Annotated in this window: 55 protein-coding genes and 1 rRNA gene (1 of these 56 cut by a window edge); 21 read left to right on the forward strand and 35 right to left on the reverse strand. The window is 68.9% G+C overall.

All coding sequences use genetic code 11. From position 1 onward, the window contains the following. Positions 1 to 88: ribosomal RNA gene (gene rrf, locus ACWDRB_RS36240) — 5S ribosomal RNA — on the forward strand; the annotation flags it as partial. Between the two features lie 56 nt (positions 89 to 144). Here rrf and ACWDRB_RS36245 read toward each other — a convergent pair. Next, a complete protein-coding gene (locus ACWDRB_RS36245) occupies positions 145 to 1,146 on the reverse strand; it encodes a hypothetical protein (RefSeq protein WP_449901466.1) in 1,002 nt (333 codons plus the stop codon). 35 nt (positions 1,147 to 1,181) lie between these two features. Continuing rightward, positions 1,182 to 1,634, reverse strand: coding sequence for an Lrp/AsnC family transcriptional regulator (locus ACWDRB_RS36250; protein ID WP_449901468.1), 453 nt, complete (start codon positions 1,632 to 1,634; stop codon positions 1,182 to 1,184). Between the two features lie 127 nt (positions 1,635 to 1,761). On the opposite strand from ACWDRB_RS36250, the gene ACWDRB_RS36255 reads away from it, so the two are divergent. Further along, positions 1,762 to 2,649, forward strand: a complete 888-nt coding sequence (locus tag ACWDRB_RS36255) for a phenylalanine 4-monooxygenase (RefSeq protein WP_449901470.1) — start codon at positions 1,762 to 1,764, stop codon at positions 2,647 to 2,649. A 105-nt stretch (positions 2,650 to 2,754) separates the two neighbouring features. Next, on the forward strand, positions 2,755 to 3,615 hold the full coding sequence (locus tag ACWDRB_RS36260) for a serine hydrolase (protein ID WP_449901472.1): 861 nt from the start codon (positions 2,755 to 2,757) through the stop codon (positions 3,613 to 3,615). On the opposite strand, the gene ACWDRB_RS36265 is transcribed toward ACWDRB_RS36260, so the two are convergent. From ACWDRB_RS36265 to pstS, 5 genes are read right to left on the reverse strand one after another with little or no spacing between them, the layout of a single operon-like run. Then, positions 3,584 to 4,309: a response regulator transcription factor gene (locus tag ACWDRB_RS36265; protein ID WP_397371450.1), complete on the reverse strand. Its 726-nt coding sequence runs from the start codon at positions 4,307 to 4,309 to the stop codon at positions 3,584 to 3,586. The two genes, ACWDRB_RS36260 and ACWDRB_RS36265, sit on opposite strands and share 32 nt — an antisense overlap. Further along, complete coding sequence (gene pstB, locus ACWDRB_RS36270) at positions 4,309 to 5,085, reverse strand: phosphate ABC transporter ATP-binding protein PstB (protein WP_350729245.1); 777 nt, start codon at positions 5,083 to 5,085, stop codon at positions 4,309 to 4,311. Before pstB ends, ACWDRB_RS36265 begins: the two co-directional genes overlap by 1 nt. A 15-nt stretch (positions 5,086 to 5,100) precedes the next feature. Then, positions 5,101 to 5,976 (reverse strand): phosphate ABC transporter permease PstA, encoded by an 876-nt coding sequence (pstA, locus tag ACWDRB_RS36275; RefSeq protein WP_449901475.1) that lies wholly within the window; start codon positions 5,974 to 5,976, stop codon positions 5,101 to 5,103. Further along, complete coding sequence (pstC, locus tag ACWDRB_RS36280) at positions 5,973 to 6,953, reverse strand: phosphate ABC transporter permease subunit PstC (RefSeq protein ID WP_350729249.1); 981 nt, start codon at positions 6,951 to 6,953, stop codon at positions 5,973 to 5,975. Before pstC ends, pstA begins: the two co-directional genes overlap by 4 nt. A 6-nt stretch (positions 6,954 to 6,959) precedes the next feature. Beyond that, positions 6,960 to 8,063, reverse strand: a complete 1,104-nt coding sequence (gene pstS / locus ACWDRB_RS36285) for a phosphate ABC transporter substrate-binding protein PstS (protein WP_350729250.1) — start codon at positions 8,061 to 8,063, stop codon at positions 6,960 to 6,962. A gap of 122 nt (positions 8,064 to 8,185) precedes the next feature. On the opposite strand from pstS, the gene ACWDRB_RS36290 reads away from it, so the two are divergent. Together ACWDRB_RS36290 and ACWDRB_RS36295 are read left to right on the forward strand one after the other, a co-directional pair. Continuing rightward, on the forward strand, positions 8,186 to 8,659 hold the full coding sequence (locus tag ACWDRB_RS36290) for a low molecular weight protein-tyrosine-phosphatase (protein WP_350729252.1): 474 nt from the start codon (positions 8,186 to 8,188) through the stop codon (positions 8,657 to 8,659). Continuing rightward, complete coding sequence (locus ACWDRB_RS36295; RefSeq protein WP_449901478.1) at positions 8,659 to 9,444, forward strand: fructosamine kinase family protein; 786 nt, start codon at positions 8,659 to 8,661, stop codon at positions 9,442 to 9,444. Before ACWDRB_RS36290 ends, ACWDRB_RS36295 begins: the two co-directional genes overlap by 1 nt. Here ACWDRB_RS36295 and ACWDRB_RS36300 read toward each other — a convergent pair. Continuing rightward, positions 9,441 to 10,283, reverse strand: a complete 843-nt coding sequence (locus tag ACWDRB_RS36300) for a TetR/AcrR family transcriptional regulator (RefSeq protein WP_449901480.1) — start codon at positions 10,281 to 10,283, stop codon at positions 9,441 to 9,443. The genes ACWDRB_RS36295 and ACWDRB_RS36300 overlap by 4 nt on opposite strands. 63 nt (positions 10,284 to 10,346) lie before the next feature. Here ACWDRB_RS36300 and ACWDRB_RS36305 point away from each other — a divergent pair, with 63 nt between their 5' ends. Continuing rightward, positions 10,347 to 12,038 (forward strand): right-handed parallel beta-helix repeat-containing protein, encoded by a 1,692-nt coding sequence (locus ACWDRB_RS36305; RefSeq protein WP_449901482.1) that lies wholly within the window; start codon positions 10,347 to 10,349, stop codon positions 12,036 to 12,038. Here the strand turns inward: ACWDRB_RS36305 and hisN are convergent. The 3 genes from hisN to aroA form a co-directional block, all read right to left on the reverse strand. Next, positions 12,028 to 12,861: a histidinol-phosphatase gene (hisN, locus tag ACWDRB_RS36310; RefSeq protein ID WP_449901484.1), complete on the reverse strand. Its 834-nt coding sequence runs from the start codon at positions 12,859 to 12,861 to the stop codon at positions 12,028 to 12,030. The two genes, ACWDRB_RS36305 and hisN, sit on opposite strands and share 11 nt — an antisense overlap. Before the next feature lie 422 nt (positions 12,862 to 13,283). Next, positions 13,284 to 14,327 carry a ribosome small subunit-dependent GTPase A gene (gene rsgA / locus ACWDRB_RS36315; RefSeq protein WP_355205517.1) on the reverse strand — a complete coding sequence of 348 codons (1,044 nt, stop codon included), beginning with the start codon at positions 14,325 to 14,327 and terminating at the stop codon, positions 13,284 to 13,286. A gap of 251 nt (positions 14,328 to 14,578) precedes the next feature. After that, positions 14,579 to 15,889, reverse strand: a complete 1,311-nt coding sequence (gene aroA, locus ACWDRB_RS36320; RefSeq protein WP_449901488.1) for a 3-phosphoshikimate 1-carboxyvinyltransferase — start codon at positions 15,887 to 15,889, stop codon at positions 14,579 to 14,581. Between the two features lie 153 nt (positions 15,890 to 16,042). On the opposite strand from aroA, the gene ACWDRB_RS36325 reads away from it, so the two are divergent. Together ACWDRB_RS36325 and ACWDRB_RS36330 are read left to right on the forward strand one after the other, a co-directional pair. After that, positions 16,043 to 16,789: an SOS response-associated peptidase gene (locus ACWDRB_RS36325; protein WP_350729260.1), complete on the forward strand. Its 747-nt coding sequence runs from the start codon at positions 16,043 to 16,045 to the stop codon at positions 16,787 to 16,789. A 154-nt stretch (positions 16,790 to 16,943) separates the two neighbouring features. Beyond that, positions 16,944 to 17,276: a TraR/DksA family transcriptional regulator gene (locus tag ACWDRB_RS36330; RefSeq protein WP_449901492.1), complete on the forward strand. Its 333-nt coding sequence runs from the start codon at positions 16,944 to 16,946 to the stop codon at positions 17,274 to 17,276. A gap of 61 nt (positions 17,277 to 17,337) precedes the next feature. Here ACWDRB_RS36330 and ACWDRB_RS36335 read toward each other — a convergent pair whose 3' ends face one another. Further along, on the reverse strand, positions 17,338 to 18,078 hold the full coding sequence (locus tag ACWDRB_RS36335) for a class I SAM-dependent methyltransferase (protein ID WP_350729264.1): 741 nt from the start codon (positions 18,076 to 18,078) through the stop codon (positions 17,338 to 17,340). A 234-nt stretch (positions 18,079 to 18,312) separates the two neighbouring features. On the opposite strand from ACWDRB_RS36335, the gene ACWDRB_RS36340 reads away from it, so the two are divergent. The 7 genes from ACWDRB_RS36340 (at position 18,313) to ACWDRB_RS36370 (ending at position 24,702) form a co-directional block, all read left to right on the forward strand. Then, on the forward strand, positions 18,313 to 18,918 hold the full coding sequence (locus ACWDRB_RS36340) for a sigma-70 family RNA polymerase sigma factor (RefSeq protein WP_173526616.1): 606 nt from the start codon (positions 18,313 to 18,315) through the stop codon (positions 18,916 to 18,918). A gap of 35 nt (positions 18,919 to 18,953) precedes the next feature. Then, complete coding sequence (gene rsrA / locus ACWDRB_RS36345) at positions 18,954 to 19,181, forward strand: mycothiol system anti-sigma-R factor (RefSeq protein ID WP_397371458.1); 228 nt, start codon at positions 18,954 to 18,956, stop codon at positions 19,179 to 19,181. A 9-nt stretch (positions 19,182 to 19,190) separates the two neighbouring features. Beyond that, entirely contained in the window at positions 19,191 to 20,132 is a 942-nt protein-coding gene (locus tag ACWDRB_RS36350; protein WP_449901496.1) for an NAD-dependent epimerase/dehydratase family protein, read from the forward strand. Positions 20,133 to 20,366: 234 nt separating this feature from the next. Further along, the gene (locus ACWDRB_RS36355) at positions 20,367 to 21,716 is read left to right on the forward strand and encodes an HD-GYP domain-containing protein (RefSeq protein WP_449901498.1); all 1,350 of its coding nucleotides are present in this window, start codon (positions 20,367 to 20,369) and stop codon (positions 21,714 to 21,716) included. Further along, entirely contained in the window at positions 21,713 to 23,005 is a 1,293-nt protein-coding gene (locus ACWDRB_RS36360; protein ID WP_350729270.1) for an HD-GYP domain-containing protein, read from the forward strand. The genes ACWDRB_RS36355 and ACWDRB_RS36360 overlap by 4 nt, the downstream gene beginning before the upstream one ends. A gap of 96 nt (positions 23,006 to 23,101) precedes the next feature. Continuing rightward, a complete protein-coding gene (locus ACWDRB_RS36365) occupies positions 23,102 to 24,457 on the forward strand; it encodes an acetyl-CoA carboxylase biotin carboxylase subunit (RefSeq protein WP_449901500.1) in 1,356 nt (451 codons plus the stop codon). Between the two features lie 32 nt (positions 24,458 to 24,489). Next, positions 24,490 to 24,702: a biotin/lipoyl-binding carrier protein gene (locus ACWDRB_RS36370; protein WP_449901503.1), complete on the forward strand. Its 213-nt coding sequence runs from the start codon at positions 24,490 to 24,492 to the stop codon at positions 24,700 to 24,702. Here the strand turns inward: ACWDRB_RS36370 and ACWDRB_RS36375 are convergent. Beyond that, a complete protein-coding gene (locus ACWDRB_RS36375) occupies positions 24,692 to 25,084 on the reverse strand; it encodes a thioesterase family protein (RefSeq protein ID WP_449901506.1) in 393 nt (130 codons plus the stop codon). The genes ACWDRB_RS36370 and ACWDRB_RS36375 overlap by 11 nt on opposite strands. 252 nt (positions 25,085 to 25,336) lie before the next feature. On the opposite strand from ACWDRB_RS36375, the gene ACWDRB_RS36380 reads away from it, so the two are divergent. After that, positions 25,337 to 26,920 carry a serine/threonine protein kinase gene (locus ACWDRB_RS36380; protein ID WP_449901508.1) on the forward strand — a complete coding sequence of 528 codons (1,584 nt, stop codon included), beginning with the start codon at positions 25,337 to 25,339 and terminating at the stop codon, positions 26,918 to 26,920. A gap of 3 nt (positions 26,921 to 26,923) precedes the next feature. Here ACWDRB_RS36380 and ACWDRB_RS36385 read toward each other — a convergent pair whose 3' ends face one another. The 6 genes from ACWDRB_RS36385 to ACWDRB_RS36410 all read right to left on the reverse strand — a co-directional run bounded on the left by ACWDRB_RS36385 (position 26,924) and on the right by ACWDRB_RS36410 (position 32,769). After that, a complete protein-coding gene (locus ACWDRB_RS36385) occupies positions 26,924 to 28,564 on the reverse strand; it encodes an acetolactate synthase (protein ID WP_449901511.1) in 1,641 nt (546 codons plus the stop codon). Positions 28,565 to 28,613: 49 nt separating this feature from the next. Continuing rightward, the gene (locus tag ACWDRB_RS36390) at positions 28,614 to 29,393 is read right to left on the reverse strand and encodes a DUF4097 family beta strand repeat-containing protein (protein WP_449901514.1); all 780 of its coding nucleotides are present in this window, start codon (positions 29,391 to 29,393) and stop codon (positions 28,614 to 28,616) included. Beyond that, entirely contained in the window at positions 29,390 to 30,046 is a 657-nt protein-coding gene (locus tag ACWDRB_RS36395; protein WP_350729282.1) for a response regulator transcription factor, read from the reverse strand. The genes ACWDRB_RS36390 and ACWDRB_RS36395 overlap by 4 nt, the downstream gene beginning before the upstream one ends. After that, positions 30,037 to 31,200: a histidine kinase gene (locus ACWDRB_RS36400; protein WP_449901516.1), complete on the reverse strand. Its 1,164-nt coding sequence runs from the start codon at positions 31,198 to 31,200 to the stop codon at positions 30,037 to 30,039. The genes ACWDRB_RS36395 and ACWDRB_RS36400 overlap by 10 nt, the downstream gene beginning before the upstream one ends. Before the next feature lie 77 nt (positions 31,201 to 31,277). Then, positions 31,278 to 31,988 (reverse strand): dethiobiotin synthase, encoded by a 711-nt coding sequence (gene bioD, locus ACWDRB_RS36405; protein ID WP_449901518.1) that lies wholly within the window; start codon positions 31,986 to 31,988, stop codon positions 31,278 to 31,280. 61 nt (positions 31,989 to 32,049) lie between these two features. Further along, positions 32,050 to 32,769 carry a GntR family transcriptional regulator gene (locus ACWDRB_RS36410; RefSeq protein ID WP_350729287.1) on the reverse strand — a complete coding sequence of 240 codons (720 nt, stop codon included), beginning with the start codon at positions 32,767 to 32,769 and terminating at the stop codon, positions 32,050 to 32,052. A 481-nt stretch (positions 32,770 to 33,250) separates the two neighbouring features. Here ACWDRB_RS36410 and ACWDRB_RS36415 point away from each other — a divergent pair, with 481 nt between their 5' ends. Further along, on the forward strand, positions 33,251 to 34,720 hold the full coding sequence (locus ACWDRB_RS36415; protein ID WP_350729291.1) for a histidine kinase N-terminal domain-containing protein: 1,470 nt from the start codon (positions 33,251 to 33,253) through the stop codon (positions 34,718 to 34,720). Between the two features lie 245 nt (positions 34,721 to 34,965). On the opposite strand, the gene ACWDRB_RS36420 is transcribed toward ACWDRB_RS36415, so the two are convergent. Beyond that, complete coding sequence (locus tag ACWDRB_RS36420) at positions 34,966 to 35,220, reverse strand: WhiB family transcriptional regulator (RefSeq protein WP_185068358.1); 255 nt, start codon at positions 35,218 to 35,220, stop codon at positions 34,966 to 34,968. 270 nt (positions 35,221 to 35,490) lie between these two features. Then, complete coding sequence (locus ACWDRB_RS36425) at positions 35,491 to 36,447, reverse strand: diacylglycerol/lipid kinase family protein (protein ID WP_350729293.1); 957 nt, start codon at positions 36,445 to 36,447, stop codon at positions 35,491 to 35,493. Positions 36,448 to 36,535: 88 nt separating this feature from the next. Between ACWDRB_RS36425 and ACWDRB_RS36430 the strand changes: the two genes are divergently transcribed. Beyond that, a complete protein-coding gene (locus tag ACWDRB_RS36430) occupies positions 36,536 to 36,919 on the forward strand; it encodes a hypothetical protein (protein ID WP_350729295.1) in 384 nt (127 codons plus the stop codon). On the opposite strand, the gene ACWDRB_RS36435 is transcribed toward ACWDRB_RS36430, so the two are convergent. From ACWDRB_RS36435 to sodN, 3 genes are all read right to left on the reverse strand, one after another. Next, complete coding sequence (locus tag ACWDRB_RS36435; RefSeq protein ID WP_176573444.1) at positions 36,916 to 37,695, reverse strand: RNA polymerase sigma factor SigF; 780 nt, start codon at positions 37,693 to 37,695, stop codon at positions 36,916 to 36,918. The two genes, ACWDRB_RS36430 and ACWDRB_RS36435, sit on opposite strands and share 4 nt — an antisense overlap. A gap of 17 nt (positions 37,696 to 37,712) precedes the next feature. Beyond that, positions 37,713 to 38,138, reverse strand: a complete 426-nt coding sequence (locus ACWDRB_RS36440) for an ATP-binding protein (RefSeq protein WP_127936220.1) — start codon at positions 38,136 to 38,138, stop codon at positions 37,713 to 37,715. 127 nt (positions 38,139 to 38,265) lie between these two features. Further along, on the reverse strand, positions 38,266 to 38,667 hold the full coding sequence (gene sodN, locus ACWDRB_RS36445) for a superoxide dismutase, Ni (protein ID WP_350729297.1): 402 nt from the start codon (positions 38,665 to 38,667) through the stop codon (positions 38,266 to 38,268). A 17-nt stretch (positions 38,668 to 38,684) separates the two neighbouring features. Here sodN and ACWDRB_RS36450 point away from each other — a divergent pair, with 17 nt between their 5' ends. Next, positions 38,685 to 39,050: a S24 family peptidase gene (locus ACWDRB_RS36450; protein ID WP_363976621.1), complete on the forward strand. Its 366-nt coding sequence runs from the start codon at positions 38,685 to 38,687 to the stop codon at positions 39,048 to 39,050. Here the strand turns inward: ACWDRB_RS36450 and ACWDRB_RS36455 are convergent. The 4 genes from ACWDRB_RS36455 to ACWDRB_RS36470 form a co-directional block, all read right to left on the reverse strand. Beyond that, on the reverse strand, positions 39,047 to 39,472 hold the full coding sequence (locus ACWDRB_RS36455) for a CGNR zinc finger domain-containing protein (RefSeq protein ID WP_449901525.1): 426 nt from the start codon (positions 39,470 to 39,472) through the stop codon (positions 39,047 to 39,049). The genes ACWDRB_RS36450 and ACWDRB_RS36455 overlap by 4 nt on opposite strands. Before the next feature lie 219 nt (positions 39,473 to 39,691). Continuing rightward, on the reverse strand, positions 39,692 to 40,435 hold the full coding sequence (locus ACWDRB_RS36460; RefSeq protein ID WP_449901528.1) for an amino acid ABC transporter ATP-binding protein: 744 nt from the start codon (positions 40,433 to 40,435) through the stop codon (positions 39,692 to 39,694). Continuing rightward, on the reverse strand, positions 40,432 to 41,259 hold the full coding sequence (locus ACWDRB_RS36465) for an amino acid ABC transporter permease (protein WP_449901531.1): 828 nt from the start codon (positions 41,257 to 41,259) through the stop codon (positions 40,432 to 40,434). Before ACWDRB_RS36465 ends, ACWDRB_RS36460 begins: the two co-directional genes overlap by 4 nt. Before the next feature lie 3 nt (positions 41,260 to 41,262). Next, positions 41,263 to 42,120, reverse strand: coding sequence for an ABC transporter substrate-binding protein (locus ACWDRB_RS36470; protein ID WP_363976615.1), 858 nt, complete (start codon positions 42,118 to 42,120; stop codon positions 41,263 to 41,265). A 260-nt stretch (positions 42,121 to 42,380) separates the two neighbouring features. On the opposite strand from ACWDRB_RS36470, the gene ACWDRB_RS36475 reads away from it, so the two are divergent. Next, positions 42,381 to 43,595, forward strand: a complete 1,215-nt coding sequence (locus ACWDRB_RS36475; RefSeq protein ID WP_435054271.1) for a malic enzyme-like NAD(P)-binding protein — start codon at positions 42,381 to 42,383, stop codon at positions 43,593 to 43,595. Between the two features lie 156 nt (positions 43,596 to 43,751). Then, a complete protein-coding gene (locus ACWDRB_RS36480) occupies positions 43,752 to 45,110 on the forward strand; it encodes a hypothetical protein (RefSeq protein WP_350729309.1) in 1,359 nt (452 codons plus the stop codon). A 65-nt stretch (positions 45,111 to 45,175) separates the two neighbouring features. On the opposite strand, the gene ACWDRB_RS36485 is transcribed toward ACWDRB_RS36480, so the two are convergent. The 7 genes from ACWDRB_RS36485 to ACWDRB_RS36515 form a co-directional block, all read right to left on the reverse strand. After that, positions 45,176 to 46,663 carry a trypsin-like serine peptidase gene (locus ACWDRB_RS36485; protein WP_449901534.1) on the reverse strand — a complete coding sequence of 496 codons (1,488 nt, stop codon included), beginning with the start codon at positions 46,661 to 46,663 and terminating at the stop codon, positions 45,176 to 45,178. A 173-nt stretch (positions 46,664 to 46,836) separates the two neighbouring features. After that, positions 46,837 to 48,402: a trypsin-like serine peptidase gene (locus ACWDRB_RS36490; protein WP_449901536.1), complete on the reverse strand. Its 1,566-nt coding sequence runs from the start codon at positions 48,400 to 48,402 to the stop codon at positions 46,837 to 46,839. A 434-nt stretch (positions 48,403 to 48,836) separates the two neighbouring features. Next, complete coding sequence (locus ACWDRB_RS36495) at positions 48,837 to 50,369, reverse strand: trypsin-like serine peptidase (RefSeq protein ID WP_449901539.1); 1,533 nt, start codon at positions 50,367 to 50,369, stop codon at positions 48,837 to 48,839. A gap of 572 nt (positions 50,370 to 50,941) precedes the next feature. Beyond that, positions 50,942 to 51,343, reverse strand: a complete 402-nt coding sequence (locus tag ACWDRB_RS36500) for a transposase (RefSeq protein WP_449901541.1) — start codon at positions 51,341 to 51,343, stop codon at positions 50,942 to 50,944. Positions 51,344 to 51,475: 132 nt separating this feature from the next. Continuing rightward, on the reverse strand, positions 51,476 to 52,642 hold the full coding sequence (locus ACWDRB_RS36505; protein WP_449901544.1) for a trypsin-like serine peptidase: 1,167 nt from the start codon (positions 52,640 to 52,642) through the stop codon (positions 51,476 to 51,478). Positions 52,643 to 52,839: 197 nt separating this feature from the next. Continuing rightward, positions 52,840 to 53,961 (reverse strand): trypsin-like serine peptidase, encoded by a 1,122-nt coding sequence (locus ACWDRB_RS36510; protein ID WP_449901547.1) that lies wholly within the window; start codon positions 53,959 to 53,961, stop codon positions 52,840 to 52,842. A 280-nt stretch (positions 53,962 to 54,241) separates the two neighbouring features. Beyond that, positions 54,242 to 55,117: the 3' portion of a trypsin-like serine peptidase gene (locus tag ACWDRB_RS36515; protein WP_449901549.1), read on the reverse strand. Its footprint extends 246 nt past the window's final position; the window shows 876 of its 1,122 coding nt (coding positions 247–1,122); the start codon falls outside the window, past its right edge; it ends in the stop codon at positions 54,242 to 54,244.

A 55,117-nucleotide genomic window follows, 5' to 3' on the forward strand; every position in this document is an offset into this window, starting at 1 on the left:
CGGTTACATTCCGAACCCGGAAGTTAAGCTTCTCTGCGCCGATGGTACTGCACTCGGGAGGGTGTGGGAGAGTAGGTCGCCGCCGGACAATCTTTATAGAAATGGCCCCACGCCGGTGCGTGGGGCCATTTCTCGTTTTACGGGCTAATCCGCCGCCCGCACCAGCTCGAACAGATGTGACCTGGGCGGCCGCGTCTCTCCCACCTTGGTGTGGCGCCCCGTCCGGGTGTCCACGCGGAAGATGATTTCGTGGAACAGCTCGGCCGTCCCGCATCTCAGCAGAACCTCCCGAGAACTCGACCACCGACTGACGTCGCAAATACTCGACCCGTCCTTCAACGGAAGCGAGAGGCGTACGTCATGGAGCGCCTTTCCGGTCCCGGTGTCGATGGTGACCAGCCGGGCCGGGCGGATGTCGGCGCCGCCCGCCGGGAAGTTCCTGGAGACGACCTGCGCGGCCTGGCCCGTCCCGTCCGGGGTCAAGGCGCCGGTTGCTTCGACGGCGCGGAGGCGGGCCGGCAGCGGCTTCGTGGTGGTCCCCGAGGCGTCCATGACCGAGAACGACTTGTCGTCCTCCACCATGAGCTTCGATCCGTCGTCGTCGAGCCGGTCCAGCCAGGAGCCCTCAGGCAGCCGCCACACCGTGCGGCCGGTGGCGACGTCCACGACGAAGCTCGGAGGCTCGTCCACGCCTTGCCAGCCCGCCACGTAGTCCACGTACAGCCAGCGCCCCTTGCCCAGCAGCGCGGGCCGGTACGCGAGCCGGTCCCCGTCCACTTCGGGAGCGGTCTCCTGGACCGCACGGACGGTTCCCCCCACCAGGTCCCGGACCACGAGGCGGCCGTCGCCGGCCCGCTGGTAGGCCAGGTAGCGGCCGTCCGCGGTCAGGTCCACGTAGCCCCGCTCCACCGCGTCCGTGAGCTGCCACGTCCTCCCGCCGGACGTCACCACGAACCAGTGGCCGCACTCGTCGTGCGGCCCCTCGTCCTTGGCGTTGTCGCACAGGTACGCGTAGGCGGCGGCCTCGCCAGGAGCCGGGCCGGGTCGCGGGCGTACCGGCTGGTCTGGGGCGCGGACGGCGGTCCACAGCGGGACCAGGGCCGTGCACGCCGCCACCGCGGCGATGATCACTATGAGCTTCTTCATGGCACCCCTCCATCAGGTTGGATGCCGCCGAGGTCCTAGCGGTTTTCGAGGAGGGGCTCGATGCGATAGGGGACCTGGGTGGACAGGGCGATGGTCGTGTCCGTGCGCTGCACCGCCGAGGACGCCAGGATGCCGGCGATGATCTCCTGGAGGTGTTCGGTGGTGTGCGCGACCACCCGGCACAGCAGGTCGTGCTGGCCGCTCGTACCGTGCACCTCCAGGATCTGAGGTACGGCACGCAGCGCCTCCACCGCCTCCGACAGCCGCCCCTGGGCGATCTGCAGCCACACGAACGCCAGGATGGGGTAGCCGGCGCCGGCCGGTGACACGGTCGGGCCGAAGTCCTCGATCACGCCTCTCGCCGTCAGCTTCTCCACCCGGGCCTGTACCGTGCCGCGCGCCACCCCCAGCAGCCGGGCCAGCTCCGTCAGGCCGACGCGGGGATGGGCGCGCATGGTCACCAGCAACCTGGCATCGAGATCGTCCATGGCGGACCCTCCCTGAACTGTGCGATTCGAGCAGAAGATGTGAGTTTGGGAAGGCGAAATCAAGCGTATCGCCCAGCAAAACTGGTCGCTGTTGTCACGAGAACGCGGAATTGCTGTCATTTGGAGCATGTTCGAGGAAGCACAGTACTTCGCCCCTGTCGCAGCCCAAGAGGACGGGTCGGTGGTGGTGGAGCTGGCCGCGTCCCATCCGGGGTTCGCGGACACGGTCTACCGGGCGCGGCGGAACGCGATCGCGGGGCTGGCCGTCAACCACCGGCGGGGGACGCCCATTCCGGCGGCCGAGTACACCGAGGAGGAGCACGAGGTCTGGGCCCTGGTCACCAGGGAGCTGGCGGTCAAGCACGCCAAGTACGCCACAGCCGAGTACCTGGACGGCGCCGCGCGGTTGGGGCTGCCGAAGGAGCGGATCCCGCAACTCGAAGAGGTCTCGCGGCTGCTGGAGCCGCTGACCGGGTTCCGGTATCTGCCCGCCGCGGGGTTGGTGCCGCTGCGCGACTTCTACGGGGTGCTGGCCGACGGGTTCTTCCACTCGACGCAGTACATCCGGCACCACTCCGTGCCCTTCTACACGCCGGAGCCCGACGTCGTCCACGAGGTGATCGGCCATGCCAACGCGCTGGCCGCCCCCCGGTACGCCGCCCTGTACCACCTGGCGGGACAGGCCGCGCGGCGGGTGGAGTCCGAGGAGGCGCTGGAGTTCGTGTCGAAGGTCTTCTGGTTCACGATGGAGTTCGGGGTCATGGTGGAAGGGGGCGAGCTCAAGGCGTATGGGGCGGGGATCCTCTCGTCGTACGGGGAGATCGAGGAGTTCCGCGGCATGGACGTCAGGCCGCTGGACCTGTCCGCCATGGGGACGACGCACTACGACATCACGAAATATCAGGATGTGCTGTTCCGGGCCGAGTCCCTCCAGCACCTGGAGGATGTCGTGGGGGACTTCTGGGCCACGTGCGACGACGATGCGATCGCGAAATTGATCGCCGCCGACATCTAGCGGCCTGTCACGATTTTTCGTGATAATGCGTCAATGATCGCGGGCCGCGGCCAGGCGATACCCCGAGCGGTAATCGCCCTCGCCCTGCTCACAGCTCTCTTTCCGATGCCTGCCCGGGTTCGGGCACAGCCGCCCGCGCCCGCCCGGCGGGAAACGGTCCTGGGCGTACGCGAGGCGGCCTTCGGGGCGCGGCTGGAGCAGGTCGCGGCCGAGGAGAACCTGGCGCCGATCCCGGCCGAGCGGATCGGCAAGCGGCTCGACCGCTACCTCGCGGGCCGGTCCGGGCAGGTCACCGCCATGGTCAAGGACCTGACGACCGGCCGGCTCTACCGCTACCACCCGGGCGAGCGCCTGATCACCGCCAGCACGGCCAAGGTGCAGATTCTCATGGCGCTGCTGCTGCGGACCTCGTGGAAGAGGCTGCCGGCGGCCGTCCGGCACGATGCCGACATCATGATCCGCTACAGCGACAACCACGCCGCCGACCGCCTCTGGTCACGCATCGGCGGCGCGCCCGGCTTCACCAAGGCAGGCAGGAAGCTGGGCCTCAGACACACCCAGGGCGTCCCAGGCGAGTGCGTTGACCTGTATTGCTGGGGAATCACCCGAACGTCGGTGGACGACCAGATCCGCCTCATGCGGGCCCTGGTGTCCGGCAAGAGCCCGCTGAAGGCCAAGGACCGCGATCAGGTGCTGAAGCTCATGGGTCACGTCGTGGCGGGCCAGAACTGGGGCATCAGCGCCGCCGCGTGCGCGGGCGACCGCGTGGCGCTGAAGAACGGCTGGCTCAAGCACGTCTCGAACAAGCTCTGGGCCACGGTCAGCGTGGGCCTGATCAGGGGCGACGGCCACGCCTACGCCGTTGCCGTACTCACCGAGGGAAGTCCCGAGGTGGGGTACGGCATAGCGACGGTCGAAGGCGTGACGAAGCGGATTATGCAGGACTTCCGGAAGTGCCAGGCGTGACCAGGCGGTAGCCGACGCCCCGTACGGTCTGGATGAGCTGGTCGTCCTCGTCGCCCAGCCGGGCGCGCAGGCGTTTGACGTGGACCGCGATCGTGTTCGTCGAGGTGTTGGCCGCGGCGTGCCACACGTGGCGCATGATCTGCTCGCGGGTCACCGTGCGATCGGCGTTGCGCATCAGGTACTGCAGTAATTCGAACTCCCGCAGGGGCAGGTGGACCGCTCGCCCGCCCACCCGTACCTGATAGGCCTGCACGTCCAGCTCGACCCCGCCCACGGCGAGCACCTGGCGCGCGCCGGGCGAGGCCGCCTGGATGAACGGCAGCAGCTCCGCCACCCGGTAGGGCCGGGCCACGCAGGCGGCCGCGCCGGCGGCGAGCGCGCGTACCGCCTGCTCGGCGTGGCCCTCGCCGACGCCGAGCAGGACGGGTACGGCGCGCGCCAGCCGTACCGCGCGGACGAACTCCACCGCGTCTATGACCGGCAGCGTGGCCGAGACGAGCACCACGTCAGGCTGCAGGGCTCCCGCCTGGAGAAGGCCCTGAGCCCCGTCGGGCGTGCCTGTGACGGACACGCCCTCCCGTTCGAGCGCCGTGGCGAGGTCTTCCACGACCGCGCCGTCGGGGTCGGCGATGAGCAGTACGGGCTTCGTCCGCGCGTCCCCGATCACCGTGGATGCCGCCTGCTGTTGGGTCATCAGCCGAAGCGCCCCGTGATGTAATCCTCTGTTGCCTTCTGGGACGGGTTGGTGAACATGCGGGACGTCTCGTCCATCTCGATCACCTTGCCGGGCTTGCCCTGCTCGGCGAGGTTGAAGAACGCGGTCCTGTCGCTCACCCGGGCGGCCTGCTGCATGTTGTGGGTGACGATGACGATCGTGTACTCGTCCTTGAGCTTGGCCATCAGGTCCTCGATGGCCAGCGTGGAGATCGGGTCGAGCGCCGAGCACGGCTCGTCCATCAGCAGGACCTGCGGCTTGACCGCGATGGCCCGGGCGATGCAGAGACGCTGCTGCTGACCGCCCGACAGGCCGGCGCCCGGCTTGTTCAGGCGGTCCTTGACCTCGTTCCAGAGGTTGGCGCCCTTGAGCGACTCCTCCACGACCCCGTCGAGCTGCGACTTGCCGACCCGGCCGTTGAGCTTGAGGCCGGCGGCCACGTTCTCGTAGATCGACATCGTGGGGAACGGGTTGGGGCGCTGGAAGACCATGCCGATCATCCGGCGTACCGAGACGGGCGCGACGGTGGGGGCGTACAGGTCCTCGCCGTCGAGCAGGACCTTGCCATCCACCCGGGCGCCCGGGATCACTTCGTGCATGCGGTTGAGCGTGCGCAGGAACGTCGACTTGCCGCACCCGGACGGGCCGATGAACGCGGTGATCGAACGGGGTTCGATGGTCATCGACACGTCCTCGATCGCCTTGTGCGACCCGTAGTACGCGTCGAGACCCGAGACCTGGATCTGCTTGGACATTGCGGCGGTTACCCCCTATCGGCCCCTGGCGGGCGCACGCCACCAGGCGATCAGGCGCGCCACCAGGTTGAGCAGCATGACGATCAGGATGAGCGTGAGGGCGCCGGTCCACGCCCGGTCGACGGCGGTGTCGTTCGGGCGGGCCGCCTGGTCGAACACGAAGAGCGGCAGGCCCATCTGCGGTCCGGTGAACGGATCGTTGTTGATGGAGTTGGTGAAGAACACCGTCATCAGCAGCGGCGCGGTCTCGCCGGCGACGCGGGCCACGGCCAGCATGACGCCGGTGACGATGCCGGTGAGCGCCGTCGGCAGCACGACCTTCATGATCGTGCGCCACTTGGCCACACCCAGCGCGTACGAGGCCTCTCGCAGGTCGTTGGGCACCAGTCGGAGCATTTCCTCGGCCGATCTGACCACGGTCGGCATCATCAGGATCGACAGCGCGAGCGCGCCCGCCCAGCCGGAGAACTGGAAGCCCAGGACGAGGATCCAGAACGCGAAGACGAACAGACCGGAGACGACCGAGGGGATGCCGGTCATGACGTCCACGAAGAAGCTGATCGATCGGCTCAGCCGGCCGCCGTTGCCGTACTCGACCAGGTAGATCGCGGTGAGCAGGCCGATGGGGACCGAGACGGCCGAGGCGAGCAGGACCTGCTCCAGCGTTCCGATGATCGCGTGGTACGCGCCGCCGCCCGCGTCACGGGCGCCGATGCCGCGCATCGAGTGGGTCAGGAACTCGAGGTCGAAGCGGGCCAGGCCGTTGGAGATGACCAGCCAGAGCACCGAGATGAGCGGCACGACGGCCAGCCCGAACGCCAGGTAGACCAGCCCCTGGACGATCTTGTCCTTGACCCGGCGGCTGGTCGAGATGTGCTGGATTGCTGTCATGCGCCGGCCCTCGAGTACTCTTTGCGGCGGTTGATGATCAGGCGCGCTCCCATGTTCACCAGCAGGGTGATGACGAACAGCACCAGACCGGAGGCGATCAGCGCCCCGCGGCCGATCTGGGTCGCCTCGCCGAAGCCGTTGGCGATGTTCGCCGCGATGCTGTTGGCGTGGGGCGTCAGGATCTCGAAGGTGATGTCGAAGGTCGCGGGGAAGATCAGCGCGACCGCGATGGTCTCGCCCATGGCGCGGCCGAGGCCGAGCATGGCGGCGCTGATGACGCCGGGGCGGCCGAAGGGCAGCACGGCCATCCTGATCATCTCCCAGCGGGTGGCGCCGAGTGCCAGGGCCGCCTCTTCGTTCATCTTCGGCGCCTGGAGGAACACCTCACGCGAGATCGCCGCGATGATCGGCAGGATCATGATCGCCAGCACGATCGAGCCCGCGAGCATGGTCTTGCCGCCGATGGCACCCTCTCCGGCGAACAGCGGGAACCAGCCGAAGGTCTCGTTGAGCCACTGGGACGGCTCTCGGATCAGCGGCACCAGGAACGCCAGGCCCCACAGGCCGTAGACCACACTGGGCACGGCGGCGAGCAGGTCGACCAGGTAGCCGAGCCCCGAGGCCAGGCGGCGGGGCGCGTAGTGGGAGATGAACAGCGCGACGCCGACCGCGATCGGGGTGGCGATGACGAGCGCGAGTGTCGAGCTGAGGACGGTCCCGAACGCCAGGGCGGCGATGCCGAACACCTTCTGGCCGTTGGGGTCCCAGGTCAGCTCGGTGAAGAAGGACGCCTTGTTCGCCTGCAGGGCGGGGATCGCCTCGCTGATGAGGAACACGGCGATGGCCGCCATGATCGCCAGCAGGAGGACGCCCGCCGCCGTGGAGAGGAAGCGGAAGGGGCCTTCACCATGGCTGCGCCGCGAGGCGGACCGGCTCATGGCCGGTCCGCCGTCACGGGTCTTCAGATCGTTGGCCATCGGTGGCTAGGAGATCGCCTCGACAGCGGTGCGGACCTTGGTGAGCAGGTCGCCGGCCAGCGGGGCATAGCCCAGCTCCTTCAGGGCCGCCTGACCCTCGTCACTGGCGGTGTAGGTGAGGAAGCCCTTGACCAGCTTCGTCTCCTCCGCCGACAGGCCCTTCTCACAGGTGATCTCGTAGGTCACCAGGACGATCGGGTAGGCGCCCGGGGTCTTGGTGGCGTAGTCGATCGACAGGGCGAGGTCGTTGCCGGTGCCCTTGATCGTGGCGGTCTCGATCGTCTTCGCCGCGCTCTCGGGGGTGAGCTCGACGAACTCGTTGGCGCCGTTGGAGACCTTGGCCTTCTGCAGCGACGAGTTCTCGGCGTAGGAGAGCTCGACGTAGCTGATCGCGCCCTCGGTGTCCTTCACGGAGGAGGCGATGCCGTCGGAGCCCTTGGCGCCCTGGCCCTTGGCCTCGGCGGGCCACGCCTTGGCGGGCTCGTAGGCCCAGCCGGCGGTGGCCTTGAGGAACTTGGTGAAGTTGTCGCTGGTGCCCGACTCGTCCGAGCGGTGGAACGCCTGGATCGGGGTGGAGGGCAGCTTGGCGCTGGGGTTGTCCGCCTTGATCGCGGCGTCGTCCCACTTGGTGATCTTGCTGTCGAAGATGCCGCCGAGGGTCTTCGGCGACAGCTGCAGGCCCTCGACGCCGGGCAGGTTGTAGACCACCGCGATGGGGCCGGTCACCATCGGGATGTTGATGGCCTTGCCGGTCTTGCAGCGGGCGTCGGCCTGCGCGGGCTGGTCATCCTTCAGCGCCGAGTCGGAGCCGGCGAAGGCCACCGTGCCCTGGATGAACGCCTGCACACCCGCGCCGGAGCCGCTGGGCTGGTAGTTGAGGGTGACACCGGGGTTCGTGGCCGTGAAGTTCTTCGTCCACTCGGTGATCGCGTTGGCCTGGGCCGAGGAGCCCGCGGCGTTGATCGTACCGCTCAGACCATTGTCATTGCCCGCGGCGGGTGCACTGGCGGAAGTCGTGCTGCCAGCGGGGGCATTGTTGTCTGTGCCGCACGCAGCGAGGGAGAGCGCGCCGACGACGGCTACGGCGGCGAGCCGGCCTGCATACTTCACGGTTGGGTTTCCTCCCACTTGGTCCTTAGTCGCCATGAAAGCTATGCACCGAAGGTGACCGCAGCCCCCTGACAAGGGTGAACGTTCGGTGAACGGGCCCGGTCGCCCCCATGATGGGAGTTATGACTTATCGCGTATGCCTGGTGTGCATGGGCAACATCTGCCGATCCCCCATGGCGGAGGTGGTGCTCCGCCAGACGCTCGCCGAGCGCGGGCTGGGCGACCGCGTCACCGTGGAGAGCGCCGGAACCGGCGGTTGGCACGCCGGGGACCCCATGGACGAGCGGGCACTGGCCATCCTCGGACAGCACGGCTACGACGGCTCGGCGCACCGGGCCCGGCAGTTCACCAAGGACTGGTTCGACCGCTATGACCTGGTGCTGGCCATGGACCAGGACAACCTCGCCAATCTGCGGCGGATGGCGCCGGTGGGGGCGGAGGTGCGGCTGTTCCGGTCGTTCGATCCCGCGGCGGAGGAGGGGGCCGAGGTGCCCGATCCGTACTACGGGGGCCCCGAGGGGTTCGAGGAGGTGCTCGCGCTGGTCGAGTCGGCCTCCGAGGGGCTGGCCAAGCACATCGCCGATGAGATCGGCTGATGAATTGGACAGCGGAACTCGGCTCGTCGCACGGCCGACGGCTGCTGAAGGGTGTGCTGGACGACGGGCGCGAGGTGTTCGCCAAGACCGGGGCCGCCTCCGAGGTGTTCGCCTCTGAGGCGGCCGGGCTGCGGTGGCTGGGGGAGGCCGCCGTGGTGCCAGAGGTGGTGGAGGTGGGGCCCGACCGGCTGGTGCTGTCATGGGTACGGGAGGAGGCGCCCAGCGCGGCGGCGGCCGAGCGGTTCGGGCGTTCGCTGGCCCGGCTGCACGGGGCGGGAGCGGTCGGCTTCGGCGCGCCGTGGCCGGGGTTCATCGCCGACCTGCCGATGGACAACTCGCCCTGCTCGGACTGGCCCGGCTTCTACGCCTCCCGGCGGGTGCTGCCGTTCCTGCGGCAGGCGCGGCTGCCTGCTTCGGACGCGGCGCTGGTCGAGCGGGCCGTGGAGAGGTTCGCCGAGGTCGCGGGGCCTGCGGAGCCGCCGGCGCGGATCCATGGGGACCTGTGGAACGGGAACGTGCTGTGGTCGGGCGGGTCGGGCGTGCTGATCGATCCGGCGGCCCATGGCGGGCATCGGGAGACCGATCTGGCCATGCTGGCGCTGTTCGGGCTGCCGTACCTCGATCGGGTGCTGGGGGCGTACCAGGAGGAGTTTCCGCCGGCGGAGGGGTGGCGGGGGCGGGTGCCGCTGCACCAGCTGCATCCGCTGCTCGTTCATGTGGTGTTGTTCGGCGGGTCCTATCGTGACGGGTTGATGAACGCGGTCCGGGCCGTGCTCGCGCTCTAGCCGTTCTTGCGCTTGCGGTAGGCGCGTTGCTGGCAGGCGCGGGAGCAGTAGACGCGGGGGCGGCCGGACGGCGCCGGCTCCAGCGGGGTGCCGCACTCGGGGCATCCTGAGCTTTCATCACGACTTTCGTCACGCTCTCGGATGAGGGCCTCGACGCCGTCGAGCTGGCGGCGCAGGCCGAACTCGAACGAGTCCTCGGGGTGGTCCCAGCCGCCCTCCGTCCAGAGGCGGGAAAGGGTGGGGAAACTGTTGAGGCGCTCGTAGAGGGCGTCGCGGCTGCCCCACCAGTCCTGCTCGGACACGCCGCTGCGGCGCTCCTCGCGCCGGGTCTCGACCAGGGTCAGCGCCTCGGCGTCCACGAACCGGCCCAGCATGCCCACGACGGCGATCACCTCGGAAGGGCGCAGGCCGGTGCCGGTGAGGGTGCTCAGCGTGTGCTCGTAGTAGGCGATGGCGTTGGGGCCGGGAAGGTGGCGGGTGCCGCGTACCTCGGCCAGCCATGGGTGCCGCCGGCGCAGTTGCCAGCCCTGCCTGGCCGCGGCCTCCAGCCGCATCCGCCACCCCTGCCCTGTCCCGGGCTCCTCGGGGGTGCTCGCCCGTTCGCCGTAGGCCTCGTCGACCATCAGGTCCACGAGCTGGTCTCGGCCGGGGACGTGGCGGTAGAGGGACATGGTCGTGAACCCGAGCCGGTCGGCGACCTTGCGCATCGACAGGCCCTCCAGGCCCTCCGCGTCGGCGATCTCGATGGCGGCCCGCACGATCCTGCCCAGGCTCAGGCCGGGCCGCGGCTCGCGATCCTGCTCCCGCCAGAGCAGTTCGACTTCGGGGTCGGTTGTCATGTCGCCTCCTCCTGTTTATGGTGTCTACTACGTGTACGGCATAAACAGCAAAGGCGGTCTGTGATGTTCCACTTCCACGTCGCACCCTCAGGCGACGACTCGGGTCCCGGCTCGGCCGACCACCCGTTCGCCACCCTCGAACGCGCGCGCTCCGCGGCCCGCGAGGTGGCCGGCGGCGCCGTCGTACACCTCCGGGGCGGGATCCACGTGCTGACGGAGCCGTTCTCGCTCGGCGAGGCCGACTCCGGGACGGTGTACCAGGCGTACGGGTACGGCACTCCCGAGCAGGAGGAGGCGGTGGTGAGCGGCGGCCGGCCGATCACGGGGTGGCAGGTGCGGGACGGCGTCCGGACGGCGGAGGTCGGCGACCTCGACACCCGCCAGCTCTATGTGGACGGCCGCCGGGCCGAGCGCGCCTGGATCGCCGGCCTGCCCGGCGACGCTCGGGCGACCGCCACCGGTTACGTCACGGACGAGCCGCTCGGGTGGCGGAGCCCGGGGGACGTCGAGTTCGTCCACCGGGGGGTCTACCCGTGGACCGAGGCGCGCTGCGGGGTGGCGTCGGTGTCCGGGGACACGGTGGTCACGATGGCGCAGCCGGCGTTCGGGTGGGCCGCCGAGCTGTACAACTCGGTCTGGGCGGGACAGACGTCGAGCGGTCCGGGGCTGCCGACCAGGATCGAGAACGACCCGAGCTTCCTGCGCGAGCCCGGAACCTTCGTGCTCGACCGCTCGCGGCCCGGGCGCCACGTGCTGCTCTACCTGCCCCTCCCCGGGGAGGATCCCGCTCGTACGCGGGTGGTGGCGCCTGTCCTGGAGACGCTGGTGAGCGTGGCGGGGGCGCGGGACGTGGCGTTCAGGGGGCTGGTGTTCGCGGACGCGACGTGGCTGCGGCCGAGCCGCCCGGAGGGGTTCCTGCACTATCACGGGAACGGCTACTACGAGGGTGGCGGTGTCGAGACGGCGGTGCTCGGCGAGGGCGCATCCGTGACGTATCCGACCGCGTCCGTGACGATTCCCGCGTGCGTGACCTTCGAGGACGCGGTCGGGGCGGAGGTCGAGGGCTGCCGGTTCACCCGGCTCGGGGCGATGGGGCTGGGGGTTTCCGGCGGCGCCGAGGTCGTGGTTCGGACCTGCGACTTCGACACCCTGTCGGGCGGCGGCATCGTGATGTCCGGGACGCGGAACGCCTCTGTCGAGGACAACAGGGTTCACCACATCGGGCTCGAATACAGCGGCTCACCGGGGATCGGCGTGACGGGCACGTACGGATGCGTCGTCGCCAACAACGAGGTCACGGACGTCCCGCACTGCGGCATCACCGTCGGCCCCGGGGAGGGGACCCAGGTCCTGCGCAACCTCACCGTGGACACCATGGGGACGCTGGCCGACGGGGGCGGCATCTACCTGTCCGGGGTGCAGGGCGACTCGGCTGACAACCAGGCCCTGGTCCAGGGGAACGTCATCAAGGACACGCGGACGCCGTACAACTTCGGGCTCTACACCGACTACGGCGCCTCGTGGGTGACGGTCGAGGGGAACGTCGTCATGCGGGCCGACAACACCTCCGTCCTGGAGGTCGGGCCGCCGCTGGAGAACGTGATCTACCGGGGCAACTTCTGGGACGCCGACCCCATCGGCCACGACAACCCGCCGAGCGGGGTCCGTTACGAGGACAACGTGACGATCAAGGACGGCGCCGCGCTGGACGCCGCCACCGCCGCCATCCAGTCCCGGGCGGGATTCAGGAGATGATCGAGGTGCCGTTGAGGCGGTCGATCACCTCGGTGTGCAGGATGCCGTTCGTGCAGACCAGGCTGCCGCCCTCCAGGCCCTTCACGCCGGAGACGTCGGTCCACTTGCCGCCGGCCTCCTCGACGATCACGGTGAGCGCCGCCATGTCCCACGGCGACAGCTCGGGCTCGGCCGACAGGTCCACCGATCCCTCGGCGACCATCATGTGCGACCAGAAGTCCCCGTAGGCCCGGGTGCGCCAGCAGGCTCGGCTGAGGTCGAGGAAGTTGTCGAGCTTGCCCGTCTTCTCCCATCCGCCGAAGCTGGAGTACGAGAACGACGCGTCCTCCAGGTTCGACACGGAGGACACCCGCATCCGGGACGCCTTCGTCAGGCTCTTGCCGGTCCACGCGCCGCCCTCGGTCGCCGCCCACCACCGGCGGCCCAGCGCGGGGGCCGACACCAGGCCGACGACGACCCTGCCGTACTCCATGAGCGCGATCAGGGTCGCCCAGACGGGGACGCCGCGCACGTAGTTCTTCGTGCCGTCGATGGGGTCGATGATCCACGAACGGGCGCCCCAGCCGGTCTTCCCGAACTCCTCGCCCACCACGGCGTCGCGCGGCCTGGCGCGGCGCAGCGTACCCCGGATGGCCTCCTCCACGGTGCGGTCGGCATCGCTGACCGGCGTCAGATCGGGCTTGGTGTCGACCTTGAGATCGACCGCCTTGAACCGCCGCATGGTCAGGTCATCGGCGGCGTCCGCCATGACGTGGGCCAGCCGGAGATCATCGTTGTAACCCTGCACGGTCGCCCACGCTACCGTGTCCGCCATACAGAACATCAGTCACCAACGCCCCTTTTCTGGTAACGGTGTCCATCTCGCGCGTGTCGCCACCACCCCAAACCACGGAACGGCGACGACGCGGGGCTGGGCTGGGGTGGTGCTGGGCTGGCCGGCGATGCATGGCGGGGCAGGGCGATGGCGCGGCGGTGTGGAGCGCGATGGTGCGGTGCGGGCCGTGGCGCACTCTCGGCGGGCGGCGTGGCCGGTGACGATGGCAACGCAGGCCTTCGACCGCCGACCGCGCTGCGTCACCCTGAGGACGCTTCGCTTGGCAGTCGGGCGCGGGCCGCGCGAGTGGCGGGCAGGCAGCGCCTCCGGGAGCGCCGTGGCCAGAGCGCAAGGGGGCGTCTGCGGCGTCGGCGGGTGTGTCCTGGTCGGTGCCCGGCGTCGCCGGGTGGGCCGGGGGCTCTGGCTGGAGGTCAGGGGGTGTCGTCGAGGGTGCCTTCGCGGCTGGAGAGGAGGCGGCGGAGGGATTTGAGGCGGGCGGGATCGGCGTTGCCGGCGGCGACCCAGGCGTCCAGGGCGCACTCCGGGCCCAGGTGTGTGCAGCCCTTCGGGCAGTCGACCGTGCCCTCCACCAGGTCCGGGAACGCGGCCAGGACCGTTTCCATGGACACGTGGGCCAGGCCGAAGCTGCGTACGCCCGGGGTGTCGATGATCCAGCCGCTCTCCGGCAGCTCCAGCGCCACGGCCGAGGTGGAGGTGTGGCGGCCGCGGCCCGTTACGGCGTTGACCTGGGAGACGGCGCGGTTGGCGTCCGGGACCAGGGCGTTGACCAGGGTGGACTTGCCGACGCCCGAGTGGCCGACCAGGACGCTGACGCGGCCCTTCAGGTGGTCGCGGAGCTCCTCCAGGGAGCCGCCCTTGTGCACGACGACGTGCGGGACGCCCAGCGGCTCGTAGAGGGCCACCAGCTCGTCGGGCGGGGCGAGGTCGGACTTGGTGAGGCAGAGCAGGGTGTCGATCTCGGCATCGAACGCGGCCACCAGGATGCGGTCGATCATGCGGGGCCGGGGCGGCGGGTCGGCCAGGGCGGTGACGATGACGAGCTGGTCGGCGTTGGCCACGACCGGACGCTCGATGCCGTCGGTGTCTTCGGTGTCGTCGGCCGAGCGGCGCAGCATCGACGTGCGGGGCTCCACGCGGACGACCCTGGCCAGCGTGTCGGGGCGGCCCGAGACGTCGCCGACGAGGGCCACCCGGTCACCCACCACGATGCCCTTGCGGCCCAGCTCGCGGGCCTTCATGGCCACCACCAGGCGCCGCTGCGGCTGCTGCTTGCGTTTCTGCGCGGACCCCTTCGGGCGTTCGGGCTCGACCAGCGTCGTGTAGCGGCCGCGGTCCACGGCCACCACGAAGCCCTGCACGGCGTCCTCGTGCGCAGGACGGATCCGGGTCCGCGGCCTGGAGCCCTTGCCCGGCCTGACCCGTACGTCGTCCTCGTCGTACTCCCGCTTCTTCAGCGGTCTGCTCCCATGTCCTCGCTCGCTTTCGCTCGATGACCTGCGCGGTCGCCCCCGGTCAGGCCGGAGACGCGTCGTCGGCCGGCCGGTGCTGATGGGGGATCGGACGCCGCCGCGGGCAGGCCGGGGTGGCGCCGTGCTGCTGGATCTCTTCCTCGCCATACAGGCGGCGGACCCTCACGGACCGCCCTTTTCCGACGTGCCCGGCGTTTCCGGTGCGAAACCCGCGCCCGAGGGCAGGCGCCGCCGGGTCACCGGGCCTCCAACATGCCGTCCCACATCCGGACGAACTCCGGCAGGGTCTTGGCGGTCGTCGCGATGTTCTCCACCTCCACGCCGGGCACCCTGAGGCCGATCACGGCTCCGGCCGTGGCCATGCGGTGGTCGTCGTAGCTGTGGAAGGTGCCGCCGTGCAGCGGGCGGGGGCGGATGATCAGGCCGTCGGCGGTCTCCTCCGCGTCGCCGCCCAGCCGGTTGATCTCGGTGGCGAGCGCGGCCAGCCGGTCGGTCTCGTGGCCGCGCAGGTGGGCGATGCCCCGGATGCGGCTCGGCGTGGTCGCGAGCGCGGCGAGGGCGGCGATGGTGGGGGTCAGCTCGCCCACCTCGTGGAGGTCGGCGTCGATGCCGGTGATCTCGCCCGTGGGCCGCCCCGTGACCACCAGGTCGGCTCCGTCGGGGGAGCGGGTCACGGTGGCGCCCATCGCGGTGAGAAGGCCGCGCAGGGCGTCGCCGGGCTGCGTGGTGCGCTCCGGCCAGGTGGGGATCGTCACGGTGCCGCCCGTGACCAGGGCGGCGGCCAGGAACGGGGCCGCGTTGGACAGGTCGGGCTCCACCGTCATGTCTCTGGCCGCGATCGGGCCGGGCTCGACGCGCCACACGTCGGACTCGCTGTCGTCGACCGTGACGCCCGCCGCCCTGAGCATCTCCACGGTCATCTCGATGTGCGGCTGCGAGGGCACCGGCGGGCCGACGTGGCGGATCGTTATGCCCTTCTCGAACCGCGCCGCCGTCAGCAGCAGCCCCGACACGAACTGCGACGAGCCCGACGCGTCCAGCGTGACCTCGCCGCCCGCCAGCGGCCCGCTGATCGTGAACGGCAGCGCGTCGCTGTCGATCCTGGCGCCCAGCGAGCGCAGGGCGTCGAGGATGGGACCCATCGGGCGCTTGCGGGCGTGCGGGTCGCCGTCGAAGGCGACCGGGCCGTCGGCCAGGGCGGCCACCGGCGGGACGAACCGCATGACCGTGCCGGCCAGGCCCGCGTCGATGCTCGCGCCGCCCCGGATCGGGCCCGGCGTCACGCGCCAGTCGACCCCGGCGGCGCTCTCGTCGGCGGGCTCCAGGGTGGCGCCCAGGGCCCGCAGGGCCGACGCCATCAGGTCCGCGTCGCGGCTGCGCAGCGCCCGGCGCACGACGCCGGGGCCGTCGGCGAGCGCGGCCAGGACGAGCGCGCGGTTGGTCACCGACTTGGAGCCGGGCAGCGGGACGGTGGCGGTGACCGGAGAGGTCGCCGTGGGCGCGGGCCAGTGCGGCGTGGTCGGCGTGGGCGTGGTCGGAGCGGGCATGGTCAAAGAGTACTGGGAGTGGTAGGGCGAGGGTCACAGCCTGTGGACGGCGCCGGTCATCAGGTGTGCCGGCGGGAGTGGGCCTCCTGCTTGGTGGACGCCCCGAGGCGGGCAGGCGAGCGAAAGCCGTACCGTACGTGGCAGTGTGGGGTTATGTGCGGTAGATACGCGTCGGCGCGCAAGAAGCACGAGTTGCTCGAGGAGTTCGAGGTCGAGCAGGACGGCGACCCCGACACGGAGCTCGGGGCCGACTACAACGTCGCGCCGACCAAGAACGTCTACGCCGTGCTGAGCCGCGTGCCCAAGGAGGCCCAGCGGGCGGTGCGGCAGCTCAGGGTCGTGAAGTGGGGCCTGGTGCCCGCCTGGGCGAAGGACCCGTCGATCGGGTCCCGGCTGATCAACGCCAGGATCGAGACGGTGGCCGAGAAGCCGTCGTTCCGCCAGGCGTTCGCCAAGCGCAGGTGCCTGCTCCCGGCCGACGGCTATTTCGAGTGGATGCCGGTCGAAGGCGAGAAGAAAAAGAAACAGCCGTACTTCATCCATCCCGAGGACGGCGGGGTGCTGGCGATGGCGGGCCTGTACGAGTTCTGGAAAGACCCGTCCCGGGCCGATGACGATCCTCTCAAATGGCTGGTGACCTGTACCGTCATCACCACGGACGCCGAGGACGAGCTCGGCCGCATCCACGACAGGATGCCCATGATGATCGAGCGCGAACGCTGGGCCGAGTGGCTCGACCCCAAGGTCACCGACGTCGGGCAGGCCACGCGGCTGCTGGTGCCCGCCGAGCAGGGGCGGCTCACGGCGTATCCGGTCTCCACGGACGTCAACAACGTCAGAAACAATGGCCCGGACCTCATCAAACCTCTACCGGAAGAGGAGGAAACCGCACTTTTCTAAAGGTGTAAGAAGCACGGTAAGTGGGCATCCGGTGAGGAAAGCGATGCATCCGTTTACTCGGTGTCACCGCCATAAATGCCCCTAATTGCACCGGGCGGGACAACCGGGGAGTCCCAGCCGCGGGTTGCCGTGATTCACCCGGAGGTGCGGGTTCGTGGACGTCACGACCGCTCGTGAGCGGCTGGAAGACATGCTCGCGGCACTGGACCGATCGATCGGGGTCCTCAAGGGCGACCCCGTCGCCGTCCGCGAGCACTCGGCGGCCGACGCGGGTTCTGACCTGACCGACGCCGATCGGGCCCAGGCCATGCTGACCGTGGCCACATCTCAGCGGCGCGCCGTGGTCGAGGCCATCAAGCGCCTGGAACAAGGCGTGTACGGCCGGTGCCTCGACTGTGCCAAGCCGGTGCCGGAAGGGCGGCTGGAGGCCCGTCCGGAGGCCGCGCGGTGCGTGCAGTGCCAGGGCAAGCGGGAGCGGCGCCGCTGAGCGAGCCGGGATGCCGCCGGACACGAAGAACGGCGGCACACCTCTCTACAGCCGGGCGGAGTCAGCTTTTGCGGCAGCTGGCGACCAGGTGGATGCCGACCGTGTCGTCGTCGTCCGGATGGGCCTCCAGCTCCGTACGCACCAGGTAGTTGAGCGCGCGTGCGTCGGCCCCGAGCACGTGGTCGACCGTGGACGGGGACAGCACCGTGCGCGGCCGCATCCACTCCACCTCGAGCCCGGCGCCCACCAGCAGCTCGCGCAGCTGCCCGCTGCTGAAGCACCGCGTGATGCTGCCGTCCGGCCACGGCACGAGCATGACCTCGCCGGTCTGCCGCAGGTGCTGCCACTGCTCCTGCTCGGCCAGGATCGCCATGCCCAGCACCAGCGAGTCGACGCACACCAGCGCCCGCCCGCCGGGCCGCAGGACCCTGGCCACGTCGCTCATCGCCGACTCGGCCATCAGCTCGATCGACATCACGCGTTCCTCGGCGAGCACGGCGTCCACGCTCGCGTCCGGCAGGAACGCCAGATCGTCGGCGCGTACGTGCCGGACCCGGTCGGCGTCCCGCAGGCCGGACCGTCCGTCGACGGTGCGGCGGAAGTCGAGCACCTCGATCACCTTGTGCCCTGCCCTGGCCACCTGGCCGGACCAACGCCCGCGGCCGCCGGAGAGATCGAGGACGACGGAGGGTTGGCCGGGGAGCCAGCGGTTGAGTTGTTCGGCGGCGACGGCGCGGTAGAAGGTCCAGTACGGCCCAAGCGTCCCTGAGCCGTTCAGTTCCTCGGCCGGAATGGGCAGCACACGCGACTCCTGAGTTCCGGGTAAAGGGCTACCAGCCGGTACGTATGGACGTTCCCCGCACCGGGTCCTTCGTACCTTCTATCTTGCGGGAACAGACAAGTGCGCGGGCGTGTTGCGACGAGCATGCTCACTATGGCAAGACCCCTCCCCACTGACCGGCAAGGCACCGGCCAGCGGGTATCCTCCCCTGAGTACGGTGTTCCGCAACAGCCGGCCACCGGTGATCTTAGGGGGGTGGGTCCGGTGCCCGCGACAGGCGCGGAGACGCTGGAGCAGCGAAGCGAGCGATTCGAGCGCGACGTCATGCCGTATCTCGAGCAGCTCTACTCCGCCGCGCTCCGGATGACCCGGAATCCCGCGGACGCGGAGGACCTGCTGCAGGAGACCTTCGCCAAGGCGTTCGCGTCGTTCCACCAGTTCCAGGAGGGCACCAACCTCAAGGCGTGGCTCTACCGGATCCTGACGAACACGTTCATCAACAGCTACCGCAAGAAGCAGCGTGAGCCGAAGCAGTCCGGCACGGAGGAGATCGAGGACTGGCAGCTCGCGCGGGCGGAGTCGCACACCTCGAGCGGGCTGAAGTCGGCCGAGGTCGAGGCGCTCGAGCATCTGCCCGACGGCGACATCAAGCAGGCGCTGGCGGCCCTGCCGGAGGAGTTCAGGATCGCGGTCTACCTGGCCGACGTCGAGGGCTTCCCCTATAAAGAGATCGCCGACATCATGGGCACTCCGATCGGCACCGTGATGTCGAGGCTGCACAGAGGACGCAGGCAGCTCCGGGGCCTCCTTGAGGACTATGCTCGTGAGCGGGGTCTGGTCCCGGCGGAGGGATCGAAATGAGCTGTGGCAACCCGCATGACACCGACTGTCGCGAAGTGCTCGACAAGGTCTACGCCTATCTCGACGGCGAGCTGACCGAGACCGACATCGTCGAGATCCGCGTGCATCTCGACGAATGCGGCCCGTGCCTCCAGGAATACGATCTGGACAAGGCGATCAAGGCGCTCGTGCACAAGCACTGCGGCTGCGACCCGGTCCCCGGCGATCTGCGCTCCAAAGTGCTCGCCCGCATCGCACAGGTGAGAGCGGAGCTGGCCGACTAGGATTCCCCCATGCGCGTGTTGGTCACCGGGGGTGCCGGGTTCATCGGGTCCAATCTCGTCGATCGTCTCCTCGCCGAGGGGCATGAGGTCGACGTGGTCGACGACCTGTCATCGGGGTCCAGGGAAAACCTGGCAGAGGCCGCCTCCAGCGACCACTTCCGGCTGCACGTGCTCGACGTGCTCGACCCCGCGCTGACCGGCCTGGTCGCGGAGCTGCAGCCGGAGGTCGTCTGCCATCTGGCCGCGCAGATCAGCGTGCGCAAGAGCGTGACCGAGCCCAGGCGCGACGCCCGGATCAACGTCGAGGGCACCGCGTCCGTGCTCGCCGCGGCCCACGAAGGGCGGGCCCGCAAGGTGCTGTTCGCCTCGTCCGTGGCCGTCTACGGCAGGCCCGGCACGATCCCCGTGCCCGGCGACGCGCCCACCGACCCGCGCTCGCCGTACGCCGCGTCGAAGCTGAGCGGCGAGACGTACCTCGCCGCGTTCCGCGCGCTCCACGGCATCGAATACACCACTCTGGTGCTCTCCAACGTCTACGGCCCGCGCCAGTCGCCCGAGGGCGAGGCGGGCGTGGTGTCGATCTTCACCGACGCGCTGCTCAGCGGCACGCCCACGGTCGTCTACGGCGACGGCACCCAGACCCGCGACTACATCTACGTCGAGGACGTGGTCGACGGCTTCGTCCAGGCGCTCGGGCAGCGTGGCGACGGCCAAAGGTTCAACCTCGGCACCGGCATCCAGACCACCGACCGCCGCCTTCACTCGCTCATCGCCGACGCGGCGGGCGCCCAGGACAAGCCCGGGTTCGCGCCGCCGCGCGTGGGCGACCTGCCCGCGATGGCGGTCGATCCGGTGCCGGCCCACGAAGGGCTCGGCTGGCAGCCGCGTACGGACCTGCCGACAGGTGTGAAGAAAACAGTCGAATGGGCCCGAAATCGTCGCGTGAAGTAGTGGCTTGATTACGCTTTGCTTGCGATTTCCGACTCCGCCCATGCGGCGACGTCGTCTTCTGTAGCGTTGAACCCCAGAACTCGACGTGGAGGCATGTGGATGTTCAAGTCTATGGTCGCCCGACTGCTCACGGCCGTCGTCATGCTCACTCCTGTGGTCATGCTGATCGCTGGGGGAGTGCTTCCCCCAGGGGTGTCCTGGACCTGATGTCCGTAGGGGGCCTAGGGGGCCGCAATGCGTGATCTGCCGTGGCCTGCAAGGGTCTATCTGGTCGCCGTGATCGGCGCGGCGGTCGCTCTCATGGTGCGCAGCGTCATGGTCTCCGGGGCTCCCGTGGCCCCGGAGGACCTCGACGTCCTTCTCGTGCTCGCCCTGCTGTTCCTGGTGTGCGAGTCGATGCCGACGCTGCTCAACGTGGAGCAGTTCGCGGTGTCGGTCAGCTTCTCCGCCTCGCTGGCGGCGGTGGTGCTGATCGGGCCCGACGGCGCGGCGCTGGTGGGGCTGACCGCGATGGTGAGCGTGCGGCCCGGGCTGCCGCTGATCAAGCGGCTGTTCAACGGGGCGCAGTTCGCCATCTGCGGCTACGCGTCCGGGTGGGTCTACGAGGCGCTCCACGGTCAGGTCGGCGTGCCCCAGGTCAACGCCTTCGACGATCTCATCGGCCCCTACGCCGCCGCCATGGCGGTCTTCGTGCCGCTCAACATCGTGCTCACGCTGACCATGATCGGGCTGGCCACGCGGGTGCGGGCCACGGAGGTGCCGCTGCGCGGCATGGCCCAGTTCCTGCTGTCCTATCTCGGGTACGGCACGTTCGGGCTGCTGGTGGCCGGGCTCTGGGCGACCGTGCAGTCGATCTCGGCGGTGCTGGTGCTGCTGCCGCTGTTCGTGGCGCGGTGGGCGTTCGGCCAATATCACGCGCAGCAGCGCTCGTACGACGCCACGATCGCCGCGCTCTGCCAGGCCGTCGAGACCAAGGACTACTACACGCGGGGCCACTGCACGCGGGTCTCGCTCGCCTCCTCCATGATCGCCCAGGAGATCGGCATGGGTCCCGAGCGCGTACGGGCCATCCGTTACGCGGGCATGCTGCACGACGTGGGCAAGCTCGGGGTGCCCACCAAGGTGCTGCAGAAGGACGGGCCGCTCACCGAGGAGGAGTTCGCCGCGATCCAGCTCCACCCCATGCGGGGCCTGGAGATCGTACGCGGCATCGGCTTCCTCGACGAGGCCTACGCCGGGATCATGCACCACCACGAGCGCCACGACGGCACCGGCTACCCGATGGGGCTGGCAGGTGACGAGATCCCCGAGTTCGCCAAGGTCATCGCGGTGGCCGACGCGTTCGACTCGATGACCTCCGACCGGTCCTACAGGGGCGCCAGGCCTGTCCCGGAGGCGCTCGAGGAGCTGCGCAAGACCGCGGGCACCCACTTCGACCCCGTCATGGTCGCGGCCTTCATCCGGGTGCTCGACCGGGAGCCGTGGCAGCCGCCGCGCAAGGTCGAGGCGCCGCCGCCCGACGAGACCCCGATCAAGGACCACGACGACCCGACCATGCCCATCGAGGTCGTGACCGGGCAATGATCACCACGGAGCGCCCGAGGCGCGCAGAACGCTCTGCGAACACGGTCTTCCGCCGGCTCGACTCCGGCCAGCTGCTGCTCATCTGCGCGGCGGGGCTGGTCGCGATCGCCGGCGTCGCCCACACCGCGGCCGTCGGGCTCGATCGCACGGAGATCGCGGTCGGCTTCGGGGCGCTGATCGCGGTCGGCGAGCTGGCCAGGCTCACCATGCCGGGCAACAGGGAGGTCGCGCCCATCGGCGCCGCCGCCGCGCTGGGCTACACGCTGCTGCTCGACCTCAGCCAAAACCCGCTGCGCCACTCGGCCCTGCAGGTGGTCGCCGTGATCGCGGTCGGCATGGCGGCCGGCGCGCTCCCGCACCTGGCGGTCGGCCGCCCGCCGCGGCTGGACGCGATGGCGCGGCGGCTGCTCACCGGCGCGCTGCTGGCCTTCGCGTTCCGGCCGCTGGCCGACCCGCTCTACCTGCTGACCAAGCCGCCGACCAGCACCTGGTGGCCGGCGCTCGCGGTGATGGTCACGCTCATCGCGATCACCTTGCTGATCGACGTGCTGATCGCCGCGCTGCTGCGGGCCGAGCGGCTGCGCACCTCGTTCCGGGTGGCCGTGCGCGACGAGGTCAACATGGCCTTCCCGCTGGGCGCGGCCGTGGCCTCGTCGGGCGTGCTGCTCGCGCTGGCCACGCACAGCATGGACCTGGTGGCGCTGCTGGTGTTCGCGGCGCCGCTGCTGGTCACGCAGGTGGCCTTCAGGAAGTATGCCGGGATCCGCGCCACCTACCTGCAGACCGTACGCGCGCTGTCGCGGGTCACGGAGGTCGGCGGCTACGTCGAGCCCGGCCACTCGCGCCGGGTGAGCCGCCTGGCCGTGGCGATCGGCAGAGAGCTGGGCATGTCCGAGCCCGAGCTGCTGGAGCTGGAGTACGCCTCGCTGATGCACGACATCGGCCAGCTCTCGCTGCGCGACCCGATCCCCGGTGGCGCCACCGTCCTCACCGAGCCCGACCAGGCGCGGCGCATCGCCGAGCTGGGCGCCGAGGTGATCAGGCAGACCGGCGTGCTCGACCGGGTCGCCGACGTGGTGCGGCGCCAGTGCGATCCGATCACCGACGACCCGCCCCTGTCGAGCCGCATCATCAAGGTCGCCAACGCCTACGACGACCTGGTGGGGCCCTCGACCGACCGCGACCGCGCGGGGGCCGCGCTGGAGCGCATCCGGCTGTCGTCGGGCAGCGCGTACGATCCCCACGCGATCGAGGCGCTCACCCGGGTGATCGACCGCGGGCGGGTCTAGCCCGTACGGAATTGTGGGGTTCCTACAGATCATGATCGCCGGATCGGTGGTTTAGAGGGAAGGAGCCGCGGCGGTCGCGGCTTTAGTGTGGTCGGCGTGTTAATTGAGACGCTCGGACCCGTTCTGGTCGCCAACCGAGGGGAGATCGCGCGGCGGGTCATCCGCACGATCCAGCGGCTGGGGCTGCGTGCCATCGCCGTCCACTCGGAGGCCGACGGCGACCTGCCGTTCGTACGGGGGGCCGACGAGGCCGTGCTGATCGGTCCGGCCGACCCCGCGCAGAGCTACCTCGACGCCGACAAGGTGCTGGCGGCGGCCCGCGCGACCGGCGCCAAGGCGATCCACCCGGGTTACGGGTTCCTCGCGGAGAACGTCGCGTTCGCCAGGGCCGTGATCGACGCCGGGCTGGTGTGGATCGGTCCCGCGCCCGAGGCCATCGACAAGATGGGCGACAAGATCAACGCCCGGAACCTCATGGAGAAGGCCGGCGTGCCGGTCGCCGCGGGCACCCGCGAGCCGGTCACCGACCTGTCGCTGGCGCTCAAGGCCGCCGACGCCATCGGCTACCCGGTCATGGTCAAGACCGCGGGCGGCGGCGGTGGCATCGGCATGAGCGTGGCCCACGACGACGAGGGCCTGGCCAAGGCGTTCGAGCAGGCGGCCAGGGCGGCCGCCAGGTTCTCGGGCGACGCGCTCGACGGGCCGGCCGTGCTGCTCGAGCGCTACATCGAGCGGGCCCGCCACGTCGAGGTGCAGATCCTCGGCCTGCCCGACGGCCGGGTCGTGGCGCTGGGCGAGCGCGACTGCTCGGTGCAGCGCCGCCACCAGAAGGTCGTCGAGGAGTCGCCGTCCCCGGGCATCACCCCCGAGCTGCGCGAGCGCATGCTGGCCGCCGCCGTGCGCGCCGGCGAGGCCGTCGGCTACCTCGGCGCGGGCACCGTCGAGTGCCTGGTCGACTCCGACAGGCAGGACTTCGTGTTCCTGGAGATGAACACCCGGCTGCAGGTGGAGCACCCGGTCACGGAGCTGGTCACCGGGCTCGACCTGGTCGAGCTGCAGCTGCGCGTCGCGGCGGGCGAGAGCCCCGAGGTGCGGCCCGCGACCACCGGGCACGCGATCGAGTTCAGGGTCTACGCGGAGGATCCCCAGCGGTTCTTCCCCGGACCTGGCACGATCACCGCATGGGTGGAGCCGGACGGAGCGGGCGTACGCGTCGACTCCGGTTACGCGGCGGGCAACACGGTCACCCCGTTCTACGACCCGCTGCTGGCCAAGCTCTGCGTCCACGGCGAGACCCGCGCCGACGCGCTGGAGAAGGGGCGCAAGGCGGTGGACGCGTTCGTCGTCGAAGGGCCCAAGAACAATCTGCCGTTCTGCGCGGAGCTGCTGGACAACGCGGAGTTTGTCACTGGTGTCTACGACACTGGTCTGGTTGGGCGGATGCGGGCCTAAGGTGAGTACATTGATGACAGAGGGGAGTTCCGGTGGCTGAGGTACGCGCTGAGATGGTCGCGAACGTCTGGAAGGTCGTCGTCAAGGAGGGCGACACCGTCTCCGACGGCGACACGCTGGTCATCCTCGAGTCCATGAAGATGGAGATCCCGGTGCTCGCCGAGGACGAGGGCGTCGTGGCGCAGCTCAAGGTGGCCGAGGGCGACGTGATCCAGGAAGGCGACCTGATCGCCGTCATCCAATAGTAGGTCGCCGTGTTCTAGCCAGGAACTTGGCGCGGTCGACGACGATGCGTTCGATGGTGCCGCGGCCCACGACGGCGTGTTTGTCGTGGGCCTCGAAGGCGAAGACCAGCCGCCGCCCGTCGACCTCGGTGAGCTCGACGCCGATCTGCACGTGCGTGCCCAGCGGGCTGGCGGCCAGGTGTTCGAGCTCGACCCTGGTGCCGACCGACGTCTCGCCCGGCTCGAGGTGCTTGTCCAGAGCCTGTACGGTCGCCGCTTCGGCCAGCGCGAGCAGCCGCGGCGTGGCGAGCACCGGCACGTCCCCGCTGCCGACCTTCTTCGCGGTGTCCTCCACCTCGACCATGATGAGCAACTGGGCGCGCAGACCCGGAGCGAGCGTCATGGGGTCAGCCTACGGCGGTCGCACCTGTCCAACGGGTCAGCTGACTTCCCGGAAACGCGGACAAGTGCGGGCATAAGGCCCCAGGATAGGGTGTGGTACGGCTTAAGACATTTGAGTGGCATGTGAAACAGGTGGGTCGTACACTCTCTGAGTTCCGTGACCACTGTGTGACCTGTCCGCGACGAAAGTTCGCTTTGTTGGAGAGCCGCGGGGTGCAAGAGGTTACTGGTGTAGGGGGGTAACGGGGGAGTCATGGTGGCCCAAGGAACGACGCTGGCGGGGCGGTATCGGCTGGACACCCGCATCGGCGCCGGCGGCATGGGCGAGGTGTGGCGCGGAGAGGACATCGTCCTGGCCCGCACCGTCGCCGTCAAGGTGCTGCTTCCCGGTCGTACGCAGGACCCCGGGTTCGTCGCTCGCTTTCAGGGGGAAGCACGGGCGATGGCCACGATCAACCACAGCGGCGTCGTCGACGTCTACGACTACGGCATCAGCGGCGACACCGTCTACCTGGTGATGAAGTTCGTCGACGGCGAGCCGCTCGACCGGCTGCTGGCCAGGCTGGGCAGGATCCCGCCGCAGGCGGCCATGGAGCTGATCGCGCAGGCCGCGTCGGCGCTGCAGGCCGTGCATGATCAGGGGATCGTGCACCGCGACGTCAAGCCGGGCAACCTGCTCGTGCAGCGCGACGGCACGCTGGTGCTGACCGACTTCGGCATCGCCCGCTCCGACCTGGCCAACCGGCTGACCGACGCCGGCATGGTGCTCGGCACGGCCGCCTACTGCGCCCCCGAGCAGGCCGAGGGCGCCCCTGTCACGCCCGCGGTCGACATTTACGCGCTCGGCGTGGTCGCGTACGAGTGCCTGGTGGGGCAGCGGCCGTTCGACGGCGACAGCGCGGTCACGATCGCGCTCAAGCACATCCGCGAGGCCCCGCCGCCGCTGCCCGCCGACATCCCCCAGGCCGTGCGCACGCTGGTCGAGGTCGCGCTGTCGAAGGACCCGGCCAGGCGTTACCCGACTGCCAGGGCCATGAGCGAGGCGGCCAAGGCCATCGCGAGCGGGCAGGCGCCCGCCCAGATCCCCGAACAGCCGGCGCCGGCCACCGGGGCCACCATGGCGCCGCCGGTGGCGGCGTACCAGACGGGCGCCCATCAGGCGCGTCCCGCCGAAGAGACGCCGACCATGGCCGACCGGCGCCCGGGCGGCCGCCGCGCGGCCAAGGCGCCGCGCAGGACCGGACTCATCGCGGGCATCGCCGTCGCGGCGGTGCTCGGCGCGGGCGCCACCGCGGTCGCGCTGACGGGCATGACCCCCAGCGGGCCCGCCCCGACGAGCACCGCCTCGTCGGTGGCCAACCAGAGCAGCCCCAAGCCCCCCAAGCCCAAGCCTTCGAAGACTCACACGGAGGAGCCGACTCCGGACCCCGAGCCGACGACCGACAGGCCGAGGCCCACGGAGAGCGAGGAGCCCAAGCCGCCGACGAAGACGCCGACCAAGACGCCCTCCAGCACGCCGAGCGTCACCAAGACGCCGACCAAGACGCCCACGAGCACCCCGACGTCGGACGTCAAGAGGGCACGCGTGCCCAAGGTGGTCGGGATGCCGTTCCTGCGGGCGCAGGAGATGGTCGAGGCGGCGGGCTTCGAGGAGATCATCCCCGATGACCGGACCTCCACCTCCAACGGCATGCGCTGCGGCAAGGTTGTCCGGACCGTGCCGGGTGCTTTGACGGTGCAGGAGGTGACCAAACCGGTCACGCTGGTCATCGTCGACGGCGTCTGCCCGGAGGACAGCACCGGCAGCCCCTCGCCCAGCGCCACGCCGAAGCCGTAGGTCTCACACCCCCGTGGTGCTGCGGGGGTAAGCGACCTGCGGGTCGGTGGCGATGTTCACCATGTACGGGATGCCGGAGTCGAACGCCCTGCGCAGCGCCGGCCCGATCTCCGACGGCTTGGTGACCAGCTCGCCGCCTCCGCCCAGCGCGGTCACGACCTGGTCGTAGCGGCACTGCGGCTGGAGCTCGGCGGCCACGTCGTAGCCGTACAGGAGCTGCATGGGGTGCTTCTCCAGGCCCCAGATGCCGTTGTTGCCGCAGATCATGACGACGGGCAGCTTGTGGCGGACGAGGGTGTCGACGTCCATGAGCGAGAACCCGGCGGCGCCGTCGCCCAGCAGCAGCACCACCTGCGAGGACGGCCTGGCCAGGCGGGCGGCGACGGAGTAGCCCAGGCCGGTGCCGAGGCAGCCGTACGGGCCGGGGTCGAGCCAGTTGCCCGGCTGCTTCGGCTCGACGTACTTGCCCGCGTAGGAGACGAAGTCGCCGCCGTCGCCGATCACCACGGCGTCGTCGGCCAGGACCTTGCCCAGCTCGCCGTACACGCGCATGGGGTGGATCGGGTCGGAGTCGGAGGCCAGCAGCTCGGCGTCGCCCGCGATGGCCGCGGCGGCCGTGTCGGCCAGCTTCGACACCCAGGAGGCGTACGCGTCGGGTTTGACCCCGGCGTCGCCGCAGGCGGTGCCGAGGCTCCAGAGCACCACGGACAGATCGCCCGCGGCGGACGCGGCCGGCTGCATGTGCGTGGCCAGCTGCGAGGGCGCGTCGGCGATGTGCACGACCCGGGCCAGCGCGTCCTTGCTGCCGAACCAGCCGTAACCCAGGCGGAAGTCGAGTGGCGTGCCGATCACGATGACCAGGTCGGCCTGCTTGAGGGCCAGGCCGCGGGCCCGCGTGACCAGCAGCTCGTGGCCCGAGGGCAGGACGCCGCGGCCCTGGCCGTTGGGGATGACCGGCAGCCGCCACGTCTCGGCGAAGTCGCGGGCGGCCTCCTCGGCCCGGTCCATCCACACGTCGGACCCGTAGACCAGCACGGGCCGCTCGGCCTCGGCCAGCAGCCGCGCGATGGTGGCCAGGTCGTCGGGGTCGGGCTCGAGCGGCGACGGCGTCTGCGTCCGCACCTCGTGCGTGGGCGAGGGGGAGAACAGGTGGTCCATGTAGAAGTCGAGGAAGACCGGGCCGCGGTGGGGTGCGACCGCGGTGCGGAAGGCCATCTCGACGTCCTGGCCGATGGACTCGGCGTCGGTCGCGGTGAACGACAGCTTGGTGATCGGCTTGAGCAGCGGCGGGTGGTCCAGCTCCTGGAGGGCGCCGCTGCCCCAGCGCGACTGGGGCGCCCGGCCGCCCATGACGACGACGGGGGAGCCGTTGAAGTGGGCGGTCGCCACGCCGCTGACGCCGTTGGTGATGCCGGGGCCCGCGGTCAGCACGGCCAGGCCCGGTCTTCTGGTCAGCCGGGCGGTCGCCTCGGCGGCGAAGACCGCGCTCTGCTCGTGGCGTACGTCGAGGATGCGCATGTCCTCGTGTACGGCGCCGTCGTAAAGGGGGAAGACGTGCCCTCCCGACAGCGTGAACATGGTCTCGACGCCGTAGGCCTTGGAAACGGCGACAGCGGCGTCACCGGCGTGCTTCGCAGACTCCATGCCGGGAACTTACCAACCAGTCACCAGAGTAAACAGATCTTAAGGATCTTCAGTCGCAGCAGACGGACACCCTGCCCTTCGGCGCCCGTACGACGATCTTCCGCGGTGAGGTGGGGTTCCGAGCGACGTCGACATTGGTGTCATTCCCCTCCACCGTCACGTCGTAGGCCGTCTTCGGCAGGTCCAGGCTGACGTTGCCCGCCGTCCGCACCACCGCGTTGACGGTCGTGGGGGCGCTGACGAAGGACAGGTTGACGTCCCCCGAGCCGATCTCCACGTCGGCCGCCTCGACGTCGAGCTCCATGGCATCGACGTTGCCCGTGCCGCTCCTGGCCCAGAGGGTGCCGGAGAGGTTGTTGACCAGGACGTCGCCGGCGACGGAGGACAGGCGCACCTTGCCGAACAGATCGGTGACGCTGAGCCGGCCGTTGCCCGTGCCGGCCTCGACGTCGGTCTCCGGCGGCACGTAGATCACGTAGTCGGCCCAGCAGACGGGGCCGTTCGGCTGCTCCTCACCGGGGCAGACGGCGTCGAGCCGCAGGGTGCTGGAACGGACGTCCCAGTCCTCGTTGATGGTCGGCCGGCTCCTCGACCAGCGCAGCGACCTCGCGATGAGCAGTTCGCCCGCCCTGCCCGGCTGGATGGTCAGGTCGACCTGGGTGCCCTTGCCCGCCTTGATGCGTACGTTCTTGTGCTCGAAGGCGATGGACCGCTGCGTGTTCTCCTCCGGCATCCTGGCCCGCGCGACCCCGCGCCAGAGCCCCCCGATGGAGAGCAGCAGGGCGAACGCGGTCGCCACCGCGCCCGCCGCCAGCCAGGCGACTCTCACGGCAGGCTCCTGATCTTGAGGAACTGCAGGACGGCGAGCACGCGCCGGTGGTCGCCCTCGGCCGGTGACAGGTCGAGTTTGCTGAAGATGTTGCCGATGTGCTTGCCGACCGCCCCTTCGCTGAGCACCAGGGACTGGCCGATGCCGGCGTTGGAACGGCCCTCGGCCATCAGCTGGAGCACCTCGTGCTCCCTGGGAGTGAGCCGTTCGAGCGGGTCGCTGTTGCCGCGCAGCAGGAGCTGGGCCACGACCTCGGGGTCGAGCGCGGTGCCGCCGGCGGCCACCCTGCGCAGCGCGTCGATGAACTCCGCCACGTCCGCCACCCGGTCCTTGAGCAGGTAGCCGACCCCGCCCGTCGCGGCCGAGGCGAGGAGCTGGGCGGCGTAGCGCTCCTCGACGTACTGCGAGAGCACCAGGACGGCCAGGCCCGGCTGCTGGCGGCGCAGCACGAGCGCGGCCCGCAGGCCCTCGTCGGTGTGCGTGGGCGGCATCCTGACGTCCGTGATGACCAGCTCGGGCTTGTGCTCCGCGGCGGCCCGCAGCAGCCCTTCGGCCTCGTCCACGGCCGCCACCACCTCCATGCCGGAGGCGTCCAGGAGCCTGATCAGCCCCTCGCGCAGCAGTACGGAATCCTCCGCGAGCACTACTCGCACGGCAGGTCCACCTCGATCGTCGTAGGGCCGCCCAGCGGGCTGGACAGCCGGAGCGACCCGTCCACCGCGTCGATCCGCTGGGCCAGGCCGCGCAGCCCCGTACCGCCGTCCAGCCGGGCTCCGCCGCAGCCGTCGTCGTACACGAGCACGTACAGGCGCTCGCGCTCGCGCCGCACGCTCACCTCGGCCTTGGTGGCCGCCGCGTGCTTGGCGATGTTGGTCAGTGCTTCGGACACGATGAAGAACGCCACCGCCTCGATGGTCGGAGTGGCACGCCGTTCGATGTCGACGTGGAGTTTCACGGGGAACGGCGCGCGGGCGGCCACGCCGGACAGCGCCGCGTCCAGGCCCTGGTCGTTCAGGACGGCCGGATGCAGGCCCCGTACGAAGTCGCGCAGCTCCTTGAGCGCCTGCTTGGCCTCCTCGTGCGCCTGCGCGATGGCCTCGCGGGCCGGTTCGGGCAGGTCGGTCAGGGTGGCCCTGGCCAGGCCGAGGTTCATGGCGAGGGAGACGAGCCGCTGCTGGGCGCCGTCGTGCAGGTCGCGCTCGATCCGGCGGCGCTCGGCGTCGGCCGCGTCGATCACCCCGGCCCGGCTCTCCGTCAGCGTCTCGATCCGCTGGCCGAGCTCCGAACGGCTGGGCCCGAGCAGCGTACGCGCCACCGACAGGTCCAGCGCCGCCATGCCGCGCGCCAGCACCGGCGCGAACAGCAGGAGGACGAGCCCGATCGCCAGGTAGATCGCTATGACCCTGCCGTCCCTGAGGTCGAACTCCTCGAACTCCATCGGCGGCGGCTGCAACTTCTGCGGCAGGAACGACAGCAACCCCACGATCGCCCCTCCCCACACCACCGCCACCATCACCGCGGCCGCGAACCCCACGAACGGCGACAGCAGGTGATAACTGATCTGCCGCCACGTGGCCGGGCTGCGCCAGCTGCTCGGAGAGCGTACGGGCGGGATGTGCGCGCCCAGGAACGCCTCGAACCTGGACCGCTGCACCCTCGTGAACCGCGGCACGCTCCGCATCAGCAGGGGCGGCCACAGGGCCAGGACAAGCGTCAGACCGCCGAGCAGCACTGCGACCGGGAGACCGATCATCACGTGGGCCGTGTCGAGCCACGCCCGCGCCGACCACGGACGGGGGACTTTCATGGCTCAACGGTATTGAGCAGCGGGTGAGACGCGAAATAGCCCTGGTGTGCTGATGAATGGTGGGGTTTTCCCCACCCTCAGAGCGTCGCCTTGAATCCGGCAGGATCGAACGATCCCCCCAACATCACGCCCAACCCTCTGCGCGCCACCTCGGCGAACTCCTCCCCGCCCATCCCCCCGGCCCCTTCGGGCAGCACCCCGGCCAGCGGCCGCGCGGCCAGCATCTCCAGGTCGCACACGCAGCTCCGCTCGACGATCCCGGGCTCATCGGGCCAGCGCCCGATGACGATCCCTGTCGGCTCGAGCCCCCTGTTCGCCATCGCCTCCAGGGTGAGCGCGGTGTGGTTCACCGCCCCCCGGCCGGGCCGGACCACGACGAGCACCTGCGCGCTCAGGGCCCGGGCGAGGTCCCCGATGGTCCCGCCGTCCTCGTCGAAGCGCTCCAGCAACCCCCCGGTGCCCTCCACGACCACCATCCGGTTGCTCTCGGCGAGCTCCCGTACGAGCTCCCCCACCTCGGCCAGCGACACGGGCGGCACCCCGGCGACGCGGGCGGCGGCGGCAGGCGGCAGCGGCTCGGCGAACCGCCGCACCTCGAAGGTCGTGCCGACCCCGGACATCCGGATCACCTGATCCACGTCCCCGGCCTCTCCGGATGTGACCCCGGTCTGCGCGACCTTCACCACGGCCACGGAGGCCCCCCGCCGCCTGGCCAGCACCGCCAGCGCCGCCGTCACGACGGTCTTGCCCACGCCGGTATCGGTGCCGGTGATGACGATGACGCTCATGTCACCAGCCTATGAGCATCACCGCAAGAGATCACGGCTGATCACGGCCGGACCGGCGCGGTCAGGGGCGGCGCAGGCGGGTGACGAACTTGTACCGGTCGCCGCGGTAGAGGGATTGGGCCCACTCGACGGGGTTGCCGTCGGCGTCGAAGGCGTGGCGGGTGAGGAGGAGCATGGGGAGTCCGACGTCGACGCCGAGGGCCTTGGCGTCGTACGGGGTGGCCAGGACGGTCTCGATGATCTCCTCGGCGTCCGTGAGCCGTACGTTGTAGGCGTTGTGCAGCGTCTCGTACAGGGACGCGTGGACCTCCAGCTCCCGCCGCAGCCGGGGGAAGCGGCGCGCGGACAGGTGGGTGGTGTCGATGGAGACCGGCTCGCCGTTGGCCAGCCGGAGGCGGTGGATGCGCAGCACGCGGCCGCCGGGGTTGATGGCCAGGCGCCTGGCCAGGGCCTCGTCGGCGGTGATGTAGCCGATCTCGAGTATTTTGGTGTCCGGCTCCAGGCCCGCCGTGCGCAGGTCGCCGATGTACGAGGTGAGCTGCAGCACCTGCGCCACCTTCGGCTGGGCCACGAAGGTGCCCTTGCCCTGGATCCGCAGCAGCCGGCCCTCCACCACGAGCTCGGTCAGCGCCTGCCTGACCGTGGTGCGGGAGGTCTCGAACCGTACGGCGAGCGTGCGCTCCGGCGGCAGCGCCGCGCCGGCGGGCAGGGTCTTCGTGAGCTCGAGCAGGCTGCGTTTGACGTCGTAGTACTTGGGCACGCGGGGGCTGTCGTCTGTCACGCTCTCACCTTCACTTCTGCCACGGCGGTGAAGGCGTGTCTGATCACCGCGAGATCATCGGAACTCACATCAGCCCGAGCGGTCAACCGCGGGCTGTGGCGGCCGACCGGCACCGGACGGGCACGGTTGCCGGCGCGCACGGATCCGGGCAGCTCAGGCTGATTGTGAAGGATATCCACAGCGGCTAGCGCGATCGCAACCGAGGCCGGTCCGTGATCCGTGTCGGGGTGGAGCCACCTGCCCGTGCCGATCACCTCCGACTCGTCCCGTCTGCGGTTCGAGCAGCTCTCATGGTGTGACGGTTCTCACAATATGAGATTCCCGATATGTCGAGTTGGGTGCACGATGCCGTATATGCCGTCACTGTGCGAACAAGCGGGTGTGCGGCCGTGCCATGCGGAGTCCTGCCCGCGTATCCGGGCGCGCATTCAGCCAGGGAGCCGGTTTGGTTGTTGCGGGGAAAAGCACGCATGATGCACCTGTGCCGACTCTCAGCGACCTCGTAGCCCGCCACACCGCCCTCGACGAGGCGGATCTCGACTGGCTGCACTCGCTGGTCTCCGACTGGCAGCTGCTGGCCGACCTGTCGTTCGCCGACCTCATCCTGTGGGCGCCGCTGCTGGGGGAGAGCGGCTGGATCGCGATCGCGCAGATGCGCCCGACCACCGGCCCCACCGTCTACCACGACGACATCGTCGGCAGCGTCGCCGCCAAGGGAGAGCGCCACCTCATCGACACCGCCTGGAACGAGCGGCGCATCTGCCGCGAGGGTGATCCCGACTGGTCCACGGGCGTCCCCGTGCGCGAGGAGACCATCCCCGTGCGGCGGACCGTCGAGGGAGGCGAGGGCCGGTTCCTGGCGGTGATCCAGCGCTCCACGAACCTCTCCTCCGCGCGCACCCCGTCGCGCCTGGAGCTGACCTACCTCCAGAGCGCCTCCGACCTGGCGCAGATGGTGGCCGAGGGCCGGTTCCCGTTCTCGGGCGAGGAGCCGATCCTGGTGCGCTCGCCGCGCGTCGGCGACGGCCTGCTGCGGCTCGACCGGGCCGGGCGCGTCACGTACGCCTCGCCGAACGCCCTGTCCGCCTACCGGCGGCTCGGCCTGCACGCCGACCTGGTCGGGGCCGAGCTGGGCCGGGTCACCGCGACGCTCTGCTACTCCGACGAGCCGATCAACGAAGATCTCATGATCGTGGCCAGCGGGCGCGCGGCCAAGGAGACCGAGGTCGAGTCGGGCGGCACGATCGTGCAGCTCAGAGCCATTCCGCTGATCGTCGGCGGCGGCCGCATCGGCGCGCTCGTGCTCATCAGGGACGTGACCGAGCTGCGGCGCCGCGAGCGTGAGCTGATGACCAAGGACGCCACGATCCGCGAGATCCACCACCGGGTGAAGAACAACCTGCAGACCGTGGCCGCGCTGCTCCGCCTGCAGGCCAGGCGGCTGCAGGTGCCGGAGGGCCGGGAGGCGCTGGAGGAGGCGGTGCGCCGGGTCGGGTCGATCGCGATCGTGCACGAGACGCTGTCCCACGCGCCCGAGGAGTTCGTGGACTTCGACGAGATCGCCGACCGGGTGTTCGCGATGGCGGGGGAGGTGTCGGCCGCGGAGGTGGCCGTCACGCCGCGCCGCGTCGGGGGCTTCGGCGTGCTGCCTTCGCTCATCGCCACGCCGCTGGCCATGGCGCTGACCGAGCTGTTGCAGAACGCGATGCAGCACGGGCGGCCCAAGCGGCTCGAAGTGGTGGTCGAGCCGGAGCCCGACCGGCTCAACGTCACGGTGTGGGACGACGGCCGCGGGCTTCCGGCCGGCTTCGACCTCGACACTTCCACCAGCCTGGGGCTGCAGATCGTCCGCACGCTGGTCGAAGGGGAGCTTTCCGGCCGGCTGTCCATCGAGCCACGGCTCGAAGGGGGTACGGAGGTCACGCTGTCGATCCCGCTCCCGGCGGCCTGATCCCGGTTCGTACGCGTCCGTCGGGGTTCGACGGGAGTACGAGGGCTCGGCGCGTCGGGTGCGGGCATGTCGAACGGCGGCGGTGCGTCGGCCGGGGTGACGGCTTGGGCGCTGGCGCGTCCGGCGGGTGGCGCGGCGGCCGGCGGCGACGCATCGGGGCGAGGAGGGCGCGGCGGCGCGCGAGCCGATCGGGGCTCGGGCGACGCGGGGTCAGATGGTGGTGGAGATCAGATGACGGTGGCGGGTCAGGCGGTGAGGCGGGCGCGGTGGCGAGCGGTGCGGCGCTTGAGAGCGCGGCGCTCGTCCTCGCTGAGGCCGCCCCAGACGCCGGCGTCCTGTCCGGACTCCAGCGCCCACTTCAGGCAGGCTTCGACGGCCGAGCAGGAACGGCAGACCTGCTTGGCTTCTTCGATCTGCATGAGTGCCGGGCCGGTGTTGCCGATCGGGAAGAACAGCTCGGGGTCCACGTCACGGCAGGCAGCTCGGTGGCGCCAGTCCATGCGTCCACTCCTTAGTAGATGGAGCCTCTGGTCGGCTCCGTGCGGCTACTACTTTGTGAAGAGTTTCACTAACTCGCGCGAACAAGACCCGGACCTGTGAGGACCGGGATCGCTCGCTGACACTCGGAGAACCTTGGGGTTGTTAAAGGTCCTACGTTCCGACGTCAGTCTTGAGACTGTCAGCCACGCTGAGTGCACGCAAGAGGGTTGACGGGAAGTTTTGGGTGTTATGGCTGTCGGATGCGTCACACAATGACCGAATGTAACCACCTAGACCAAAACTTGTAACGCGTTCGGTGTAGACCGGAATGTTACGGTTTCGTATTCGCCCAGGTAGTCCCCGTCCAGCTGGAAGGCCACGGGGCGTTCCGCGGTGAGCGTGAACTCGGCCTCGTCGTGCAGTTGTACGAGGTGTCGGCCGCCCGGAAGGGCGTCACTCTCCGTGAGAATCTGTCGGATCACTGACGCCATGGACATCGGTCCCATCCGGCGCAGCCCGAGAAGATCGAGCCCGGTCTCGAAGCTCGCCCACGGGGTCGGGTGCACGGGCCTGGTGCCGACGTACGTCCATGGAGAGGTGTTGGAGATGATCGCCATGAACAGCCCGCGGGCCGTCGGGATCCCCGGCCCGGTCAGGGTCATCGCTGGATGCCGTTTGTCCGTGGCCAGATAGTGCCGTAGAGCGGTGTTCACGTACCGTGTAGGCGTGGCTTTACGGCCCGTTCCCCTGAGGCCTTCCACGGCCCGTACAACCTCTGCGTCGTACCCCATGCCCGAGCAGAAGGTGAAGTAGCGGCTCTGGCCTTCCCATAGGGCCTGCCCCAAACCCACGGTCCTGCGGCGGCCGTCCCTGAGCGCCTCCAGCACCGCCCCCGTGGACTCCACCGGGTCGTTCGGCAGCCCCAGCGCGCGGGCGAACACGTTCGCGCTGCCCCCGGGGATGACGACGAGCGCGGGCCGGCCCTCGCTGCCGGGCGGGACGTCGCCGCCGTTCACCGGGTTGAGCAGGCCGTTCACGGTCTCGTTGATCGTCCCGTCGCCGCCGAGCACCGCCACGACGTCGTATCCCTTGGCCCGCGCGGTGGCGGCCAGCGCCGCGGCGTGCCCGCGGTAGCGGGTCTCCTCCACCGCCAGCTCCACGGCCGCGCCGAGCGCGCGGATCAGCACGTCACGCGTACGGGCGTTCGTGGTGGTGGCCTTGGGATTCACCAAGAGCATGGCGCGCATATCGCCAGCGTATCCGCTGGACTTGTGGGCGTTATCGGCCGAACGTCCTATTTCTCGGACCGGGTGACCCGAGGGGTAGGGTACGGGCGTGAATCGTCGTCCGGTCACCCTCGTCATCGCCGCCGCCATCGTCGCCCTGGAAGGCCTGGTGGCGCTCGGCCTCGGCATCTACGTGGCCGTGGAGACCCTGGTCAGCACCCCGGACAACCTGACCACCGCCATCGCCGAGTCGGCCTTCGGCGTGCTGGTCGGAGCGGGGCTGCTCTGGGTGGCGTGGGGCGGGCTGTTCAGGATGGAGCGGTGGGGGCGGTCGCCCGGCGTCCTGACGCAGATCTTCATGGTGCCGATCTCCGTCACGCTCATCCAGTCAGGCCAGCCCCAGCTCGGGATCCCGCTGATCGTGATCGCGGTGGCGGGGTTGGCGACGCTGCTGGCGCCGCCCACCACGCACGCCCTCTACGGAGACGGCTAGTCTTCGGCGGTCAGACCCTCGCGCAGCTGCGCGAGGGTGCGGGCCAGCAGGCGCGAGACGTGCATCTGCGAGATGCCCAGCTCGGTGGCGATCTGCGACTGCGTCATATTGCCGAAGAAGCGCAACAACAGGATGCGCTTCTCCCGCGGCGGCAGCCGTTCGAGCAGCGGTTTCAGCGACTCGCGGTATTCGACGCCCTCGAGCGACTCGTCCACGATGCCGAGCGAGTCGGACACCGCGGGGGCGTCGTCGTCGCCGGAGTCGGGCGCGTCGAGCGACACGGTCGAGTAGGCGTTGGCCGACTCGAGGCCCTCGAGCACCTCCTCCTCGGTCATCTTGAGGTAGGAGGCCAGCTCGGCGACCGTCGGCGCGCGGCCCTCGCGCTGCGAGAGATCGCTTATCGCCTTGGTCAGCGAGAGCTTCAGCTCCTGCAGCCGGCGCGGGACGCGGACCGCCCAGCCCTTGTCGCGGAAATGGCGCTTGATCTCGCCGACGATCGTGGGCGTGGCATACGTGGAGAACTCCACGCCGCGGTTGAGGTCGAACCGGTCGATGGACTTGATCAGGCCGATGGTGGCGACCTGGGTCAGGTCGTCGAGCCACTCGCCCCTGTTCCGAAAGCGGCGGGCCAGGTATTCGACCAGGGGAAGGTGAAGCTCGACCAGCTCGTCTCTGATGCGCTGGCGGCGCGGCTCCTCGGGGCCCAGCTCGGCCAGCTCGGCGAAGAGCATGCGGGCACGCACCCGGTCGGGCACGGCGTGTTCGCTGGTGGCCATGGCTCCAGTCCTTTCCGTCACGCCGGCCTCGCTGCGCCTCGGCGCTTACGCAGGACGATAGCCATGCGATCTGGGGAGTCGGTCACCGCGTCGACGTCGTCGGCCAAGGCGGTCAGCACCATCCAGGCGAAGTCATCGCGTTTGGGCGCGGAGCTTCCGACCGTGGCCACTTCGACCCTGACCTGCATCTCATGCCCGGTCAGCTCGAACTCGGCGGTGAGGTCGGTGCCGGGCACCGCCTCGCTCAGCAGCATGGCGCACGCCTCGTCGACCGCGATCCGTAGATCCTCGATCTCGTCGAGCGTGAAGTCCAGCCGCGCCGCCAGCCCGGCGGTAGCCGTACGCAGCACAGACAGGTAGGCACTGGCGGCGGGGAGCCTGATGCTCACCACGTCGCGAATGCCGGCCACGCCTTCCGCGCGCGTCTCGGTTTCCTCGGTCACGTTCCTCCTCGCGTTTCCGACGCCAACTGCAACTTACCGCCCCTGGGAGGTGCTTGGACGATTCAGACTCGCCATCAACGGAAAAGGCTCTGTACGGCTGCTGCCGTACAGAGCCTTATGTGCCGTTTTAGGCGGCCTTGGTCTCCCAGAAGATCTTGGAGATCTCGTCGATCTTGCCCAGCAGGTCCTCGGCCTTGGCGACGTCGACCGTGCCCTTGGCGCCGGCGGCGCCCGCGAGCTTGGTGGCGTCCCAGAAGAGCTGGTGAAGCTGAGGGTACTGCTCCAGGTGCGGCGGCTTGAAGTAGTCGGTCCAGAGCACCCACAGGTGGTGCTTGACCAGCTCGGCCCGCTCCTCCTTGATGGACAGCGCGCGGGCGCGGAAGACCGCGTCCTCGTTGGCCGCGTACTTTTCCATGATCGCCTTGACCGACTCGGCCTCGATGCGGGCCTGAGCGGGGTCGTAGACCCCGCAGGGCAGGTCGCAGTGTGCGGAAGCGACATGCTTGGGTCGTAGCAGTCGTGCGAGCATCAGAAAGTCCTTCCTTGATGCTGAATCAGCTTGGTCCACAACCGACCTTACTCGGGTCCCAACGCCTGCGGAGTAGGGGGTCACAGCCCATGAGAGTGCGTGTCGAGGGCGATTCGATGCGCCCCGCGCTGGTTCCCGGCGACTGGCTCCTCGTACGCCGGGGCGCCACCGTCCACCCGGGAGATCTCGTGGTGGCGAGACTTCCCGGTGATCCCGAGCAGCTCATCGTGAAACGGGCGCAGTGGCACGGACAGGACGGATGGTGGCTGGAGAGCGACAACCAGCGGGCCAGCGGGCGGCGTGACAGCTGGGACTTCGGGCCGGTCCACGACATCGTCGGACGGGTCGTGCTGCGTTACTGGCCCCTCCTGCGGCGGCGTTAGGAGCCGTTGCGCCGGCGGGCGCGGAAGGCGGCGACGTTCGCGCGGCTGGCGCAGCGGGAGGAGCAGTAGCGGCGCGAACGGTTGGACGAGGTGTCGAGGAACGCCCTGCCGCAGCGCGGCTCCTGGCACCGGCCGAGCCGGTCCGCGCCCAGCTCCGCCACGACCGCGGCCAGGCCCATCACGGCGCAGGCGGCGGAGTCCTCGGCCAGGTGGAGGTGCCAGCCCCCGCCGTCGTGGTCGGTGAGCTGGGGGCGTACGGGATAGCGCACCAGCAGGGCGTTGAGCCGTGCGGCCACGGCCCGTTCGTCGTCGGCCTCGTCGAAGGCGGCGGCCAGCTCGTCGCGCAGCGGCCTCAGCTCCGGCGGCGGGTCGGGATCGTTGACCAGCCGGACGGCCCACTCGGCGTAAGAGGTGAGGTCCATGCGGGTGTATTACATCACGGGCCACGCCGAACAGGGCCGGGTCTTCCGGCGGGGAGTGCGGTCAGGCGCGGCTGAGAAGGCGTTTCAGGGGCCGTGCGCGCCGCCGGGTGAAGAGGGCCCTGGGGCAGCGCTTCGAGGCGTACATGGGGCGCTGAGTCCGGTGGGCGGGGCGCTCCGTACGGTGGTACGGGCGGATGCGCCCCGCCGTGCCTGCCGGGCCTACTCCTCGGGGTGCAGGACCCGGTGGAGGAAGGCGCGCGTGCGTTCCTGCTGCGGGTCGCCGATCACCTGCGCCGGCTCGCCGTCCTCGACGATCACGCCGCCGTCCATGAACACCACCCGGTCGGCCACCTGCCGCGCGAACCCCATCTCATGGGTGACCACCAGCATGGTCATGCCCTCCTCCGCCAGCTTCCGCATGACGGTGAGCACGTCTCCCACCAGCTCGGGGTCGAGCGCCGAGGTGGGCTCGTCGAACAGCATCAGGTCCGGGTTCATGGCCAGCGCCCGGGCGATCGCCACCCGCTGCTGCTGGCCGCCCGACAGCTGCGCCGGGTAGGCGTCGCACTTGGCGCCGACGCCGACCTTGTCCAGGTTCTCCCTGGCGACGATCTCGGCTTCCTTCTTGCCCCGCTTCAGCACCCGCTGCTGGGCGATCATCACGTTCTGCAGCGCGGTCATGTGCGGGAACAGGTTGAACTGCTGGAAGACCATGCCGATGCGGCGGCGTACGGCGTCGATGTCCACATCGGGGTCGGTGAGCTCGACGCCCTCCACGAACACCTTGCCCTTGGTGGGCACCTCCAGCAGGTTCACGCAGCGCAGCAGGGTGGACTTGCCGGAGCCCGACGGCCCGATGACGCAGACCACCTGCCCGGGGTCGACGGTCATGCGGATGCCCTTGAGCACCTCGTTGTCGCCGAAGTACTTGTGCAGGTCCGCGAGCTCGATCGCGTGCGTCATCGGTTCCTCCCCTTGCGTCCTTCCAGCCGGGTCGCCAGATATCCCAGCGGGATCGTGACGATCAGGTACGTCAGACCGGAGACCATGATGGGCGTGGCGTTGGAGTGCTGGGAGGCCAGGTCGTTGCCGAACTTGGCGAGCTCGACATACTCGCTGGACACGCCGAGGAACAGCACCAGCGAGGAGTCCTTGAGCAGGGCCACGAACTGGTTGGTGGTCGGCGGGATGACCATGCGGAGGGCCTGCGGGATCACCACGGTGAACTGGGCGCGGGTGGCGGACATGCCCAGCGATCTTGCGGCCTCGACCTGCCCCTTGGGCACGGCCTGCAGCCCCGCGCGGAACACCTCCGCCTGGTAGGCCGCGCCGATCGCACCGAGCCCGAGGGCGACCTGGCCGTATGTGCCGAAAGGCACCTCGAAGCCCGGCAGCGCCAGTGGCAAGAAGGTGATCATGATGAAGATCAGCAGCGCGGGCAGCCCACGGAAGATCTCGATGTAGACGATCGCGATCCACCGGTAGGGCCGGACCGGCGACAGCCGCATGAGCGCGAGCAGCAGTCCCACAAGGAAGGCGAGGACGAATCCGGTGGCCGTGTAGATGACCGTGTTCCGCAGCGCGATGGTGAACAGCTCCGGCAGCGTCTCCTTCGCCACGTCGGGCTTGGCGAAGTTCTGTGCGAGGCTGCCCCAGTCCGCGTACAGGACGAGGAGGCCGAGCACGATGACCAGGACGGCGTACTGGATGCCGCGGCTGATCTGCTGCTTCTTCCGAGGGCTGAGCCCGGCGCGCGCGGGCTCAGCCGTCTTCGGCTGGTCGGCCATGGATCAGCCCAGCTCGCCGGGCTTCTTGCCGAACCACTTCACGTAGATCTTCTCGTAGGTGCCGTCCTGCTTGGCCTTGGCGATCTCTTCATTGATCGTCTTGAGCAGCACCGGGTCGGCGTTCTTCTTCAGGCCGAGGCCGTACTGCTCGCCGGTGTCCAGGCTGCCGATCAGCTCGAACTTCGCGGCGACCTCCGGCTTCTTGAGCCAGGTGAGGACCACGGGGAGGTCCTGGACGATCACGTCGGCCTGGCCGGCCTGCAGGGCCAGCAGCTCCTTGGCGGAGTCGGCGTACTCGGTCGGGTCGAAACCCTGCTTCTTGACGTAGTCGAGGCCCGTGGTGCTGGCCTGGGCGCCCAGCTTGAGGTTCTTGGCCTTGACGTCGGCCAGCGACGTCGCCCCGGTGCCCTTCTTGGCGAGCAGCGCCTGGGTGGCGTCGAAGTACGGGTCGGAGAAGTCGATGTTCGCCTTGCGCTCCGGCGTGATCGTCATGCCGGCGGCGGCCAGGTCGCACTTCTTGGCCGCCATGGCGGCGCCGCTCTTGATCACCGCGAAGTCGATGTCCACGATCTCCTGGGTCACGCCCAGCTTCTTCGCGACAAGGTCGACGATGTCGACGTCGAAACCGACGATCTTGCCGCTCGCGTCCTTGAACTGGAACGGCTCGTACGGGATGTTCGTACAGACTGTGAGCTTGCCAGGCTGCACCAGCTGAACGCCGCCGGCTGCGGAGGCGCTCGCGCCGGTCGTGGCGGAGCTCGAGCTGTTGCCGCCGCTCCCGCACGCGGTCAGCGCCAGTGCGGCGGTCAACGCGAGCACGCCGGCGGCATAGCCACGGCGGCCCTTGGGGCTGAGGGCCATGTACGGCCTCCTCGATGTGAAAAGCCAGGAAACTTGCGTTTTGTGCAGTTTAAATGGGGTTTTGCACCGGTCAGCCATCAGACATTTAACGATGCGTCAACGGAACGGCGTCGGCACTGACACCGAGTCCATCTCACCATGTGGCACGATAGGGAGACGGGTGACCCCCGTACCCCTCTGAGACGACCGACGAGGGGATTCTGGCAGCTACCGAGGCCAGCCCGCTCGCGCTCGCCCGCCGAAGGTTTCTTCCGCTCCCGATGACTACAGGGGTCGCTGTGGCTGTCACGCCCGCTTCTGCTTCCGTTCCCGTCGAGCAACTCGATCTCGATCCGGCCTTCGCGCTGCACCGCGGAGGCAAGCTCGAGGTCCGCTCCACCGTTCCCGTCCGCGACGCGGACGATCTCTCCCTCGCCTACACGCCCGGCGTCGCCCGGGTCTGCACCGCCATCGCCGAGACGCCCGCGCTGGTCAACGACTACACCTGGGTCTCCAATGTGGTGGCCGTCGTCTCCGACGGCACCGCCGTGCTCGGCCTGGGCGACATCGGCCCCTCGGCCGCCATGCCGGTCATGGAGGGCAAGGCGCTGCTGTTCAAGCAGTTCGCCAACGTCGACGCCGTCCCCATCTGCCTCGACTGCACCGACGTCGACGCGCTCGTCGAGACCGTCGTGCGTCTCGCGCCGTCGTTCGGCGGCATCAATCTCGAGGACATCAGCGCCCCGCGCTGCTTCGAGGTCGAGGACCGGCTCCGGGAGCTGCTCGACATCCCCGTCTTCCACGACGACCAGCACGGCACCGCCATCGTGGTGCTCGCCGCGCTCCAGAACGCCGCCCGCCTGACCGGGCGCTCGCTCGGCGACCTGCGCGCCGTCGTTGCCGGCGCGGGCGCGTCCGGCGTCGCGGTCTCCCGCATCCTCCTGGAGGCGGGCATCGGCGACATCGCGGTCGCCGACTCCAAGGGCATGATCTACGCGGGCCGGGAGGGGCTCAACCCCGTCAAGGAGGCCCTCGCCCGCGACACCAACCGCGCCGGCCACACCGGCTCGACGGAGGACGCGCTGGCGGGCGCCGACGTGTTCGTCGGGTTGTCCGGGTCGACCGTGTCCGAGGCGGCCATCGCCTCCATGGCGCCCGACGCCATCGTCTTCGCCCTGTCCAACCCCACCCCCGAGGTCCACCCCGAGGTGGCCGCCCGGCACGCCAAGGTCGTGGCCACCGGCCGCTCCGACTTCCCCAACCAGATCAACAACGTGCTGGCCTTCCCCGGCGTCTTCAGGGGCGCCCTCGACGTGCGCGCGTCCGCCATCACCGAGAACATGAAGGTGGCCGCCGCCAACGCGCTGGCCGGCGTCGTCGGCGACGACCTCTCGCCGACGTACGTCATCCCGAGCCCGTTCGACGAGCGCGTCGCGCCCGCCGTGACCGCCGCGGTCGCGGCCCAGGCCCGCGCGGACGGCGTCGCCCGCGTCTGACCTCTTCGTACGGGGGTCTCCTTGGATCAGGGAGGCCCCCGTTTCGTCGTGGAGTTGGTGGTCTCTTTGAGAACCGCCCTGAAACCTTTACTCAAGGTGCTATAACAGTAGCTCTCTGTAAGGTGTGGGCGCCCAACTCCTGTGACGAGGAGAGCGATGGAACGCGAGCCGAACCGACTGCTTCAGCAGCTCATCGCGGAAGCGGGCTTCTCCCACAAAGGACTGGCCAGGTGCCTGAACGATTGGGGAGCCGCCCGTGGCACTCCGGGCCTCAAATACGACCACAGCTCCGTGTTGCGCTGGATCGGTGGTCAGAGGCCACGTGACCCGGTGCCCTACCTGCTCGCGGAGATCTTCGCGATGCGGCTGGGCCGACCGGTTACCTCGGAGGACCTGGGCATGCCGGCGATCCTCACACCCCTCGATCTCGGTCAGGAGTTCACGCACACGTGGCAGGAGGGGGTCGCGACCGTGACTGCGCTATGGCGGGCCGACGTGGAGAGGCGGAGGTTCCTGATCGACTCGACCTTCGCGATAGGAGCGGGCTCCGTGGGAGCCATCCGCTGGCTGACGTCCCCACCCGGGGGACAGCTGAGCGGCACGGGCGGGCGGAGGGTGGGCCGCGCCGACATCGCCGCCATCCATGAGGTCACCCGATCGTTCGGTGAGCTCGACAACCGTTTCGGCAGCGGCCGGGTCCGCTCGTCCGTGGTCAAATATCTGGACACCGCCGTCTCGCCACTGCTCAAGGACGGCCTGTACGGCGAGTCCACCGGTCGCCGCCTGGCCGCCGCGGCCGCCGAGCTGACCCGCCTGGCCGGCTGGATGGCGTACGACATGGAGCAGCACGGTCTCGCCCAGCGCTACCTCATCCAGGCGCTCCGCCTGGCCAGGAGCGCCGACGACCACACCCTGGGCGGCGAGATCCTGGCCGGCATGGCCCACCAGGCCATCTACATGGGCCAGCCTTCCCACGCCCTCGACCTGGCCCGCTCCGCCCAGATGGCGGCCCGCCGCGCCGGCGTGCACACGCTCCTCGCCTCCGCGCACGTCCTGGAGGCCCACGCCCACGCCGGCCTGGGCGACGCCCGCTCCTGCGGGGTCTCCCTGCACGAGGCGGAGTCCGCCTTCGACGCCCGTAAGCCCGACGACGAGCCGGTCTGGCTCAGCTACTTCGACGAGGCCTACCTGTCGGCGAAGTTCGCCCACTGCTTCCGTGACCTGGGGGAGGGGGAGCGGGCCGTGCGACAGGCCCGGCGCTCGCTCGACATGGACTCCCGCTACGTCCGCGGACGGATGTTCAACCTGTCGCTGCTGGCCGCCGGGCTGCTGCAGTGCGGGGAGCTGGAGGAGGCGTGCTCGGTCGCGGGCACCGCTTTCGCGCTGGCGGGGGAGCTGCAGTCGACCCGGTCGCGGTCGTACGCGGCCGACCTGCGGCGGCGGTTGGAGCCGTACAAGAACGAGCGGGCCGTGCTGGCGCTGCGCGAACGGACGCGGGAGCTCACGCCGGTATGACGCGAAAACGGCCCGGGTGCTTGTCACCCGGGCCGTCCTTCGTGTTGCCGTCTACGTGCTGTCGTCTACTGGAGAAGCTCGCCGTTCGGGCCGACGATCTTCTTGGTCGCCGCGTAGTTGGCCTTGTTGTACACGTCGGCCACCTCACCGTCGAAGATCGCCGAGCTGATGTAGTCGACCCGGCCGTTGCCGTCGTTGTCGTGGAACAGGCTGGTCACGCCGTTGACGTAGCCGGTGCGCTTGTTGTTGTCGTACTTCATGAGCCAGGGGCCGCCGTCGGCGCCGGGGGTCATGGAGCACTTGAGCAGCTGGTGCGTCTCGACCTTGAACGTGTTGACCTGGTAGCTCTTGGTGGCGGTCTTGCCGGAGCACCACTTCGGCGTCACGCCGGTGAACGGGCGGTCGCCGTCGGGGTGCGGGGCTGAGGGGTAGCCGAAGACGGTCACCGGCTGGCCGAGGGGCTGGTTCCAGGCCACACCCTGCCCACCGACGACGTCACCGAGCCGGCCCATGTCCTTGGCGATCCCGAGGATGTAGTGGGCCTCGTAGTACTTACGCGACGTGCCGGGCTTGACCCACTTCTGCGTGTAGTAGTGGGTGATGGTGTAGCCGCCCAGCTTGTCGGTGCCCTTGACCCCGGGGCCCTGGTAGGCGTCCTGCTGAGGCTTGGTGACCTGCTCCACGATGGGCTCGCCGAACTTGAAGCCCTGGCCCTTGCCCACCTTCGCGTCCTTGTACGCGGACTCGCTGACTTCGACCTTCTCCAGGACGGCGCCGGGGTAGTCGGGGCCCACGAGGTCGGCCGGCTTGTCCTCGCCCTCCGACCAGCAGTCGCCGAGGGTCAGCTGGCACTTGAGGAACTCCACGGAGCTGATCTCACGCGGCTTGACCCACTTGTCGCCGGCCCACGCCTTGAAGTCGTTGCGAGAGACTTCCTTCTCGCCGGCCAGCGAGAATCCGTTGTGCACCGCGACGAACGCGAAGTCGCCGTCGTAGTCGTCGTAGGTGTCCAGGTCGTACGCCGTGAAGGCGTAGGCGCCGACGTAGACCCCGAAGGGGGCCTTGCCCTGGTAGTAGCCGGGTACGAAGATCCACTTGTCGTAGACGTCGTCCTTGCCGTTCGCGAAGACGCAGTGGCCCGCCGTGGCGACCAGGTTGCGGTTCCTGGACTGGATGGACGTGGCCGAGCACCAGCGGTAGTTGCCGGACTTGTCGAGGAAGAACACCTTGCCGATGGTCTTGGGCAGGTTGATGTTCTTGGACACCGTCGCCTTGGGGGCGGTGGTCGGTCCGGTCATGCCCGGCTTGCCGTCAGGGGCGCCGTTGCTACCCGCCGACACCAGCTTGGAGACGTTCTTGGCGTCCAGGTTGTACTGGGTGGCCTTGCGCAGGGCGGCTCCGTTGGAGTCGAGCCAGAAGAAGGCGTCGCCGTACGCGTCGGCCGGCTTGGGCGCGAGATTGTCGGTGGCCCAGCTCGGTGCGGCGGTGGCTGGGACGGCGAGCGCGGCGGCACTCAGGCAGGCGGCGGCTAGGGGGATGAGCAGGCGCTTCAAGGGAGGCTCCACAGTTGTCAAAAAGGGTGTAAAGACACTATCGACCCTTTAGTCACTCTGGTAAGGGTGGTTGCCAGATTTCTCAGCAAAAGGCCGAAGGGCCCGGCAGGATGCCGAGCCCTTCGGTATTGCTAAAGAACGACGAACAAGTCTTCGTTCCGATCCGCAGCGAACTACGGGATGAGCTTGCCGCTCCACGCAGCCGCAGCGGCCTTGTAGACGACGTTGGTCTCACCGTCGAAGTACGGCGACGTGATCGTGTCGTACCGGTTGTTGCCGTCGGTGTCAGCGATGAGGCTGGTGACACCGTTGACGTAGCCGAGACGCTTGGCGTTGCTGTACTTGTACAGCCACGGGCCGCCGTCGTAGCCACCGGTCACGGTGCCCTTCAGGCCGACCTGCTCCTCGACCTTGTACTTCGGCACCACGACGTAGTTGGTCGCGGTCTTGCCGTAGATCCACTTCGGCGTGACACCGGTGAAGGGCTTGTTGCCGTCGGGGTGAGCGCCCTGCGGGTAACCGAAGGTCCGCACGTACTTGCCACGCGGCTGGTTCCACGCGAAGCCCTGGCCGCCAACGTTGTCGCCGAGGCGACCAACGCTCTTGACCTCGTGCACCACGATGTACGGCTCGAGACGGATGTAACGAGCGACGTTACCCTTCTTGTACCACTGCTGCACGTAGTAGTGCGTGATGGTCGAGTTGGTCCGCTCGTCCAGCGTGACGGTCCCGGGGTACTCCGCAGTCGGAGCCGGGAACGGGTCGCCGACCTTCCAGTCCTTCTTCTGCTTCTGCAGGTAGGCAATGGCCTCGGGGTAGGTCACGTTCTCGACGATGGGCTCGCCGAACTTCTTGCCGTTCCCCTGACCGACGCCAGCGGTGTCGTAAACACCCTTGGTGACCTCGACACGGTCCACCACAGAGCCGGGGTAGTCCGGACCAGTGGCCTCGTCGGCCTTGCCCGGGTCCACGTCGTAGTAGTCCGTGGTCTTGGGGTCGAGCTTGCCCTTCTTGTACTCGTCCTCGGAGACCGTGACGTCCTTGACGCCCTTCTCGCCCTTGTAGGCCTTGTAGGTCGCCCAGTCGACCTGCTTGGGCTTGTTGAGCGTGCCGCCGATGCCGTCGTAGACGGTGACGAAGGCGTAGTCGCGGTCGAGGTCCTCGTACACGTCGAAGTCGTAGTGGGTGAAGGCCTGCTTACCCACGTAGACGCCCCAAGGAGCCTTGCCCTGGTAGTAACCGGGGACGAAGACCCAGCGGGACACGACCTCGTCGTTCGCAGCCAGGTCGTACACGCAGTGACCGGCCGTGGCGACCAGGTTGCGGTACTGCGACTGGATCGAGGTACCGGAGCACCAGTACAGCTTGCCGTCGCGGCCCTCGAAGAAAACCTTACCGATGGTCTTCGGCAGGTTCACGTTCTGAACCTTGACGGTGGCCTTCTTCTCCTCGCCGATGGGGGCGGTCGACCCAGGCTTGGTGTCGTTCGTATACCCACCCTTGGAGGAGATCTTCGAGACCTCGAGAGCGTCGGGCGTGAACGCCACGGCGCCCCTCAGGGCCGCGTTGTTGGACTTGGTCCAGAAGTCCAGGGTCTCGGCCGCCTGGGCCGCCGTCTTGGCGAGCGGGTCGCTAGCGACGGTGTTGTCGGCCTGAGCCTGGGCGGTGCCAGCCAGACCAGCAGCCAGCAGACCAGTGGCCAGAATGGCGCCACCGGCCGGGAGGAGGATGCGCTTCATGGAAACTCCTTGCGCTGTCGTGGAACGCCTCTTGCGTCCCATGCGTCAGTAAAGGGATAGCCAGGAACATACAGTGTGGATCTTGCTCGCGGGTAGCCGCTTTGACAGGAAAAGAGGCGACAAGACGGGCGTGACCGTTCTGTGATGTTTAAACGGCTGATGCGCAGGAGTCGAGGAAAGCTGGCTTCGAGACCATTTGCCCTGATCAACATAAGGAAGTTGTCAGAGCGGTTCGCGGGGTCCGAGTGTCCCTTCGATCGCGGTCGAAGAGGCTATGTGACGCAGATCACATTGGATTGATGGCACCGTCTGGGCGCCCCATGCGTCCAACGGCCCTTCACTTTTGGCGGGAACGCCGAAGGGCCCGGCGGATGCCGGGCCCTTCGCAGGAAACGGTTATACGAACGGTCTAAGACCGGTCGCTGTCCGTCACCTTAGACAATCTTGCCGGACCACGCGACCGCAGCGGCCTTGTAGACCACGTTGGTCTCACCGTCGAAGTACGGCGAGGAGATGTAGTCCACGCGACCGTTGCCGTCCTGGTCGTTGAAGGTGCTCACGACACCGTTCAGGTAACCGAGACGCTTGGAGTTGCTGTACTTGTACAGCCACGGGCCACCGTCGGCACCCTCGGTGAAGGCGCACTTGAGGGCCACGTGCTCCTCGATCTTCTTGGCAGCCGAACCGACCAGCTTCTTCGTGGTCTTGCCGTAGCACCACTTCGGAGTCACGCCGGTGTAGTTCTTGTTGCCGTCGGGGTGCGGAGCCGCCGGGTAGCCGAACACGCGGACGTACTTGCCGGTGGGCTGGTTCCAGGCGAAGCCCTGACCGCCGACGTTGTCACCGAGACGGCCCGCGTCCTTGGCGAAGCCCTCGACGATGAAGAAGACGGTCTTGTAGTACTTGGCCTCCGAGCCGGCCTTGTACCACTGCTGGACGTAGTAGTGCGTGATCGTCCAGTTGCCGCGCTCGTCCTTGACGACCTTGGCGGGGTACTTGTCGGTGGGCTTGTCGCCCTGCTTCGCCTTGTAGGCAGCGGCCTCGGCGTCGGTAACGATCTCGGTGACGGGCTCACCGAACTTGAAACCGTTGCCCTTGCCGACCTTGGCGTCCTTGTAGACGTCCTCGGTGACTTCGACCTTGCCCACCGCGGCACCGGGGTAGTCGGGACCGGTCGCCTCAGGCGCCGTGCCCTCCTTGACCCAGTACGCCTCGGTCCTCGTCGGGTCAAGCTGACCCTTCAGGAACTCCTCGCGGCTGATCTCGACGTCCTTGGCGTCCTTGATGCCGGTGTACTTGTCCCAGTCGGCCTTGGAGACCTGCTTGGGAGTGCCGCCACCGAGCTGGACACCGTTGTACACGGTGACGAACGCGTAGTCGCGGTCCCAGTCCTCGTAGACATCGAAGTCGTAGTGGGTGAAGGCCTGCTTACCCACGTAGATGCCCCACGGGGACTTGCCCTGGTAGTAACCGGGGACGAAGACCCACTTGGACATGACGTCCGAGTTGGTCGCCGTGTCGTACACGCAGTGACCGGCCGTGGCGACCAGGTTGCGGTACTGGGACTGGATCGAAGTGGCGGAGCACCACTTCTTCTCGCCCTTGCTGTTGACGAAGAACACCTTGCCGATGGTCTTCGGCATGTTGACGTTCTGGACCTTGACGGTCGTCTTCTTTTCCTGGCCGATCGGAGCCGTCGAGCCGGGCTTGGTGTCGGCGCTGTAGCCGCCCTTGCTCTGCAGCTTCGCGATGTCGCCCTTGTCCCAGACGTTCGACTCCTTGGCGGCCCGGAGGGCAGCGCCGTTGTTGTCGGCCCAGAACTCGGCAATGGCCTTGGCGTTCGCCGCGCTCGCCGCCATCGGGTCACTGGCGACGTCGCTGGCGGCCTGGGCGGTGCCGGCCAGGCCGGCAGCCAGAAGGCCGGTAGCCATGATGGCGCCACCGGCGGGGATGAGGATGCGCTTCAAGGGAACTGCTCCTTGCTCTGTCGTGGGTCGCAACATGCGTCCCATGCGTCAGTAAAGGGATAGCAAGGAACATAGCGTGGTGATCTCCGCAGGTGGAACCCGGTTTGGACGATCCGGTAGGCGCTCCTACCGCCGTTACCGTGCTGTTATCTGTCAGAGATCTTCGCGCGCGGTGATTGGATAGTTACGTTTTCGCAGGGTATGGACGGGTTGTGGCAGATGGGACCCGTGTGCCGTTAGCGGTTCGCCACATAACGTAGCCGACGAAACGTGACCCAGATCACAGGAACCAGATTGGCGCCTAATCCGTCTAACCCGCTCCAATCCTCACAGGTGATCTTCAGGTTCGGGTTATAGGGGCCAAAAAGAAGCCGTCCTCGCCGGAAGGAGGGGCGGCGAGGACGGCTGTGGAGCGCCAGGCGTGGGGTCGTAGGGGAGACACCCCCGCGCCTGGCCTATTTGGACTGGGGCGCCCTTGAGCGCCTCAGTGTGCGTGATGGCGGGCGAGGAGCTGGAGGGGTGCTCCTCGGCCGTCGGAGGAAGGGCGAACGGGTCGGTTCGTCAGGTGTGGCTTAGATGTCCCTCTGGCGGACGACTGCCGCCAGGTGGGTGCGCAGGCTCAGCAGCACCGGATCGCGGGCGAGGGCTTCGTGTCGCGGGTGGTGGGCCGGCACGGGGCGTTGTGGCGGTGCGGCGCCGTCATCGGTGGTCGTGTTGTCCTGGGCGGTCTCGATCGCTCTCAGCAGTCGTCGCCAGGTGCCGTCGGCCGTCCAGTGGCGGTGGTGCCGGTAGATGGTCACCCAGCAGCCGAACCGCCCGGGCAGATGACGCCATCGCAGACCGGTCCTGGCTTGGAAGAGCACCCCATTGATCATCATCCGGTGCTCGTCCCACCGGTCTCCAAGCGTGTCGCCGGGGGGTAGCAGCGATGCCAGCCGTTCCCATTCGGCGTTCGTCAGATCGCCACGATGCATGTGCCCATCGTGACAAGGTAAACACTCTGTGTCAGCAGATCCAAAAAAGATCTTCGTCTTCGGAAGTACCCCGACAAAAGATGAGGCGAGGGCCTCGGAATACCGAGACCCTCGCCTATCCCCTGGAAGGGCTTACTTGTACAGCTCGCCGTTCGGGCCGACGATCTTGCCGGACCACACGTTCTTGGCCGCGTTGTACACCGCGGCCGTCTCGCCGTCGAAGTAGGGCGAGGTGATGTAGTCGACGCGGTCGTTACCGTCCTGGTCGGCGAAGGTGCTCGTCACACCGTTCACGTAACCGAGGCGCTTGCCGTTGCTGTAGTTCTGGAGCCAGGGGCCGCCGTCATAACCGGGGGTCACGGCGCACTTGAGGCCGATGTGCTCCTCGATCTTGAGCCAGGAGGCGCCGACCGCCTTGGCGGTGGTCGTGCCGTAGCAGTTCTTCGGCGTGACGCCGCTGTACGGCTTGTTGCCGTCCGGGTGCGGAGCGGCCGGGTAGCCGAAGGCACGGACGGGCTTGCCGGTGGGCTGGTTCCAGGAGAAGCCCTGGCCGCCGACGTTGTCGCCGAGGCGACCGGCGTCCTTGGACAGCAGGATGTAGTAGTGGCCGCCCCACGCGCGCTTCGGGCCGGTGAAGCTCTGGTAGTCCTTGCGGTCCACCTGCTTCACGCCGTTGAACTGGATGCCGTTGTAGACGGTGACGAACGCGTAGTCGCGGTCCCAGTCCTCGTACGTGTCGAAGTCGTAGTGGGTGAAGGCCTGCTTGCCCACGTAGATGCCCCACGGGGTCTTGCCCTGGTAGTAGCCGGGGACGAAGACCCAGTTGTCGAGGAGCGCCTTGTTGCTGTCCGTGTCGTAGACGCAGTGGCCGGCCGTGGAGACCAGGTTGCGGTAGTTCGACTGGATGGAGGTGGCCGAGCACCAGCGGAACTTGCCTGAGCCGTCGACGAAGAAGACCTTGCCGATGGTCTTGGGGATGTTCACGTTCTGGGCCTTGGCGCCGCTCGACTTCGTCTCGCCGGTCGGCGCCGTGGTGCCGGGCTTGCCGTCGGGGGTGTAGCCGCCCTTGGAGACGACCTTCCGGACGTCGTTCGCGTCCCAGGTGTACTGGGTCGCCTGGCGAAGCGCGGCCCCGTTCGAGGCGAGCCAGAAGGAGGCGACGGAGGCGGCCTCGGCGGTGTTGTTGGCCATCGGGTCGTGGGAAACGTCGCCGTCGGCCTGGGCCGTACCGGTCAGACCTACGGAGAGCAGGCCGGTCGCGAGGACGGCACCACCGACGGGCAGAAGGATTCGCTTCAAGGTAACTCCAGGTTGCGCTGACATGAGGCGCCTCGTGCACCTCCATAACTCAGCAAACGGACAGCCCGGAACTTACCGGTTTGACTGTGCTCATGTGAATTTCGGGTAGATCATGTCAGCGTTCCGACAGGGCGTCGTGACCTTGCTGAGACAAAGGATGCGCTGATCACCAGCAGTGACCGGACGGTTGCAGTGATTTAGGTCACATTTGGCGGGGTGGTCTGCGCGGCGGCGCGTCGGTAGACCGCACCGGCGGTGGTGTCGAAGTAGGGGGACGACACCGCGTCGTACCAGCCCTTCGCGTCCCTGTTCCAGGTCAGGCTGTTGACGCCGTTGAGGTGGCCGGTCCAGCGGTCCTTGTTGAAGCCGATCAGCCATGGACCGCCGCTCGCGCCCGGGCTGAAGTCGCAGTTGAGCAGCTGCACGCCCTTCTGCAGGTCGAGGCTGACGGCGGAGGTCCAGCGGGTGGGGCCTTCCTTGCACATCTCCAGGCGCTTGCCGTCGAACGGGCGGGTGCCGTCGGGCTGCGCGCCCGCCGGGTAGCCGAACGCGGCCACCGTGTACGTGGTCGGCTTCTTGTTCAGCTCGATGCCCTGGCCGCCCACGTTGTCCTGGAGCCGGCCCACGTCCCTCATGACGTAGCGGCCGTCCTTGGCCTCCCACTTGAAGCCGCGGTGCACGGTCACGAACGCGTAGTCGAAGTCGTAGTCGCCCTTGCCCGACCAGTCCTCGTGCATGCTGATCGAGGAGCCCACGTAGATGCCGTCGGGCGTCTCGCCGTTGGGCCCGGGGTTGGGGACGAAGATCCAGTAGTCGGCAGCCTTGGCCTGTCGTGGGTCGTACGCGCAGTGCCCGGCCGTCGCGACGACGCTGCGGTTCTTGGCGGCGACCGCACTGGCGGAGCACCAGTACTCCTTGTCCCCGAACCGGAAGAAGACCTTGCCCATGGTCCTGGCGACCGAGCCCTTGCGCGGCAGCACGGGCGACACAGCCTGCGCGGCGACGGCCCGCGTGACGGTGGTCGCGGCCTGCGTGGCGGGGTTGGAGGCCTGCGCGGAGGTCGACGGCGCCGGGCTGGCGGCCTGGGTGCCGGGCGTCGCGGGGCTGTAGCTGTCGGCCTGCTTGAGCTGGTCGGGTGTCCAGTAGTCGGCGACCCGCTTGACGTCCACCGCGGTCTTGGCCAGCGAGACGGCGAAGACCCTGCTGTCGAGCGCGGCGTTGCTGTCGAGCGCGGCGTTCGCGATCCCCGTGAAGGCAGGCGCCATCAGCAGCGCGCTGCTGAGCGCAGCCGCCACCAAGTGCCTGGCCCGGGGGATCATGAATTAACCTTTCTTGGGGTCGTAAGGGTGGATTTTTCCAGATGTACTGGTGGTATTGCAGCCAGGATAGAGATTCGTTACCTGATCAAGAGTGCTCTGTGCACTATAAGGACATCGTCAGACAGATCTCTAAATGATCATTGGTAAGGGGCGTTTCCGCAGGTCGGAGTGGGTGTAGGCACTTGTTGAATTCCACTCATTCCGCGCCCGTTCCAGTGATGTACGCCTCAGTGGAAGACCCCGGTTCCCAGGGGAACCGGGGCCTCGGAAGCCACCTCGATCAGCGGAAGTTGCCGGTCCAGCGGTTGGCCGCGGCCTTGTAGACCTTGTACGTGTCGGTGTTGAAGTACGGGGACGAGATGTAGTCGTAGCGGTCGTTGGCGTCGGTGTCCCAGGCGACGCTGTTGACGCCGACCAGGTAGCCGGTGCGCGACGCGCTCTTGTAGTTGTAGATGAACGGCCCGCCGCTCGCGCCGGCGGTGAAGGAGCACTTGAAGCCGATGTGCTCCTGCAGGTTGTACTTCCTGGCCTCGGGCATCGGTCGGGTCTTGCCGAAGCAGAACTTCATCGTGCGGCCGGTGTACGGCTTGTCGCCGTCGGGGTGCTCGCCCGCCGGGTACCCGAACGAGAACACGTCCAGCTTCGTGCTCCTGTTCCAGGTGAAGCCCTGGCCGCCGACGTTGTCACCGAGGCGGCCGACGTTCTTGACCGTCCACTGCCAGCGGTTGCCGACCTTCTCCCAGTTGACCTTGATGCCGTTGTAGACGTTGACGAACGCGTAGTCGAAGTCGTAGTCCTCCTTCACCACGAAGTCGTCGTGCGCGTTGAACGTCTTGGCGGCGTAAATGCCGTAGGGCGCCTTGCCCTCCCAGACATTGTTGCCGTCCCAGTACGACGGAATGAAGATCCAGTTGTCGTAGAAGGTGTTCTTGCTGGTGTCGTAGACGCAGTGGGCCGAGGTCGCCACGAGGTTGCGGTATTTGCCCTGGACCGAGCTGGCCGAGCAATACCGCCAGCTTCTCGGGTCGCGCGGGTCGGCCTTGGGCAGCGTGAAGAACACGCGGCCGACCGTGTTGGGCAGATTGACGTGCTTGCTCTTCTTGGCCTTCGTCTTCTCCTCACCGATCGGCGGGACGGATCCCGGAGGGCCGTCAGG

Source organism: Nonomuraea sp. NPDC003707, assembly GCF_053587055.1.

Bases quoted from the DNA above. Each gene is read 5' to 3' on its own strand.
- ACWDRB_RS36300 (WP_449901480.1), bottom strand. From the start codon at position 10,283: ATGACAACCGACCCCGAAGTCGAACTGCTCTGGCGGGAGCAGGATCGC.
- pstA (WP_449901475.1), bottom strand. From the start codon at position 5,976: ATGACAGCAATCCAGCACATCTCGACCAGCCGCCGGGTCAAGGACAAG.
- ACWDRB_RS36305 (WP_449901482.1), top strand. From the start codon at position 10,347: ATGTTCCACTTCCACGTCGCACCCTCAGGCGACGACTCGGGTCCCGGC.
- ACWDRB_RS36400 (WP_449901516.1), bottom strand. From the start codon at position 31,200: ATGAAAGTCCCCCGTCCGTGGTCGGCGCGGGCGTGGCTCGACACGGCC.
- ACWDRB_RS36465 (WP_449901531.1), bottom strand. From the start codon at position 41,259: ATGGCCGACCAGCCGAAGACGGCTGAGCCCGCGCGCGCCGGGCTCAGC.
- ACWDRB_RS36490 (WP_449901536.1), bottom strand. From the start codon at position 48,402: ATGAAGCGCATCCTCCTCCCGGCCGGTGGCGCCATTCTGGCCACTGGT.
- ACWDRB_RS36355 (WP_449901498.1), top strand. From the start codon at position 20,367: ATGCGTGATCTGCCGTGGCCTGCAAGGGTCTATCTGGTCGCCGTGATC.
- ACWDRB_RS36470 (WP_363976615.1), bottom strand. From the start codon at position 42,120: ATGGCCCTCAGCCCCAAGGGCCGCCGTGGCTATGCCGCCGGCGTGCTC.
- ACWDRB_RS36425 (WP_350729293.1), bottom strand. From the start codon at position 36,447: ATGCGCGCCATGCTCTTGGTGAATCCCAAGGCCACCACCACGAACGCC.
- ACWDRB_RS36385 (WP_449901511.1), bottom strand. From the start codon at position 28,564: ATGGAGTCTGCGAAGCACGCCGGTGACGCCGCTGTCGCCGTTTCCAAG.
- ACWDRB_RS36460 (WP_449901528.1), bottom strand. From the start codon at position 40,435: ATGACGCACGCGATCGAGCTCGCGGACCTGCACAAGTACTTCGGCGAC.
- ACWDRB_RS36380 (WP_449901508.1), top strand. From the start codon at position 25,337: ATGGTGGCCCAAGGAACGACGCTGGCGGGGCGGTATCGGCTGGACACC.
- ACWDRB_RS36375 (WP_449901506.1), bottom strand. From the start codon at position 25,084: ATGACGCTCGCTCCGGGTCTGCGCGCCCAGTTGCTCATCATGGTCGAG.
- ACWDRB_RS36250 (WP_449901468.1), bottom strand. From the start codon at position 1,634: ATGGACGATCTCGATGCCAGGTTGCTGGTGACCATGCGCGCCCATCCC.
- sodN (WP_350729297.1), bottom strand. From the start codon at position 38,667: ATGCTCGCACGACTGCTACGACCCAAGCATGTCGCTTCCGCACACTGC.
- ACWDRB_RS36435 (WP_176573444.1), bottom strand. From the start codon at position 37,695: ATGGCCACCAGCGAACACGCCGTGCCCGACCGGGTGCGTGCCCGCATG.
- ACWDRB_RS36500 (WP_449901541.1), bottom strand. From the start codon at position 51,343: ATGCATCGTGGCGATCTGACGAACGCCGAATGGGAACGGCTGGCATCG.
- ACWDRB_RS36350 (WP_449901496.1), top strand. From the start codon at position 19,191: ATGCGCGTGTTGGTCACCGGGGGTGCCGGGTTCATCGGGTCCAATCTC.
- ACWDRB_RS36260 (WP_449901472.1), top strand. From the start codon at position 2,755: ATGCCTGCCCGGGTTCGGGCACAGCCGCCCGCGCCCGCCCGGCGGGAA.
- ACWDRB_RS36420 (WP_185068358.1), bottom strand. From the start codon at position 35,220: ATGGACTGGCGCCACCGAGCTGCCTGCCGTGACGTGGACCCCGAGCTG.
- ACWDRB_RS36290 (WP_350729252.1), top strand. From the start codon at position 8,186: ATGACTTATCGCGTATGCCTGGTGTGCATGGGCAACATCTGCCGATCC.
- bioD (WP_449901518.1), bottom strand. From the start codon at position 31,988: ATGAGCGTCATCGTCATCACCGGCACCGATACCGGCGTGGGCAAGACC.
- ACWDRB_RS36480 (WP_350729309.1), top strand. From the start codon at position 43,752: ATGGAACGCGAGCCGAACCGACTGCTTCAGCAGCTCATCGCGGAAGCG.
- ACWDRB_RS36455 (WP_449901525.1), bottom strand. From the start codon at position 39,472: ATGGACCTCACCTCTTACGCCGAGTGGGCCGTCCGGCTGGTCAACGAT.
- ACWDRB_RS36265 (WP_397371450.1), bottom strand. From the start codon at position 4,309: ATGACCCAACAGCAGGCGGCATCCACGGTGATCGGGGACGCGCGGACG.
- ACWDRB_RS36450 (WP_363976621.1), top strand. From the start codon at position 38,685: ATGCTGAATCAGCTTGGTCCACAACCGACCTTACTCGGGTCCCAACGC.
- ACWDRB_RS36475 (WP_435054271.1), top strand. From the start codon at position 42,381: ATGACTACAGGGGTCGCTGTGGCTGTCACGCCCGCTTCTGCTTCCGTT.
- ACWDRB_RS36325 (WP_350729260.1), top strand. From the start codon at position 16,043: ATGTGCGGTAGATACGCGTCGGCGCGCAAGAAGCACGAGTTGCTCGAG.
- pstC (WP_350729249.1), bottom strand. From the start codon at position 6,953: ATGGCCAACGATCTGAAGACCCGTGACGGCGGACCGGCCATGAGCCGG.
- aroA (WP_449901488.1), bottom strand. From the start codon at position 15,889: ATGCCCGCTCCGACCACGCCCACGCCGACCACGCCGCACTGGCCCGCG.
- ACWDRB_RS36360 (WP_350729270.1), top strand. From the start codon at position 21,713: ATGATCACCACGGAGCGCCCGAGGCGCGCAGAACGCTCTGCGAACACG.
- ACWDRB_RS36245 (WP_449901466.1), bottom strand. From the start codon at position 1,146: ATGAAGAAGCTCATAGTGATCATCGCCGCGGTGGCGGCGTGCACGGCC.
- hisN (WP_449901484.1), bottom strand. From the start codon at position 12,861: ATGTTCTGTATGGCGGACACGGTAGCGTGGGCGACCGTGCAGGGTTAC.
- ACWDRB_RS36510 (WP_449901547.1), bottom strand. From the start codon at position 53,961: ATGATCCCCCGGGCCAGGCACTTGGTGGCGGCTGCGCTCAGCAGCGCG.
- pstB (WP_350729245.1), bottom strand. From the start codon at position 5,085: ATGTCCAAGCAGATCCAGGTCTCGGGTCTCGACGCGTACTACGGGTCG.
- ACWDRB_RS36295 (WP_449901478.1), top strand. From the start codon at position 8,659: ATGAATTGGACAGCGGAACTCGGCTCGTCGCACGGCCGACGGCTGCTG.
- ACWDRB_RS36255 (WP_449901470.1), top strand. From the start codon at position 1,762: ATGTTCGAGGAAGCACAGTACTTCGCCCCTGTCGCAGCCCAAGAGGAC.